The organism is Paenibacillus sp. Soil750 (assembly GCF_001428045.1).
Taxonomy (GTDB): Bacteria; Bacillota; Bacilli; order Paenibacillales; family NBRC-103111; genus Paenibacillus_E; species Paenibacillus_E allorhizoplanae.
The window spans coordinates 230,686-288,356 of record NZ_LMSD01000043.1 but is presented as its reverse complement, the minus strand read 5'-3'; the positions used below and the strand labels follow the sequence as shown (position 1 = coordinate 288,356).

Genomic DNA, 57,671 nt, shown 5'->3' with positions numbered 1-57,671 from the left:
CTAACCAGGTAATGTTGATTTATTCTATGCAGGTTCATGTGGTGATGACAGATGAGGTCATTACGCTAACGGATAACTATAGCTCAACCAGAAACGAGGCTGCCGGTATAACTCGGTGGCCTCGTTAAGCTATCGGGCAGCTTAGTTCTATAAGCTCATAGGATTTATTTCCGTTATATGGTAATTTAAATGGATAAAAACCTCTTTTATCGAATATGAGCTTCTTTAAACTTGAGCAGATATTACAACCGATTTGGAGTGATAGTTTTATAACAGCATTTTTGTTGTTTATGAGAGGAGAAAGCATGAAACGAAAAAATAAAGTAGTTCTCTTTATTATCATTATGGTGTCTATAATTGGCTGGTACTCCTACATCAACTTTATCGGTGGGACTCGCCTTACTCCGATTGCCGCGGCGAAAGCACATACATCTGTAGGCAAGGATATAACGGTCTTTGATCAAGTAGATTTACTTTGGGGAAGAGTGTATTTAATAGACACTTCGAATGGAGAGCGAACTGCTGTTGTTCGTAAAAAAGGCCCATTCTGGTTTTGTAATTATGTAACCACATTTGATAACGAAAATACCTCCGATTCTTTAAGAACTATTGGTTGGCTTAATTATCAGTTCACAGGTGTTAACCCCCCAGAGTCGGTAGCACTTATATCTGTTATTTCAAATGACCCACAAGTTGCATTTATCGAAGTCGGTGAAGGAGACGATCGTGTAAAAAGGAAAATAGAGCCCAACAAACCGCTATTAGTATGGTGGCCTAAAATGTATCCAGGGTCTACTTTAAAACCTTTAGCATTATCATCTGAAGGTCAGACACTTTATGAATACCGTTTTGCTCAGGGAAATATAACAGATCCGAAAACCTTAAAATGGTACCCATTAAGGTAAATGATTGAACTATCGGGCAGTTTAATGCAACATATTCTCGCCGTTTTCGTAAAAGAATGTAAATAAAACTTTGAAGGAGGTAAAAATATTAAATACAAAAAAACTTTAATTATCACTCAGACATTCATAATTATTGCTTTGATTGTCTTCATTTTTGTGTTTGTAAATCAATCAAATAAAGTGAACGATACTGCTACCAACTCAGTTATTTTTCATCTTGACAGAGCTGACCTTGAACGAGTTGATAAAATGGTAACAAGATTTAATGAGGGGCAAGGAGACAATCTAATGATTATAGAACCAGGAATGGATAGCGGTCCAGCCATTCATGACGTAATTTCAAATGGTAAAGAAATAAATTGGATAGTTGATAACTCACGAGATGCATGGAGTACAGACAAAGGCAAGACGGAATATGTCTGTAAATTAATTCGAATACACGAAAGAGATAGTGATTTTATTGATGTTGAATTATCAAAATGTAAAAATTACAAGGATGATGACCAACTTAGAATTCTGTCTTTTAGAAAAGAAAAGTTGTAACTGGAAATGGATTAAACTAAAGGATAACGTTTGTTGAATACTCATATAGCGGCAGCTGGTCACCCGATCGGCTGCCGTTCTCTATTGTAGTAACGGGCAGTGTAGTTCCATTTTATGGTATCATAAAGATGAGAACTTTAAAGAGATGAAATGTAATGTAGGAGGCTGATCAATGAATAAAACGGAAGCCAAAAGAATATTCATTGTGACTATTTTTATTGGCATTATATTTTCTACAATTGCTATGTTAATAAAATATCCAACTAACTTAGATTCGGTAAATAAACCAACACTCAGTATATATACCCAATATGGAGAAATTAGACGTTCATCTACTGAAGAATACTATCCTGTTATTGCTATTGCCCGTAGTAAAAAGCAAATAAATTCACAAACAGAAGTATTATTTCTTGACTTTGGAACTTTCGTAAAAGAAAAAAAGTGATGTTACTATTTGCATTGTGAATTGTGAATTAATAACTTAAGGGATTCCGCTAACGGATAACGATAGTGAAATAGCGGTAATTTCGGCAAGCCGTGCATAAGGGAGGGTGAGATAAATTATGTCAAAAGTACATGATAATGAAATCTTATCTTATGAAGTCGATTTACAAAATGATCAAATCAAATTACATACTAAATATGATGATAATAGAATAATTGAGGAAACAGAAATTGTTTTTACTGAAGTGTTTAATCATTTTTTTGAACACCAATTGAAAGGCAGTATTATTCTTGATATTTATGAATCAGATATTCCTAAGTTTATCAAAGGAAATTCTGAACTATTAAGAAAGCAGAAATCCTATGGATGGCCAGTGATGTATGATTCGATTGATGAAATGGAACAAATCTTAATTGAAGGTGGTTATAAATACATTATTCTTATGTTATCATACGGAATGAATGGTTGGGTATTGGCTAAGAATTTTGAAATCATCATACGTAAGATTAAGTAGTGATTGTAAGTTTACTTTGATGGTAGGGGTAGGGACCTGGCATAACATTGTGTTCACACTTTGGCATTCGGCATGAATCATTGCGCTAACGCAGAACGATAGTTGAGGGGCTTGCTTCGCAGCAGCTCCTCTTTTGTTATTCAAGTAAACATTCCTATTAGTGCTAAGAAATGGACTTTGAAAGAAAAGAAGCATCTCGGTATGATGGGTTTATCACGGGTTTTACCCAATGTCACCGTGCCTCTAAGTTCAGAATTTTTGCTTCAATAGCGTCGTAGTCTCCCACGCACATGGTACATGCAATAGCACGTTCCATGTCATCCACATGAATCTCTTTTCCAATCCTGCCCAAATTTTTTTCAATAAAAGCACAAATCCTCATTCCCACCGGAATATGATTAACTATGTACAGGATTAAGGAGGTAAACTATGTACTCAGCAGAAATCAGCCGCTCCAATCCGTCTTGCTTTCTGTTTATTATTGATCAGTCCGGTTCCATGTCCGACCCTTTCGGAGCTAGCACCAAAGCCGATAGTGTATCCGATGCCATCAATCGGTTATTGCAGAATCTCATTATAAAGTGTGCGAAGTCGGAGGGGATACGCGATTACTTCCACGTTGGTGTGATCGGCTATGGCGCCAGTGTTGGGCCGGCCTTCGGTGACGTACTTGCCGGAAAAGAATTAGTACCGATTAGTGAAATCGCGGATAATCCGTCAAGGCTGGAAAAGCGTCTGAAGAAAGTTCCGGACGGTGCTGGCGGTATTGTTGATCAAATTGTAAAGTTTCCAATCTGGTTTGATCCAGTCTCAAACGGCGGGACACCCATGTGTCAGGCGATGAATTCCGCCTATACCATTCTGAGTCAATGGATCAGCGAGTATCCTCATTGTTTTCCGCCAGTGGTCATCCATATTACAGATGGAGAATCCACCGATGGAGACCCGAGTTCTGCCATAGAACAAATAAGAGCACTGGCTACGGACGATGGGAACGTCTTTCTATTCAACTTGCATATTTCCAGCAGACCGAATGCGGTTAGTGTGAGTTTCCCGGAAACCGCGGATGGGCTGCCTGACCAATTCTCGAGGCTGCTCTACGAAGGATCCAGCAATCTAACGCCATTTATGATGTGGGTGGCCAATCAGGAGCATCAATTGAATCTTTCGGACGGAGCAAGGGGATTTGTCATGAATGCAGATCTAACCCTTGTAGTCCAAGCGCTTGATATCGGTACGCGTCCCGCCAATCTTAGATAGGGGTTGCTATGGTGCAAATTGCAAGTGAATGTTTTTCATTGCAAAAGGCGGGAAATCGCAAAGAGGAATATGAAGATGCGTTCAACACCAGTATTTTTGTGAATAAGGATACTGCGTATCATCGATTCGCCATAGCGGATGGGGCGAGTGAATCCTCATTCGCTAATATATGGGCGGGTTTACTCGCTGGCTATTATTGCAAGGGGAAAATGGATAGTCATCAGCTCCACAACTCCATCCCCAAATTGTCCAAAGATTGGAAGAGAAAGCTAAATACCAAAGACCTTCCCTGGTACGCTCAAGAAAAGCTGAACAGCGGGGCATTTTCTACGTTAGCTGGAATTACTTTTCGTTTGACGGATACTTGGTCAGTAGAGTTTGATGCGATTGCGATTGGTGATAGCTGCATGTTTCAAATTCGGGATGAACAAATTGAACACTTTTTTCCACTGGCTTCCGTCGAGGATTTTCATAATAGACCGATTCTCATTTCGAGTAACGGAGCTTATAACCTTCATCTTCAAGCATCCGTGAAAAATTGGAGCGGTACAGCTCAAGCGGGAGATTCCTTTTGGTTAATGACCGATGCCTTGGCCTGCTGGACTTTGACTCGCTACGAGGAAGGCACCAATGTAATCAAGCAAATACACGGGTTAACCTGTGAAGATGACTTTATCCGTTTGGTGGAGGCAGAAAGAAAGCTAGTTCGCCGCGACGGCAGCTTTTATCTAAGGAATGATGATGTTACTTTCATTCGAGTAAATCTTATGTAAGGGGAGATGAGGCGATGTTTTGGCCCACTCCACAGGATTATAGGGAAGCGATTCAAAATCCGCACATTTGTTTTCAGGACCCGGAGCTTCAATCCGGACTCCCTGAATTGGATAAGCTTGGACTCCCTCGCCCCATTTCTGGCAGCTTCGCCAGTGTTTACAGAATCAAGTGCGGACATTCGGAATGGGCGATCAGGTGTTTTACCAATAATGTGAAGGATCAGAAGGACCGTTACGATGCCATCAGCTCGCATTTAAGCTCAGTGAATCTACCGTATATGGTTCCTTTTGAGTACCTCTCTGAAGGCATAAAAATAAATGGCAATTGGTTCCCTGTCGTAAAAATGCAATGGGTTGAGGGGGAATCGCTGCTTTATTACATCCAAAGAAATTTGCATAACGTTGAAATTTTAAAAGGACTAGCAAATCAATGGCTAAAAATCATTAATGAGCTGCACATGGCAAACATTGCGCATGGTGACCTGCAGCATGGCAACATATTGATTCACAGGGATGAAATTATTCTGATCGATTATGATGGCATGTATGTACCAGGCTTAAACGGCATGCTAAGCAACGAGCTCGGTCACAGAAATTATCAACACCCCGGAAGAGTCGTAGAGCATTTTGGGCCATACATCGATAACTTTTCGTTCTGGGTCATTTTGATTGCAATATTAGCCGTTAGTGTGGATGCTTCGTTATGGAATTCGCTTGGCGCGGGAGAAGCTGAAGAAAGTCTCCTCTTTCGACAAAAAGATTTTGTCTCCCCTGGCGAATCACGCGCTTTTGAATTACTGGAGCTTGTTAATGATGAAACGTTACGTTCTTTAGTAAACTGCTTTCGTGATGTCATGGCATTAGAGGTGCCGAATGTGCCAAAGCCTCCTGATCCCGAATCACAGGTTAATGTTGTTCATCACCCAGCCGCTTCTGTCTCTTCTGTCTCTGCCGACTTAGCAACGAAATTAAATACTTATCTAACAGCCTTCTATGATAAATTCACTATAAAGAAGCGGTTAGCCGTTGCCCAATCCCAACCGGAAACATTGGATCCTGTTGATTCGTCGTGGGTACTTGATTATCTTACAGCAGAAGCAAGGCCATTCTGGCCTCTGCCCACATATGGGCTCGTTTTAGAAAGAACCGTTTCATTCTCGGTCATAACCCTCACGGCATTGGCTACAACTGTTATGTACGGAAAGGCTCCGATTACAGGTTTAGCATCCTGCACTGCTTTGGGTTTAGTTATTGAAATTGCCTTTTTGAGCTGGCGTTATGTGAAGCTTCCCACTGTTATGGAAAAAAGAACCACGTCTGAAAAAATAAAGGAACTTCATGGTGCAGCCTCCGATCTGACAAGCGAATTGAACAAAATTAACTATATCAAGCAAGAGCTCCAACAAATGGAGGAAAACAAGATTAATGATCTATTACAAAGGCAAAGGGAAATATCGGAACGAGTAAAGAATGAAACCGAAGAAGTAGAGAAGGAACTCTGGAGTCAGATAAGCGAAATCGCTGGTGAAAGACAAACCATAGATCAGGAGGAACATACCGAACTTGCCGGCTTATTGGCTTCATTCCGAAAAACTTGGCTGGAAGATCAATTAAAGAAGCATACGATTAGCAAAGAAAAAATACCGGATATTGATGATGAAATCAAACGGCGTTTAAGATCAAATGGAATTCGTACTCCGGCTGATTTTTTGGATATTAATATATTTCAGTCCTATGGTCGTAAAAAAATTGAAAAGGTATATATGATATTAAAAAATGGTGGCTCGGTTCATATAGAATTGAGTCCATCCCAAGCGAAAGCACTAGTAGAATGGAAAAAAATGATAGAGCGCAAGTATAGACCTAATATCCCCCAATCCATGCCTCCAGGTGAAATCACTGCCTTAAAATCAAAATTTAACGACAGGAAATCAATATTAAATAACGTAGAACAAACTTATAAAACAAGGGCACAGGACCTGATATCTACCATTAAGCAAACATATAGTCCGGAGCATGACCTCTTAAAGAGGGAAGAAGATGCCGCCAGAATCATCCTGAATAACGAGCTCAATCAATTCGACAAGGAGATTTTTGAAATAAACAAACACCTATTAGGGGAAAAATGGGAGCTTAACCATTTGAGCAAGAAAATGGATTCTTTTAAGGACATTAATTTTTTGAAATTCTTAAGGAAAGTATTCCTTTTTATTTGATGAAAACACGGAAGCACCGTGCCCGAAGGAGATTTTTTCTTGCGTGCACTGGTGTTTTTTTGTGTTCAACACACAAATGTGCCTACACTGTAGTCTTGAGACACAAATCCACCTACCTTATAGGAGTTCGATTTTCATGTTCGTTCACACAAGAAATTCTCCGATTACCAACAAATTAATCCTAACCGCTCAGCTAACGGGCAGTGTAGTTCATTAAAACAATTCTGGACCCACGAACTATTCGACTTGTAAGTAATAGCGGTACCAAAGAGCAACTATCGGATTTACGGATAGTTGTTTTTTTACTTCAAATCAATTTATTGGAAAAATATATTCTTTTGTACGGAACCTTCAGTCCGTTCGATTGGTCTAATTAAATATATAAAGGAGACGTAGTAGTGGATGATAATCTTCGTTATGTATCTGAAATAGAAGCTATTGATTTCCGGCATGTCATTGAAAATCATGGTCAGGCTGTATGGAATTACGTATATTTCCTTGTAGGCCAACCTGACATCGCGGATGATATTACTCAAGATACATTTAGTAAAGCCTACCGTTATATAGCTACATTTCGAGGGGATAGTTCTTTTCGAACTTGGTTAATTAAGATAGCACGTAACCTTGCAAGCGATTATAGGAAAAAGTCTTTTTTTCGAAAAATAATTCTAATGGATATCATTCAAGACAATAAGACAAGCCCATCGGCAGAAGAAGAATACTTGTCAAAAGAGTTTTCTGATGATATTTGGAGAATTGTTTTAGAATTGCCCATAAAACTAAGGGAAGTCTTACTGTTGGATGCAGTTCATCATATGACAATGAAGGAAATTGCGGATACGCTCAATATATCAATAGGAACTGTGAAGTCTAGGATCTTCCGGGCGAGGGCTAAAGTTGCTAAACAATTAGATAAGGAGAATGACTAATGTCACAGCGACCTGATTGGTATAGTCGGTTGGAGGCACAGCCTTTTAAACAAAATAAAATGACTCAAGAGAAAATTCGCCTTATTGAAATGGAACTGAAAAACAAAAGAAGCACATTTAGAAGAGTTGTGCCTTTGATGGGTATAACAGTTGCAGGAGTATTGTTAGCAGGAATCTTTACTTTGAACTTGGATAAAACATGGAGTTTTATTTCTAATTGGAATAGCGTTCAAAGAAGTTCCCTTACTCAAAGTACCCCTCAGAAACAGGACCAATTACCAGAGGTCGTACAAAATGAGGCAGTTAATTATCCTCCCCGAAACAAAGTATTTGAGAATCAGGACCAACTGCCAGTCAACGAAAAAGTTAAAGCTGAATTTATACAAAAGATGGCATATTCATATCAGAACATAAAATCTTTGAGAGGAAAAGCACAAACAAATATAAACTCAGTTTCTTCAACAGTTGAATTTCAAATTCGTGAAGGTAAGAATCCAGCTTCGTATGAAGTAGTTACTCAACCTAATGGGACTATAAATGAATATATAAATGATAATCATTATATGTTGGAACAGACAAATGGTAAGGAAGACAGGGTAACAAAAGTTGGTTCTCGAAATCCAGAGATGGAGCCTAGAACAACTTTTGTATCTACCGCATCAGACGGAATCCCATCTTATTACTTGCCTATCGATCCAGCTTGGTCAAGGAACGCACAAGATATCGTTAGTCCCTTACGTAACATGGGTTTTATGGTTGTTGACTTAAATTTGTGGTCATTTAAAGGCGAAGATATGTTAGTAGCTCGTAAAACAAAACTCATCGAAGGGGAATTACCTTCATATCAAAAGCAGAAGGGGAGTTCTGTCACGTATAAAATATGGGTAGATGATGAGACAGGTATGCTATTGAAAAAACAATTTTATGATAAGAATGGGAATATAGTTGAAACTTTTGAAGTTACTTCAATAGAAATTAATCCTATATTGGATGACAGAATCTTTGAAATTCCTGATGAAAAATTGAAACAAATGGATCAAACCGCTAAACATATGATGGCGACTAGTCCACAAATGATGGCTGGAGATTTTACTGTACCTGATTTAATGAGTGCGAAGTGGGAAGAGGCTAAAAATAATCGACAGCAGACAACAACTATACCATTTAATCATGATTGGTACATTATTCCGAAAGAAGGTTATCTCGTTAATTACATTAAAGTGAATGGAAATACAGGAACAATCGTCATGTCACCTACAACCAAGGGGTTGGTTCCAGCAGTAGCGAAAAATTATAAACTAAATGAAATGAAAATAGAATATGAAAAATAGAATAGAACATGCTTTATGATTGACCGTGGCAGTATCGTTTTTCAGCTCGACCTAACGGAGAACTATAGTTGAATGCACAGTTGCCTTGGTAGTACTATCCCCAGTTTGGGATAATATTGTCACGGTGGGTAAAGTACCAAGTAAAGATAAGTATGCAGCATAACACGATGAGCAAGACATAGGACAAGGCAGGAACATGAGTGGACAAGGGACATACTAACCTTTCCTCTAAGTGTTCCTGCCTTTTTTTGTTTGCAAGATCCTGTCAACACCCCCCCCCGCGGGTTTTAAATGCGTTTTTTACCTTTTTCACCGCGACCGCACTCTGATAGTAAGGCGAAAAAGTTTCCCTAAACCTGCTTACGATGAGGGTGAAAACAACAAAAGAAGGTGCCACATTAAACTAACGGGCAGGATACTAACGGAGAACTTAACACAATAGGAATGTTGAGGTCAGCAACGAAACTAAAAGGGGATAATAAATCGTTGAAATATAAAAATGACGAGGGAATAGATTATTTAAGAAGGTACCCAGCTTTATGGAAATGGATGAATAAGTGTAAAGCTTGTGAGCAGGTTGGATACAAACCTGATTTACCTGAACATATACATCCCGAGTATGCGGTTCCGCACCTTCGATGGAATGATAAATACATAAGAAAGTATTCCAAACCGCTTTATCTAAGCGAAGATGAATATTGTGAAGTATGTAAAAACCTATTCCCATCTTAACGCGTTTCCGCTAACTGATAACGTTTGTTCAATACACAGCAATGGGAGGCTGCCGGCACGACAGGCAGCCTTTCGCTCAACTAACGGGCAGTTTTGTTGAACAAAGCACTGTGCTAATATGTAAACAATGGATGTTTGAACCATTCTTTATTCTAACGATAAAATAGAGGATAAATAGGATGTCTGTCTTTGAGAGGAATTTCCGACTAAAGGTACCTGCTTTCATGGGATAGACTTCATCTGAAACTGTGATTTCTTTGGCTTTGGGATATCTCAAGGAGGCGTTTGGAATGCAGGATGACTGGAAATTTAATGAAAATTAGTTGAAGTGAAAAAAACGAGAAAAATTGCCTTGCTTTATATCTTGGTATTCACGCTTATTCTTGTCGCAATTGCAGGTATATCGTTGTACTTTATATCACAATTTTTTTCAAGTTTATGCGGTGCTGCTGATTGTGATTAACTTATTTAATTGGTTATTAAAGTATCGGGAAACTATAGTTGAGTTAGCAAAGTTTACGGGGAACTGCAGAAAAAAATAATTATGTAAGGAACTAATGAGCACATGATACAAGACCTAACTGTAACGTATGTATTTAATAAATCAAATTTTCTAATTTTACTTAGGATGATAGAAGATGGTGAAAATGAATTTACAATTGAACAATTTTCAAATTGGTGTTGCAATGGAGATCAGGTGATGAGAATCTATTAACGAATATGCAAGATATTGAACTGACAGTGATTGACGAAGTTTTAGAAATTTATTTTAAAGATGAAAAGATAAATAAATTTGACTTAGTTATGAAACAAGTATCAAATTGGGTTAATAAATTATCGTAGACATAGAAACATGAGATTAGGTTTTTGAATTAGCTAAGTCGATGAGTATGCAGTCGAACATTCAACTTACGGAGAACGATAGCTTAATAAGCAGGGAGCAGACCGCTATGCGGCAACTGCTCCCTGCTTTCGTTAAAGTAACAGGCAGATTACCGTACGTAGCCTTTAAATCATAAAGGGAATATAATCCAAGGTAAGAAACGAGCATAGACGACCGATACACATAAATGTTTACTACGATAATGTAAACAGTTTTATATCTGGTGCAACATCCCTAGATGATGTTATTGTTATTCTCGATAATATTAGAGATCAATTAACTAAGGGGACGGACACTTCCAATAAATTAATTATGGAGGGATAACACATTGAGAGTATGGAAACTTGGATATGACAGTAATAATTATGAGGGTTTTAGAATAGCTGATGGGGATTGGACAGAATTAATAGAGAAGTTCAAGGGTATACCTTTGCTTCATGAATGGGAACCAATCAAACTTGAGGTATATGAAGAAGCACCAAGGAGTGATTCACCTTCTTTTATAGGTTGCGCACCAGTATTGAGTGCAAGTGCCGTTCATCAATTACAACCATTAATAAATGATTTTGTGGAAGTACTTCCAACAAAATTTGATAGAGAGGAATACTTCATCATAAATGTACTTAGCGTACTAAATTGTATAGACTACGATGCTTCTAAAATCGTAAGATACAGAAGTGGAAGAATAATGAGGTTCGAAAAATATGAATTTATATCTGAAACTGTGAACCGTTATCATATCTTTAAAATTGTAGATATACCTACTCAAGCCGTTTTTGTTTCTGATGATTTTAGAGAAGCAGTGCAAACAAGTCAGCTTAGAGGATTTACATTTGAGGAAGTATGGGTTTCAAAATAGGTATCGTATAATCAGCGCTTTTTACTGTGGTGTCTGAGAGAGATTTTATTCTCAAGATATTTCATGGAGATCAACTCGGAGCAATTTAAAAAGCTCATTGCGCTAACGGCAAACTATAGTTGAGGAGCATAAACTAACGGGACACGTTTGTTCAATACACAGCATTGGGAGGCTGCCGGCACGACCGGCAGCCTTTTGCTCACCTAACGGGCAGATTAGCGAAACCTAATTACTTTTAAAACGTCTAATATACCGATTACCAATTTAAGGAAAACAAAGGAGGAAGACATGTCGCAGAAAAAGGGTTATGCACTCTTTATTATGATTTGGCTTACAGTTTTAACAATATGGGCAGTAAATAAAATAGTGGTTCCTATTAGCAATAACGTGGTGACAGTTCAAGGTATACCTGGTCAACCAACGACTCAGCAGATTTCTACAGTACAAATTGATAAAGATACTGTATGGGTGATTGAATCCAACAGTAACTTAATAAAAGTTATAACGCATGATACGGAAGGTTATCATATGAAACAAATAAAAATGTCTATCCAAAATCAATAATATAATATTGAACTAACGGGACACGATAGCACAATAACAACAGGCTACCTGCTAATTCGGGTAGCCTGTTGAAGTAACGGGCAGCATAGTTAAACACTTTACGTGCGAAGGTAAAAATTAGTAGAATGTAATTTGAAATAGCATACACCAGGGAGGAACAATGAAAAAAACTCTGATTATTGGAACGGTATTATATGCATTAGGTATTGGACATTCTGTAACTGCGGCAACTGCTGACGGAGCAGTGAATTTTAAAGATGTCCAAGGGCATTGGGCGAAAAGCGGCATCGCATCGATGGTGGAATCAGCTACGGTTGATGGATATCCAGATGGCACGTTTCGGCCAGATGGAACTATCACGAGAGCTGAATTCAGTAAGGTTCTTGCTGATCTAATGGATGCAGATGGTGGTAGTAACGCTTTTGCTGACACAAAAGGACATTGGGCAGAATCAAAGGTTAATGGTTTGGTGAATGAAGTGGGTTTGGGCCGGATACGAAAATCACGCGACTGGAAATCAGTAAGATGGTCGCTCGAGGTTTGGCGCAAGAAAGCCTGCTTTGGAAAGCTGTTCTGTTGGGTTTTCAGCAGCTTCCAGCAATTAATGTACCGTTTAACGACCAGGACGAAATGAAATTGTCTGATGTGCCTTATATCGCATTGGCAAACAGTTCTGATATTATTAACGGTTACGACGATGGGACGTTTAGAATGGATCGTTCTGCAACAAGAGCAGAAGCGACAGTTATGCTTAAACGTTACCTTGATGCTAAGAATAAAAAGCCGGTATTGAATGAGTTGTTGGCAAAGTTTAAAGGCGAGCTCGATGTACAAAAATTCTCCAAAACGCAGCTGGAATCATTACCTTGGTGGTTCGGTGTCTGCAAATCACGATGCTTTAATTTATCCAATGGGGCATGATTCATCAACTAATGATACCGAATTGGTTACACAAGCGATGAATGATATGGTTGGTTTTGTGGGGGCGTATTATAATCGTGATTACAGGAATGATGGTGTTGAGTGGAAAAACGGCGTTTCGCAGGCGATAAACTAACGGGACATATTTTTGAAAAGCGTATTGGAAGAGCTTTAATGACATATGTATAAAATACGGATTTTGTGAAATAGTCTATAATCTTTTATCTAAATTGGCTAATATTGTTGTTCGTTAAATTTGCAACTGATAGTCTCCTATTCTTGATATACTCATTCAATGACATTCCAGCCATATAAGAAAACATTCTTTTAAAATGAAAATCAGATAGTCCTACAATTTTTGTGATATATCTTTTCCAGAGATTTCTTCCGTCAAATGTGTTTCAATGTAGTCCATTAAATTATTGAGTTGTTGTAACATTCATTTCCCTCCTTTACAACCACATTTTATCGGTAAAATGTATTTTCCGCTCGATATTTTATATACGGAATTTATCGGAATAACTTAAATTTATGATACGCTTCAATATGAATAATCTTAAACTATCCTTCTCGTTTAATATTAACCTGCCAGTTACATAAATCAAAATAGGGAGCAGCTGCCGCGGCAAACTGCTCCCTGTTTGTTGTGCTATCGTTATCCTGGAACCGACCGGTCACTATTGGCTAAATCTTGTGCATTATCAGAAGGAACATCATATCTCAATTAGTTCTTTTTTTGCTTCTTCATTGGAAATTAGAATGTCGCCGTAAACAGGCACAAAGGTATTCCAATTCTCTTCCTTCAAATGTTTGGTTACAAAATAAATATGTTTGTCCTTCGCGAATCTATTTGCAAGGGGTCGATTTCTGATATATCGTGCATTCAATAAAGACCATCACGAAAGGAATCACCATTGTACATGTACATACTTAAGAGTTCAAAAAACCTTTGTACATGACTGAAATTTATTGGGTATTATCAAATAGAAAAATCCTTTTCGCTCAGGTACATTAGAAAACTGGCAGAAATTCTCGAACATTTCTTCCCTCCTCAATCACTTAATTTTACACTTTAAAACAAATTCGTGGATCCTATACTATACAAGCGGTAAAGTAACCTCGAACCTTGTTCCAAATCCTTTTCGAGAGGTAGCTGTCATATATCCCTTGTGATTTTCAATAATACGATAACAAATTGATAATCCAAGGCCTACACCATTTTCTTTTGTTGTAAAAAATGGATTCAAGATCTGATCAAGTTCTTCTTTCGTCATTCCCACTCCGTTATCTTCAATGATGATTTTAAATTCTTGATTGTCAGTATCTAACTCCGTACATAGTTGAATAAATCCATTCTTTTCAATGGATTCAATTGCGTTCTGAAGAAGGTTAACTAATACTTGTTTAATCTGAGAAGGGTCAATCATCGCTATCGTTAATTCATCATCGTAAATAGCTGTAATTGATGTGTTTTTCAAAATGGCTTGACTATTCATAAAGCGTATGGTGTCTTTCAATAATTCTTTCATATCAATTGCTCTTCTCTCTGGAGTACTAGGCTTCGCCATAACTACAAAATCCGAGACCAATTGTTTCATACTTTGAAGCTCGATATTAATTAAACCAACGTATTTCTGAAATTTTTGTTGATCATTAGACCGCTGTAAGAGCTGGAAAAAGCCAATAATTGAGGTTAATGGATTCCGAATCTCATGAGCTAATCCAGCTGCCATTTTCCCAATTGCTGAGAATTTTTCCGAGTTAATGATTTGCTTCTCCAAGATTACTCGTTCTGTGATGTCACGAAACTGAGCGAATGCACCAAGCAATTCACCACGTTCATTTAAGATTGGCAGCACATCAAAGAGACACACATTTTCTTGATCTAATGAATAACGAAAAGTGAGCTCGATATTTTCACACTGCTTACGATATTTGAGTGCTTGATAGAAATAGCTACCAAAATGTTCAAATGGAAAAACCGGTGTGCCTGTAACGCTCAGTCGATTTCTTCCCGTTATCTTTTCTGCGTAAGCATTAAATTCTGTAATGATTCCTCTCTCATCTGTCATGATGATACCATTTCGCATATTATCGACTACAAGCTGCTGTATGAGGTTTTGATTATGATTTGTGAGGCGTAGTGACAATTCTCGTTCAATAGAATCCACCATATTTGCAAGCAGAGCTAAATAAGTATGATTATGATGCTCGACAGAAGTCATGATTGAAATAGCACCTGATAGGTTGTGGTAATTTGTGAAATGGAATGGGACGCAGTAACAAGCAGCATTCTCCAACATCGTATGGTAGTGTTCCGCACCTATAATTTGAATAGGCTTTTGTTCTTGAAGTGCCAGAGCTACTACATTTGTCCCCATAAATTCTTCATCACACTTAATGCCAACTTTGATGCCTAATTGATTTATCACCGACTTCATAGTTTTGTCACCATAATTATCTAAAAGGTAGCCATTGTCATTGCTTACAACTATTAGATGAGGCGTCCCTGACAAGAATGCTAATATTTTTTTTGAAAAATATTTGGTGACAACAAGGATATCCCTATATTTGTCCTTCTCTTCATGAAGTTGTATTGCTGATAACTTAAACCCCGGAGCAGGTATTTTCGAGGGGTCCATCCCCCGTTCCAAACACCTTTGGTGGGAATTTACGATCCATTTATTCATATGATTCTCCTCAATTTAATAACAAGTTCAAATATTATTAAAATTTGAAATTAACAATTCTTACTGCTGCAGATAGTAGTGGAACGAGTGAATTTAGAAGAATTGCATACTAAAGACCCCATCGATTACCGAAGGGATTCGTCTACATGTGTTACTAATCCTTACTCTTGGACCGATAATAATTCTGCATCGTTATATATTCGGATTGATGAATCTTGATTGTACTTAAACTACATTTCGTTTTCAACTGCTGTCTAGTTACCGTTTAATAATTCCATTACCATTCAAATTTAATAATTATATTTATGAGGACCAACAAGCAAAATTCTCGAAGTAATTGACTTATCCTCCCTTGACTGAGTCTTAATATCTTAACTAACGCATCTGAGAAGCAACCTGGAAGGTCTTTCAGAGCTTGTATGAGTCTTTCTTGATTATTATAGCATTTACTTCTACATCAAAAAGCTACTCGTTCTACAATTTTCTGTCTATTCTAACATAAAGGGACCATTTCACTAGAAATGATGGTGCGATAACTCATGTAATGATTGCGTTATAGTTCCTCGTTAGTTTCATGAATCGCTTCACACGAGGGGTCTTTTACAAATCCTTTGAATTCTGATATACATAAAAAACGTATTTTTCTCCCAGTTGTACAAGAAGCAATTCAGATTGCATTTGACCTTGAATCGTAAATATCTTTGTCCCAACTTGGAGCTTAGTTGCCATGTAATCTTCAAAAATATTTCCATCTTTGTACTCTTTTCTTACCTCGCCTAACTCATGATTTATTTTCAAATCCATTTGTTTGTATTGCTCCTGCTCTTCGACATGTTTATAAAAACGTGCACCATAGACACATAGAATGTCCGCGTCTTTGTTCTGTTTAAATATCTTCTCTGATGTGAAGGTTCTCTCCATTTGACTTATCTTATTTGCCCCTTCAATTTTCGGGTCTTTATAGCATCCAATTATTATTAATAGCAAAATGCATGAGACGATAACAACAGGTCCCGCCACTATAAATATTATTTTTTTCACTGATTCGCCCCCTACATTATCTGACGTACTTACCATGTATTTGTTTCGTTCATATTTAACGTTCCTATCGCCCCTTACTTAATTAATTACCGACTAAAACCAATCCAAGAATTACTCAAGAATCCTTATAGCCAGAGTACAAGCTAATTTTTCAAATCCCAGCGATTTAGCAATAGCTACTGACGAACTATTGGACATTAAAGTTTGATAATGCATCGTGAAACCATCTTCTAACCCTTTCCTAGTTAAAGCACTTACAACTGCTTTGGCGTGTCCTTTACCTCGATAATCTGGGTGACTTAAAATACCTACGCTAAGAAAACCAGATTCCTCTACTCTCCAAGAACCTGCTGCTACAATTTTTTCATCAGATATCCTTGCTAGTATTGGTTGTCTATTGATTTCTATGGAGCTATGCTCCCACTCTGTTTCAGAGCAAGATTTACGTAAATCATTAAGTAGAGATAGTTGATTTGAAGTTACAAGTTCTACAACTTCAAGGGAAGGTGTTTCAAGAAATGAAGCCCTATCACAGTATCCCTGAAATGCAGGACCAATAACCTTGTATTTACCTATATTAAGTGACTTTACAAGAAAATTCGCATCAAAAGTTTCCATTGGATGTCTACCACTGATGGCTATTTTTATATATGAGGTATACTTAGTGGGAGACGATATAATGCTTGTCATTCCATTAAAAAAGCAATAAATACCATTATATCCTTTCAAAGTCTTGGAGTGTTCACGAACTATGACGTTCGGAATAGTCATTGATGAAATATCACAATCAAATCGCTCTGCCCAATCCTTATATACTTTAAATCTGGTTTCTTCATCCAACTAACACACCCCCATCTGTAATTTACCCCACACTTCTTCCTTTTTACCTATACTTTAACCAAAGGAAACGTCCCCCTACTTGGAAAAGCCCCTTTTATTTAAAACAGGATTCTTGCCTTACCATCAAAACCCACAAATTGTATTATTTATATATACGCAATGAAGTAGTGTTCATGGTTGCACATTTAAACAAATCTGCCCTTTAGCTTAATTGCCATATGATCTAAATATGCCCGTTCTTCAGTGGTCTTTTGATGGTCAAGGATTTTTTCGTATTTGAAGCGTATTTCCTCCCAGTGCATGAATTCCTAAATTCTGGTCATTATAAGCCAAAAAGGAGGGGGAACTATTGCCAACCGTTGATATCGCTTCGATTCAAGAAGCCCTCTGTCATACCGACGATTTTATCATTCGAGAACTGAATATAGGGGAAGACAAAGCCGTGCTTCTGTATTTGGAAACGATGTGCGACAAGGCAAAAATTGAACTTAGCCTTCTTAAGCAGTTACAGCGTGAGTCCAATGATGGGCAAGTAGCGATGTGCATGGAAGAACTGCTGACCGCCACCAAAGTAAAGCCCTGCCTCTCGGTGCAAGATGCTGTTGACGCTCTGCTCGAAGGCAGTGCCATAATCTGCAGCGAAGCAGTCGGTCTCTACTACAGCTTCGATGTCAGTCAGCAAAACAGCCGCTCTCCAGAAGAGCCAGTGAATGAGCGATCCTTAGAGGGCAATCGAGACGGTTTCGTTGAGCATTTGCAGATAAATCTGAATCTGGTTCGCAAACATCTGTCCACTAGTGAACTCAGGGTGCGTTATTTCAAGCTGGGCACGAATGCCAAGCGTCTAATCGCTATGGTATGGTTGGATGGAACAGCCGATACCGGTATCGTAAATATTGCAGCTAACCGTATTTCATCAATGTCATCATCACACGACTTGCACCCCGGCCTAATTCGGAAGCAGCTGCGGGAAAGCAAGTATTCCATCTTTCCGCAAACCCTCAGCACGGAACGCGTTGATTTCGCGGCCGCGCTGCTAGCCCGCGGAAGAATCTGCGTGCTTTGCGACCGAAGCAGTTCATGCCTTATTCTGCCCGTTTCTTTTTATACTTTCATGCTGACGGCAGACGATCTCATACAGGGCACCTTTCCCTCGTTATTGATGAGGATGGTCAGAGTAATCGGACTGCTGTTCGGTCTAATTCTGCCAAGTCTTTATATCACGATTGCCGGCTTCAATTATGAAGTCCTTCCGTTCTCAATGGTTAACACCATCAAGAGCTCCCTTGAAAACGTACCCTACCCCCCGATATTTGAAGTGTTACTCATGATTATGATTTTCCAGCTCATTGCTGAGGCCACTCTCCGTCTGCCCTCGACGCTTGCCCAGATGACAGGAATCGTCGGCGGTATCACCATCAGTGAGTCACTCGTCCAAATTGGTTTCGTGTCCAACATCCTTATTGTTATCATCGCGCTTACGACAATCGGGAAGTTTGTGATTCCATCAACGGACTTACGCTCCACATCGACGATAATGCAGTTAACTCTTATTATCGGGGCAACAATCTTAGGCTTTTACGGAATGATGTTCGTGTTTGTCATCATCCTCATCCATTTCGTTGCCCTGGAGCCATACGGCGTCCCGTACTGCTTGCCGGTCAGGAGCATCAAACGATGAAGACTGTGAATATGCCCATCGGTCCCATTCAGTTGTTCTGCCTGCTGTTCCAAACGCAATTCGGTCTTGGGGTCTTATCTCTCCCGCATGCGGTTAACGCCGATGCCGGGCCAGACGGCTGGATTGCCTGCCTGTTCGGCGGCCTGTTGAATACCATTCTATTGATCCTGGTCTGGATGCTTAGCGAGCAAGACAGGAGCAAAACCGTGTTCCAGATGCTATTACAGCGGCTCGGCCCGTACTTAGGACGCTTATTCATTCTGGCGTTTGCCGTCTATTCGTTTACCATATGCTATGAAGCCCTTGCGAGTTGGATTTTTATAACGCATTTATGGGCTTACGAGAATACTCCTGCTTGGATGTTGGCACTGCTGCTCGTAGGCGGATGCACCTATCTCGTTTCTAATCCGCCACGTGTTTTTGCCCGCTTCGCCGTGTTCGCCACGGCGATCGTTCCATTGTTCATCGCGCTGATCTGCTATACGCTCAAGGATGCCGATTTGCGCTTTGTGATGCCTCTATTTTCTTCCGGCTTAGTAAAAATCGGCTACAGCTCTTGGCAAAGTATGATGTCGTTTATAGGCTTAGAAATTCTTATGGTTCTTTCGCCTTGTTTTCAGATGCCGTCTAAATCCGTCTTGCGTACTGCGATTTTCTGCAATATCACAATCACAGCCATCTATATGCTCTGCGTGTTCTCTTCGACGGTCATCTTCAATTCCGAAATGATCAGTTTCATCCGACATCCGCTGCTGTTTCAGTTCAAAACGATATCGGTTAAGCTCATCGAGCGAACGGATATCATCGTGCTGGCTGTTTGGATCCTGTTTATTATCACTACATTATCTACTTATCTCTTACTGTTTGTGTCCTCGGTGTCTGCCATCGCTAGTCCCAAGAAGGGAATCAAACTTCCAGCGCTGCTCGTGAGCGCACTTGTCTTGATCGTGCTTGGCCAACGGGAGCTGGATGTCTCGCAATTATCCCGCATCCAAGGCTTCATCTCCCTTTATGGGCCGGCAGCGGCATTCGGGATCCTGGCAATGATGTTGATGACGATCTACCTTAAAAGATGGCTATCAGGGGGGAAAGGAGTTCGAACATGAAGCCGCACATAGGAAGCTTGCTCCTGGTTCTCCTCCTTCTAGGGTTGACCGGGTGCTGGGACCAACGCGAATTGAAAGAAATACGGATCGAGGACGCAGAAGCCTTCGACTTGCTCGAAAACGGCAAGATTCTGTTTACTATATCCCTTCCGACCATCAAGTTAAAGAAACAAACCCAATCCGAAGTCGTTGTGCCAACCATCGGCGCTGAAGGAAGGACGATTAACGAGGCTTACGTGGAAATTAAGAAAACGGCTTCCCAAAATCTGGATTTCGGGAAAACACGCCTCATACTCATCAACAAACGATTGGCACGAAAAAGCTTGTATCCCGCGCTGGAGTCGTATTACCGAGAAGCCCATAGTCCGATCAATGTCAAAATGGCCATCGTGGATGATTCCGCAAGCAAGTTGCTGCAGTTGAAAGCGGAGGATCGCTTGATGGTCAGTGAGTATCTTTACGAATTGCTACAGAGCGGCGAAGATAACGGTCTGATTCCGAAAGCCTCTCCATATTTAATTTATTCGATGTTAACGAATCACGGTACCGACGCTTCGATTCCGATCGTTAATCCAATGGGCGCAGATCGGGCTAAAATAACGGGACTCGCGCTATTCCACAACAAGCAGATGACCGGCGAGCTTGACAGCAAAGCATCCGTGCTCTTCATCATGCTCTCGAAATCCAAACCTGATTACTTTACCATCACCGAGAAGGACATTTCTTCCAACATGTATGTTTCGCTGTTCATGAACCGAGACGGCGACCGTAAAATTGCCGTCACAAACGACAATGGCTCCGTCAGGGCGGTTATAAGTGCCGACTTCACTTGTGACCTAGTAGAAGTGCCCGATACTATTCACGTCGATGATGAAATGCTGAAGAAGCTCAGTTCACAATTGGAGCAAAAGATGAACGAAAGGGCTAAGGAAGTCATTAAGGAGCTGCAACAAGCCAATTGCGATGCCTTAGGTATTGGGTTGGAAGTAAAAGCGCATCATTATCGCTATTGGAAAACAATTCAATGGGACGAGGTCTATCCAGAAATGTCAATCGAACCCAAAATCACCATAAACATCGTCAAAAGAGGCCTCTTGGAGTAAGGCAAAACGCATATGCTCATAACAATAGGCTAGGCTACCGAGATGCTCGGATGTGGCTCGTGCACAAGACTTTCGTTGAGTCGAACACGGGAAACCAATTTCATTTGAGAATATAGTAAAGAAGGATGGTTACATGTAGATTGGGAATGTTAGTCAAAGGAGCGGAGCCTGAGGACTTATCATCTAATCATTCAATCAAAAGGAGTGGATCCGATGCGTATCAAACCGAAAATAGCTGCTATCAGTGTCAACTTTGATCTTGGAGCAGACCGCCGGGGCGCAAGTCATGGACCTAATGCCATTTTTGAAGCAGGGTTACTTCAATCGTTACACCAAATGGATTATACCGTTGATCACGTTGCTGATCTGCGTCTGGATAATGAAACAGCAGTTCCCTTAGATGCTCAAGTGGAAACGACGAATTTGAAACATTTCGCTGAGGTTATTGAGATCAATACCCAACTAGCTGAACAGATTGCTAAAGTCGTGAGCCAAGATTATTTCCCGCTCATTATCGGCGGAGATCATAGTATCGCCATTGGCACAATTGCGGGATTATCTAATCATTATAAGCAGTTAGGGGTCATTTGGATTGATGCACACTCCGACTTAAATTCAGCAGATACAAGCCCGTCTGGAAACATACACGGCATGTCGCTTGCGGTCAGCCTTGGCATCGGGCATCCCTTATTGACCAACATGAAAGGTATAAATCCGAAGGTGAAGCCAGAAAATATTGTGCTTATAGGAGCTCGATCTCTGGATGAGGGTGAGAAGAAACTAATTCGCTCCCTTGGTATCAAATGCTTTACCATGTACGATATTGACCGCAAAGGCATGGCACATGTGATGCAAGAAGCAATTGATTATATTAAATTAAGAACAGATGGCGTTCATCTCAGCTATGATGTTGATTCTGTGGATCCTGATGAGGCACCTGGCACAGGGACTGCCGTCAAAGGTGGACTTCACTTTCGCGAAGCTCATCTCGCCGTCGAAATGCTGCATGAAGCAGGTATTGTGACTTCTGCTGAATTTGTTGAGGTGAACCCGCTACTCGACGATAGCAACAAAACCTCCGAGTTAGCGGTAAGCCTTATCAGTTCCTTCTTCGGTGATCAAATTCTATAATCGACTACGCAGGAGTCCTTTCAGTTGTTTATCTATGTAACAATTAAACAGTTCAAAAGGTTCATTTTTTGCGTTTCTAATTCGCATCAGATATTTTTCAATGAGTCTCATTCAACCAATATAAGTGTTTCGTGGTAACTTTAATTGCATTATACTGCCCGTTAGTTGAGAAAAGGCAACCGCCCCCTAGGTCGGCTGCCTTCTCTTGTTGTTATTGAACGTTAGCTGAATAAAGGATAAGGAATTAATAAACAGAAAACTGCGATGTAACTCCCTGTATGTGGGAGCAGCTAACTTATGGAACTAGCATAGGTCAAATCGGAAAGGATCAGCGTTTATGTTAAGAAAGTTATCTCTCTAGTACATTGATTATATGCGACTTTATACGTCTTGCCAGCATTAAGTCCCAGCCTACGAATGTTAAGTGGATTTAGGCGGAAATCGTTATTAAAAAGGTCACCAATACGAACATAGCGAAGCCGTAGCCGCGTTGTACTGTGCTTCAAAGTTAGAAGTTCTCCTCCAATTAGGTAGTTACCCATCGAAATCGCCAATCCGTCTCCAATAGCTACGCTTTCTATCCTTACCTTCGAACTGGAAGTCACCACTACGTTACGAACCGTCACTCGTTTACGACGCAAGGTTAATGTTTTGTTCGCAGGATTGTATGTCCCTACGAAGCGTGTATTAGGTTTGAATTGAAATGTTTCTGCTAAAACCTTACTTACAAACATAAAGTTAGCAACACATTCACCTGAACCTTCTTGTTTAACCGTCACCTTGCGAGCTATCGTTCCGCGACGCAGTGTAATAACGGCACCGTCAGGAATTATACTCAAATTATTTTCAATGGCACCGCCACATTCTGTATCAAGAAGTACTTGCGATTTGAAATCGGTTGCTCCGACGAAAACATCTATTTCTCCGGAAACTGTCTTTTGCACTTGTTTGATTTTTGTCGCCATAGAATTACACTCCTTGGACATTTCAAATTTCATTACCAAGGATAAGGTATGCATTCTTACAAGGTGAAGCGTGGGATTTAGTTATGGTTTAATCAAATTCGGGTAATTTTTTTCATACTCTCTTTAGGTATCGTTATAAATGACCACTATCAATTTTTTCTATTTTCACTGCAAACACACTTGACAAAATTATACCGTATTTATCGTAAAGGGTTGCACTAACCTGCCCGTTAGCTCAGCGAACAAAAAACGGATGCATCCGCTATTCCGCTATCGTTACCCGTTAGAACTTAACCAATCGTAACCTTCGGGCAAAGAGAAAACAGGCACTCTATCTGCATGTATAAGTTTAAAATTCTCAGTTACACTACTCAACAATGCTGAATACCTGACTCGTTTCATTGCTGTGTTAAATACTCAGCACAGCTTGCTTTGGAGAGCTGACACCTCGGAATTTTATAAAACTGATGATACGCCAAGTTGCGATGTAGCCAAAGGTCATCAGGTTGCACATAAAACTAAGCGTGCTTGGATCAATTGAGTTTATAGTCGCAATCGCTAGGAAACGCAGTGCAAAGATCACGATCAGCAGCACAAAGACTGTTTTATTACGCTTAATATACGTGTTGCCATTGTCTCGAACTTCAAAGTTGGTCGTCACAATGAGTGGAATCGAAACAATTATGCCGATCAACAAAGCAATGATTACTTGCCCTTCGTGAATATGCAGAGATGGATCAAACAATTGCATAAGCGAAGTAGAAATGTATAAAATAGGCAGCAGTAATGTTATTCCTGATTTTTTAAGTGGTTTACTCATGCCACTTAATTGTCCGCGTAGGATGAAAAAGAAAATTAAGGCCGAAATTATCATTGATACTGTTGAATTCATAATAATGAACACTCCCTTAAAGGATTTTATAATCTAATTATCACCTTTAACGGAGTGCTTCAAAAGTGAGTCAAGTCATCGGTTCGAGGTGACAATTGTCATATTCGTATAAGTTTAGCACTAGGAGCTCATACCTCTTAGCCCCCCTTCTGTCAAAAACCCTCGAAAACTCGTAAAGGAAATAAATATCTCCGATCGGCACCTAAATCTCGATAATCTTCGTTGATTGTCAGACCTGCATACGGATTGTGTAGTTCTTAAATCTGACTGCGTAGACACCACTACGTCCATATCAACAATCGGCTTCGCCGCTAACTCTGGAACGGATGTAATCCAAACGTGTTCTGTATTAATTTGATTTTGACACGCACAAAGAAATAGTAATACCAACAAAGAGAGGAATATCTTTTTCACTGTTTGCACTCCATCTATCTCTCTCATCCCTTTTTACGTATCGGTCATCCCCCAATCGTCAGTTCAATTGTATTTTCGTTAGCCCCTGATAGTTCAAGCCATCATTCGGGTTTATAACACCATCTTCACCAAAGATATTATATGGGTTATGCCCCACACCCCACAGAGTTCCGTCTGTTTTCAAAAATATCGAGTTCTCACTACCCGCATCAGCGATCCGGACAGGGCTTATTTGGTTTGCCAACATGGGTATCTTAACAGTTCCTTCTTTTGAGGACACACCAAGATTGCCGTGATCATTTTCTCCCCACCCAAACAACTGCCCCTCTTGATCTATTGCAAAAAAATGAAATTGACCTGCATCAATTTGAACTATTTTTGCTAATCCTTGAATCTGTTGCGGTGCTTCTTGAAATAATTCTCCGTTTCCAAATATAGAGTCATTCCATTCTCCCCATCCCCAGACGGTTCCGTCTTTCTTCAGAGCAAGCGCTGCCGAATTTTGTGCGGAAACAGCAACGATATCCGTTAACTCTTTCAGTTGAATTAACTCTGATGAATTTGGCTGCGTTTTCCAAACCGTTCCGTCGTTTTTCAACACCACAGTGAATAGAAAACCGATACTAACCGAACGAACGTCTTTCCAGGACGTATTGAAAGGTTTGCTGACGATGATATTCTTATAATCGTATGGCAGACCTAATTTGCCATTAAAATTGGAACCCCACATGAATACACGACCATTACGATCGAGGGCAGCAGCAGCTGTGAACTTCTTATCTATGGCCGTGATATCGTGTAACCCTTCCACTTGCCGGGGGATCACGGTAACAACATATTCCTGTTTTTCATTTCCAAACAGACCGCCATTATTGAAGCCCCATACCCATACTGTACCGTCCTCTTTTAGAGCCATTCCTTCATCAGAATATACTTTGGCTTCCGTCACATGGTCCATGATTTTGGTCGGTTTTTCATAAAACTGTCCCCATGTCCATAAGTCCCCATTATCCGTTACCACGGCAATTTGTCCTGGACCGATGCTTATTTTCTTGATTGTAGTTGGAAGGCCAGCCTGATCCTGCTGCGCCCATAAACCGCTCTTCTGTACCTTTGCTTCCCTTTGGAGAGAAACGAGCATTGCATTCAGCTTCTCGTCCTTTAAATTCGCAGACAGCATGGCGTAACCGTCAGCAACCAATTTGGCATTTAACAAAGAGTTGTCCGATAAATAAACATCTGCACGAAGGTGTTTATTACGGTCACGGGATCCTCTAGCTTCAATAAGCACCTTTGATCCGATTGGGAGTATTTTTTGCGTATATTCGGTTGCATCCATCCCGTTATGTATCGGACTTATGCCGGCGAGCCGTACGTTTTCTTGAACATTTTCACCTCTAAAATTCTGATACTTGACTTCAAGATAGAAGCCGTCAAGGACACGAACGATCTCAGCTAGCTGCTTTGGCGGTGAAGATATGTTGACCGTCTTTGTGCTCTCATCCCATCCAACTGCTGCCCCGAATGCTTCCGTAACAAACCGAACAGGCATCATTGTAGAACCATCTATAATTTTACCCGGGTAGTCCAGCGTGGCGATTTGACCGTTTCGTTCCGCCTTTGCTTGTCCAATTTTATACTTTATGGCCATATCTCCTTTACCGGCAGAAACCGTATGCGAGCTGCCCTCCCATATTACATTAGCGCCAAACTCCTCAAAAATAGCCCGCATCGGAACAAGCGTATATCCATTTTCAATCACGGGCGCTACTTCAAAATGCACCGCCTTGCCGTCGATCCGAACGGTCACAGGAGAATCATAAGCAAATGCGGTGTTGTTTAATGTACAAAACCATGCAATGCTAAGCAGTACTGTAATCAATTGTTTCATTGTGCATAAGGAACCTCCTTTTTTTACTTATATTATCTTTTCTCACATATAGAAAAATAGAGGCTCCAGTCCCAGATCAGGTTGCTGGCCCAGTAAAATAAAATTTCACTTGTGTTATTGAATTTTGAAATATTATTTTGTATGCTAAAGGCAGCCGGAATTTTTTATAACATTTGCCAAAAGAAGAAAAGAAAGGAGTAGACGCGTTTATTCGGCTTTCATGTAAGCGAATACATAATGAGAAGGAAGTGAGTCGCATTGAAGAAATCCGATCAAAGTCGCACTGCATCAATCCCTTTTGCCATGGCCTTATTATTGTTCTTGAGCACAATTATGTTCGGTGTACCCGTTGCTAGCGCGGACACAGAGTCTGCTTTGAGCGCAGATGTGCAGACGCTAGCCGGCGTTCAGGCCGCCGCCGGTGTGGAAGGATTTGAGCAAACGGCTAATCTCTTCTCGTCCTCGGCGAAGGCGACGGCAAGCATCGGACTTATCAGCCGACCGGAAACGATTTATTACGGCTATCATGCTGTTAAATTATCCTACGATTTTACCGGCACGACCGGAACGTCGGCGGCTTACGTCAACTTCAAGGATCCGGATGGCACAACGGGCAGAACGCTGCAGGGACTTCCTAAGAGACTTGGCCTCTGGGTGTACGGCGACGGCAACAACCATTGGCTGCGCGCTCAAGTCAAAGATTCGGCTGGAACTGTCTCAGCGCTTGACTTCACCAGCAGCAACGGGCTGAACTGGACCGGCTGGAAGTACATCACTGTATCCGTTCCGAACTCGCTGAGAGCTCCGATCAAGCTTAATCAAATCTATGTCGCGGAGACAAAAGACAATAACAAAAACAAAGGTGCGCTTTATTTTGACCAGCTGACGGCGTTTTACACAGATTCGACTGTTTACGGGCTCGATTTTGCGGATCTGCCTCTTCTTCAGATTGGCGAATCGAAGAAGGCGCAAGTATTCGCGACTTACCAGAATGCAGCGGAGCCGGTCCCCGTTACAAGCGGGCTATCCTTCCGCAGTAGCAACGAGCAGGTTGCAACCGTCGACGCAAACGGCACAGTCCGGGCGCTGCAGTCAGGCACATCGACGATCTATGCCTCCTATGGGACGGCTCCTGAAGCATCCTACGTGCTGACCGTCTCATCGAGCGCAGCCGTACCATCTAGAATAGAGCAATCTTCCTTGGAGAAGCTGGAATCTGGCTCTACGAACAAAATTCGCCTGTACGCAGTGTACCCAGACATGACCGAACCCGTTACCGTACTGAGCGGAGCAACGTATGAAAGCAGCGCTCCTGATGTTGCAACCGTCGATGCCGATGGCGTGGTGAAAGCCGTAAAACCTGGAATGACAACGATCACAATGTCCTATAAAGGCGTCTCAACGGCTTATACGCTGAATGTAAACGCCCCTGTACCGGTATTGCAGAGCATCCAGCTGACAGAGCTCCACACGATGACGGTTGGCGATGCTTTGCAGGCGAAGGTGCTTGGCACCTACACATGGATTCCGGAGCAAGTTGAGCTGACAAGCGGCGTTACGTATACGAGCAGCAGCCCAGCGGTCGCCTCCGTGAGTGTAAGCGGTGTTGTTACGGCGCTGAAATTCGGCACCTCCCGTATTACCGTGACGTATGGCGGGAAAACGAGCGATTTCTACTTGGTGGTGAACAAAGTGGCCGCCCTTCCGAAGTCTGAGCTGAGAGCGGCGTGGATCGCTACAGTCGACAATATAGACTGGCCGAAAAAAGGCGTAACGGACCCGGAGCAGCAAAAGCGCGATTTCACAAAGCTGCTGGATCAGCTGCAAACTACGGGGATCAACGCAGTTATCGTGCAAGTAAAACCGACTGCGGATTCCTTTTACCCTTCCCAATTCGGTCCTTGGTCGGAATGGCTGACGGGCGTGCAGGGCAAGGATCCCGGCTATAACCCGCTTTCGTTCATGCTGGAGGAAGTACATAAGCGAAATATGGAGTTCCACGCTTGGTTCAACCCGTACAGGATCAGCCTGGAGGATCGTCTCGATAAACTGGTGCCGGATCACCCTGCGCGCCAGCATCCGGACTGGGTCGTTTCGTATGGCGGGAAGTTGTATTTCAACCCGGGAATACCGGAAGCGAAGCAATTCATCATGGACGGCATTATGGAAGTCGTGGAAAATTACGATATCGACGCAGTTCATTTTGACGATTATTTCTATCCGTACCCGGTCAGCGGTGTCGACTTCCCCGACCAGGATGCTTTCCAGAAATACGGCGCGGGCTTTGTAAGCAAAGCGGACTGGAGACGTAACAACGTCAATTCGTTCGTACAGGAGATAAGCACCACAATCAAGCAGGAGAAAAACTACGTCAAATTCGGTATCAGTCCGTTCGGCATATGGAAAAACAAAGGGGAAGATCCGGCAGGCTCCGAAACGAACGGTCTCAGCAGCTACGATGCCATCTATGCGGACTCGAAAAAATGGGTTGACCAGCAGTGGATCGATTACATCACACCGCAAATCTACTGGTACATGGGCTATTCGCCAGCCGCCTACGACAAGCTGATCGAATGGTGGAATGGCGTGGTTACCGGCAAAAACGTTCACCTCTACAGCGGCCAGGCAACCTACCGCATCGGCTCAAATGATCCGGGTTGGCTGAACCCGAACGAAATGCCTGACCAAGTAAGCTATAATCGCAATTTCGGCAACGTCAAAGGCAGCATCTTCTTCAGTGCCCAATGGCTGCCAGCTAATCCGTTGGGCTTTACGGACCGGTTAAAAACCGATCTCTACCGCTACCCGTCACTTGTCCCTGCGATGCCTTGGCTTGACGATCAAGCGCCGAACACCCCTGTTCTCGCTTCCGCCATCCGCAAACCATCTGGTGTGGTGCTGACTTGGGAGAATGGTACAGCAGACGCAGCCTACTATGTTGTCTATCGTTTCGAAGGCGATACGGCAGGAAGCCTGCAGGATGCGTCCAAGATCGTCGCTACCCTCCGCAAGCAGGAGGGCGCGAAGGGATCGTTCGTCGACCGGACTGCCGTTGAAAGCGCGCGGTATACTTATATCATTACCGCAGTGGACCGCCTCCACAACGAAAGTGCGGCCAGCAACGCAATTGCGATAACGAACGTACTTGATGTGATAGCACCTGTGACGACGGCAACCGTTGAAGGAACGATGCATAACGGCTGGTACGTTTCGGAGGCGACCGTTAAGCTTACGGCAACGGACGACCTGACCGGCGTCAGTTCCACGCAATACAGCATCGACAACGGAGCAAGTTGGCAGCCGTACGGCGGGCCTGTTACCGTTGAGGCCGACGGCGAATCTCATCTTCTTTACCGGTCCGAGGATGCTGCCGGCAACGTGGAACAAACGAAAAGCACAGAAATTCGCATCGACCGTTCGGCCCCAGTGATTCAAATTAACGGCGGGACCATTTACTCCGTAGACCAAACCGTTCAAATAAAATGTACCGCTACCGATACGGTTTCGGGCCTCGTCTATAATCCGTGCACCGCGCTCCTTGTCGATGTTCCGGCCTATGAGCTCGGTCTTGGCTCGCATGTCGTGACCATCGACGTTCAAGATGCTGCGGGCAACGCAGCATCCGCATCGTATACGTACACTGTGCAGACGACCGTTAGTTCCGTGGTGAACGTAACCCGTACATTTGTGTCAGGACCGGGAGCAGACGGGGTTACGAACTCGCTTGTGAAAAAGCTTGAGCACTGTAATTACGATGCTTTCATCAATGAAGTGCAGGCACAAACGGGCAAAAGGCTGACGACCCACCAGGCTGATGTCTTGATTCGTTTGGTTGCGTCTCTGCAATAAATCCTAATATAGTAAATAACTCCCTTGTTCCGTCCGGAACAAGGGAGTTTAATATTCGAGTTTTTGTGATGGTGGCGCTTAAGATGATGTAATGCGGGTTAAACGGTACTACTGAAACAGGTTGAACTAAAAAGAAAGCTATCCAGCAGAAAAACATTAATACGAATGACCAAAGGTTTATTTTTACTGGGATATTCATAAATCCTCCTTAATCCTAACGTAGACTCTAAAAGAATCATTATATAAATAGACAGGATTAGAAAAGCATAGTTCTACTAACCTGCCTGATACTTTCATGAACCAAAAGAGGAGCTTCCAAAGCAAGCTCCTCCACAATCGTTCATCGTTAGTTGAACGAGGTGTTTTTAAATATCTGCCTTTTTCGCATCATCTCTAGCCATGATTTATTGGAAGCAACTTCTCCATTTCCAATTCTTGCTTCAATGCAACTCCTGCGCTATATTTTCCCGCTAGAGTTCAGCAAATGAAATGCATGCTCATGCTTTCTGTTAGTGCAAAATCATCATTAAGCTCGTTATTGTCCAAGCCATTATACCAAAGCATAAAGAACTGAGGATTTTATATAAGCTGTTATGCTCCTTTTGTGCTACAACTGTGATAAAGCAAAACATAAAAATAAAACCAATGAATGGCATAAAATAAAGTCCAATAGCCAGTGACAACATTTGCGATGCGGTTAGGTGGTACAGGGGTGTCTGCTCTGATTCCACGTCCTCGAAATCGCCTCGGGCAGACCAAGGGGCGTCAGCCACGCAGCGTGAATATGGTGTTATCGGATGTTCCCTCTTCTTCAAATTCGCTAGGGCTCGATCTATTTAATAATTTCTATCTGTCATATCTTTGTCTTTAAACCATATTTGAATTTCTTCAATCAGGTCTTTACCTCTTAATGCTATTGAAAACTCACCACATACAAATATATCTTCCGAATATTTTACAGTTTTAAATTTAGTGTTTGATTTTATATGATTTATTGCGTCCAGTCGGTCCATTCCAATCCTAATCGAAAATATTGAGTAGTCAGGATTAGAAAACTCCAAGGAACCAACCTTACCATTAAGATCATTATCAGCATCATTGGAAAAACTAATTCTAACTTTCTTCTCGTTATACGCTCGCCCATGTCCCCCCATACCATTGATATATTCACCTGGGCCCCATTGTTGTATTACTTCTTCTTCAGACATTCCAAACTTTATGTCTTTAATTAATAAATTCTTATTTAAGGTGTCTATATCTATCTTGGATCTCTCATACCAAAGAAATGACAAAATAATAAAGGAAAAAAATACAATACCTGTTATGATATATCGTTTTCTTATTCTTATTTTCATTTTTATCATCCTTTAGGGAATTTACAATAAACCAAAAACCATATTGAAATATTCGCTAGGAAATTAATATCTTCCTTTAATCCGATTCAACTACTCTGCCCGATACTTCAGTGAATCATAAAAAGAATTCCTTCAATACAGCGTAATCCACACCCAAACTAGCGTTCCAACACAAATTCTCTCTTTTTCATTGAAGCCATTCACATCATTCTAAAAGACAGAAATTGTGCCGTAGTCTCAAATATCCTAAAATGTTATACTTCAATAATCTACTATGATTTTCTGTATTTTTTAGCGACCAAAGGGGTGATCAGGATGCTGATAGCTGAACGATATCTGACTTTATACGACCGTTTTGGCGGTGGAAACTCGAATGGCGAAGCTGTGGAGGCAACTCTGGAAGAGTTGGCAAATGCGCTATTCTGCTCGTCAAGGAACGTGAAACTTGTGCTGAAGAAATTAGAGGAAGAGTGTCTCATAAATTGGCTGCCTGGCCGCGGTCGCGGTAATCGATCACACATAATTTTCAAGGTGCATAAAGAAAACTTCTTGCTTAACCTTGCTACGTCCAAAGCAGATCAAGGCGATTATCGCACATCGTTCGAAGTGCTCAGCATGTACGGTGAAGGAACAGAAGCCAAGATCAAGTTCATCGAATGGCTACAGGGGAGATTCGGCTATCAGAAGGAAACAGTGAGAGGTCTTACCGAATGCGATACGCTTCGTTTTCCTGTGTACCGTAGCGTCCAAACGCTCGATCCTGCTAAAGTGAATTATGCCTTCGACTCACACATCATCCGGCAAATCTTCGATCGTCTAGTCACGTATGACGAGACGGTAGATCGGATAGTTCCCGGAATTGCTCATACGTGGAACACAGATTCGCAGGCAATGGAATGGACTTTCTACTTACGCAAAGGTGTCTTGTTCCATTCAGGTCGTGAACTGACCTCTCAGGATGTAGTCTTTACCTTCGAACGGCTTCGCTCTCAAAACATGCCTAACCGCTGGATGATGAGAAACCTTTCGGTTGTGGAAGCTCTAGGACCGCGTAGTGTGCGTTTTGTACTCTCACAATCAAATAGGATTTTTGACCGTTTTTTATGCTCAGCCGCTTCTTCCATCTTGCCTCTGGATTTGAACGGACACAGTGAAGAAGACTATTGGCGACTGCCGACGGGCACAGGACCTTTCCAACTGCTCTCCTTTTCTCCACATCGCATCGAGTTGGCTGCCAATACCTCCTTCTACGCGGGAAGACCCTACTTGGATGACGTCGATATCATCATCATGCCGGAAGATTGCCAACAAGAGTCTACAATTGGCTTACCCTCCGTGATACAAACTCATGATGGGGATAAATCGGTGCAGGAAGAGAATCCAGAAGAAAATTGGCAATCTCTCGTCCGGTTGTGCGACGGCTGCACAATGATGACATGGAACGGAAATAAAGAGGGGTGGACACAGAACGAGAACTTCCGTAAAGCCGTAAGTCTCATGCTCGATCCTGTGGCTATGCAATCCGAACTAGGCGGAGAACGCGTGCTGCCTGCTTATTTTTTGCGCCCTGAAGACAGTTTGCAATATGAGCGCAAAACTGCAACCGATTCGGAAATCTATCATGCACTGTCTCAATCCAGCTACGACGGGACCGAGCTTCGACTTGTCGTACACGAAAAGTATGAACGAGACGGACGATGGATCGTAACGCGCATGACTAACTTTGGCATTACTGTCGAGTTATTTTTGGCGAATTGGACCCAAGTTTTAGATCCTAAAATCATATCTAGCGCTGATTTCACCATTTCGGGGATCATTCTAGCCGAAGATGATGTCTGCGAGATTGACATGTATGAACATGAGGAATGCATCTCCAGTACTTATCTAACTCCTTCTCTCAAATGCTGGATTCTTTCCAAAATTGACTTGGCTCTTGGCTCAGAAAGCATTCAAGCCCGTAGAAACCACATGCGCGATATTGAGGAACGTCTCAGGGAAGAGTGTCATATCATTTTCCTGCATCATCGACAGCTGAATACTTATATGCATCCTTCGGTTAGAGGCGCTTCATTCAACTCTAACGGCTGGATAGACTTTAAACAAATTTGGCTGGAAAAATGATCAAAAGACCGTTTCACGTATAGTGTTAAACTCCCTAACGTTATTTCATTAAAGCAAAAAAAGAGCTACCGCGATGAAGTGACCCCAATTGTTAGACACCATCTAACGATTGGAGGTGCAGTTCATCTTTGGCCGTCTGCCTTCATGCTTTATTGATTGAACTATCGTTATCCGTTAGTTCAATCGACTTTTTCACTTAAAAACATTTCAGTTTTCACATCCTTTAATAAGGTAGAATTATTAAACTAATTAAAGGTATCCTGTGTCGTTGTCTCGACTGATTCAAGTCGAAGTTCATAACTAGAATTTCTATTACTTGTTTTACATCCGATTCAATCTTCATTGAATGTTTGACTTCTGCAAAAATAGAAGTTGCGTAATATAACCTCCGAATATGGAACATACAGCGAAAATATCTAAATACCCTAGCTTTATTTGCTCTATATTCTTAACCCAAGAAGTAACTTTGTATGAGAAAAATAAACCTGTTATTCCTAGAACACTCAAAAATGCAGAAATAATGTTAATAATAAAGAATGCTTTCTTGCTAATTTTCAAATTTAAACCTCCATTCTTATTAATGTAATTGTTATAATATTCATTTTATATTCTATATATTGGAAATTCAACGAACTTATTTTACCTATTCTTTAAAATTATTGACCTAATTTTTTTACGAAATATAACAAAAAAGAGGCAGATTCAATTGATCCGCCCTTTCATTTATTAATCTATAGAAGTACCGTTACCCTGTAGTTGAAGACGGAACCTCCTCTCAATCTTGAAGTATAAAGTAACATCGACTTCGTATCGCAACTTTTTATGCACAAGTAAGTTCCTTAATTCCTTACATAATTCAATGATTAGAGACAGGTGAGGCCATCTTTATCAATAAGAGCGTTCTGCACATTGTTACGCACCTTAGTCATGACGGTGAATACGTGAGCCTTAATTTTCCGGAGAAACTGCTCGCCTTTTACTCAGATAGTGCAATGGAAAGGAACCATGTCCTTCCTTACACCAATTCATACTTACTATCATTGGAAATCAAAGGTGACGCGGAGTGGCAAAAGATAATCCTGCAAACTCTATGGGAGATGAAGAAGAAATTTGAACGTAAAGAATCATGGCGATGGCAGTATGAGATTTCCATCCATACGGTTCAGCTATGGCTAATTCTAATCTCCAATATTTCGTTATCTTCAGAGGAATCCTCTAAACATAACAGACTCCAGCAAGAGAGATTACAACTGATGGTTAGCTTTATCCACCAAAACTATAAAAACCCTATTAATTTGAAGGAAATTGCTGACGTAGCCCATTTGAGCGTTTCGGAATGCGCTCGCAGCTTCAAAAAAAGTATCCATATGACTCCTTACGATTACTTGGTTAAGTATCGGATTAAAAAGAGCTGCGAGTTGTTAGAAACGACGGTGTATACAATAACCGAAATAGCCCGAATAGTGGGTTTCAATCACGTCAACCACTTTATCCAGTCCTTTAAAAAGCATCGCGATATTACACCTAAGGAATACCGAAAAATTCGAAATGAACAGACACCTTCATAAAACCACTGACCATAACTGTCTTGCTTCTAGAACTATCCTTCCCGTTACTTCAACTGACAACGGCAGCCAATCGTGTGCCGGCTGCCGTCATGTCGTGATTGAACTATAGTTACCCATTAGCGGAATTCCGTGAATAAGAAAATTCACTCTCTCCTAAAATCGAATTTCTCATTTGGCAATCTTAAAACATGACCATTAATTTTAACATTATCATCGTCAATCCATACGATATATGCGCTCTCTTCTCTATAATTCCAATATATATTCTTTTTCTTCTTAGCGCTTTTGTTGGCAATAAGTTCTGCTCTTACAGCAAAGTCAGTCGTTGCCCCTCCACTTGAAACATACGCATTAATTGTATATTTGCCGTTTGGAGAGTTTGATTGTTCAATTAATTCACCTGTCGGGAGCCGATTCATGTCAAAGAAAGCCCAGTAAATCCCATAACAAATTAAACTAATGAACAGCAATCCAATTGAAAGCAAAAATTTTAGTACATATTTTTTGGTTCTCTTAATTTCATAAGTAATGTTTTGGTCATCGTTTAAATGTTCCATATTCCTCCACTAATAATGACCTATTTTTAATTTTCTTAAAGTATAACTTCATTTTACTATTGCGCAGAAAAAGGCGATTTAATCTGGCTCTTCTAAATTGGGGACACTTAATATTCTATCGTTAAGTCATCCAAACCGAGTAAAACCATTTGCCGAGAAATTGGAACTGAGCCATTATAAAATCCGTCTGAACGTAGATAAGGAAACAATTTCAAAGCCAAAGCCACATATCCTTTTGCATAATGGGATATTGTTTCATCGTTTCCTCCTTGCGTTTGTTTTGCTTCTGCATCTTTTCCAAGACCACGTACCATAAAAACAGCAAATTGCTCTTTTGTCACCTCACCACTAGGGTTGAACCTATCTATCGCTATACCCTCGATAACACCTGCTTGGCGAAGTGCTTCTATATAGGGTAGCGTATATCCAATTACTGGGTCATCTGCCTTTACATCGTTGAAGCTTGAAGTTTTCAATGTGCTATTTATTTCTACACCTACTGCAAGAGCAACGATCTTCGCGAACTCCGAACGGGTTATTGTTTCATTTAGACCGAACCATTCCTCTGAGACCCCCTGTATAAAACCTGCAGATAACCATTTGTCTACTTTAGCTTTTGTCGGAACATCCATATCGTTAAGATCTTTGAAATCTGCAGATGTTTTCGCATCAGCAGCATGGATCCCAGTGTTAGCTATTATTATTGAGAGTACAATATACAAGCAAATCAAAAGTGATTTTCTTTGCATTTTAATCTACACCCTTCCAATTTTATGTCTTATATCATTATTTATTTGTGATGAGACGATATCCATTAACTTCTTGCCCATATTAACAAATAATCCCAGATAATTAGACGCTTCAAATACATTATTAGTTGCGCACTACTCCTCCCAATTTGAATGCGCCTGATTGAAAGCCAAAAAATCCGCTTATTAGCGGATTTTCGATTTATTTTAGCTGCGCAGTTGTTGTATCGCTTGTTTATTTCTTAATTGACGGTAAGCTGCTGACATACACATCAAAGCACCTGTAGTGACAAAGACACCTACTGGAAAACCCCAGCTCCCCCATGCTGGAACGATCAGCGGCATTAACGAGACACCGAATGCAACAGGTACAGGTGTTTTAAACAACATACAGAGAATGAGTGTTATCAGTACATTGATTACACCAACCCAAACGATTGAACCGGGCAATAGATGATAGACGCCAACCGCAAGAAGAGCTGTCGATGTCAATACCGCTAACCGAGGTGGAATCAATTTCCAACTAAATTTCTCTGTATGAAACACCTCGAATATGAGGGCAAATACAGGTGGAACCACGATAACTTCTACATTTGTTGCGAATGCCAGTCCGATCCAAAGACATAAAATGATGCTAATGATAACCGTATCCGTTATTTTCCGAAAATTTAGCGGACCACTTGGCGTTAAGTTTTCTGGTTTCCTCAATTTAAAAGCGGCTAACATTATCACAAAAGTAAACACAGCAGTCGTAATCGCAAAAACATAGTCATGCAAACCTAAAAAGATCGGCAGCAAGGCAGCTGGAATTGTTGGTCCAAAATTGACGCGAAATAGGTGCATGAGAACGACTATAATGACAAAACCTAACCAAAGTTTGGACAAAGGCGTTATGGACAACCCGTTCAAGGAAGTTCCCAGGAATGCAGCTATTGTCGGAGAAAGCCACAGATGAAGGGGATTCTTCACCCAATGTGGAACTGGAAATACCATCACACCCATGGCCATACCAGCAATTTCTGGGAAGAGAATATCCTTTTGTTGTAGACATACTGAACATATAAGCATGAGAATAACTAACACGTATCCCGATAGAAAACCTCTCGATTTTAACGTATTCCAAATCATTTCTTTAGCCCTCCCTTTCGAGCCCTCTATTTAAAATCCTTGTAAAGATTGCGTATGCTTCCTCCAATTTTCATTTATCAAGCTTCGACTATCACAATACACAGTTTGTAAATAGCGGGTCACATTCGTTACTTTCCCTTCTACAAGGACCTCGCGTATCTCAGATGGTTTTGAAGGTACATCATTTCGCTGTACAATCTCAAATTGATCTATTGGTAAAAACATTTGCAAACTTTTTTTATATGAAGTGCGAGCTGGATAGCGTGGTGAGCTTCCCGAATCGTACTTTGTTAGCTTTATCATGTCATAAAAATCAGTCATCAGTGATTGAGCATCTAATTGAAGGATAGCGAAAGCTTCATTTGGTTCTCTTTTTGAGTAAATCGCCAGCATTTTCTGACAATCTAGTTGCGTCGGCCAAAAAAATACGTGCTTATCCACATATTTATGAAATTCCAGATGAGTGGTGGTTGCATCCATCACCTGATCGGAAATCTTTAAATGCGCGTTTGCTACAAAAAGATGTCCATGAAATTGAATTTCTCTCCTCGCTTCCCTCCTTTCATCTGATAAATGTGGATTTACTTGATTACAAGAATACAAAGCATCCACATGTGATATGGAAGGCAAATTTCGTGCCCTCGTAAAGTGAAATAATGACTTCCTCTTTGAGCTGTTTGTTATTTTTTTTACAATGGAATCGTTCATAACTGGATACCTCTCGGCCCTCATTTTGTGCACAATTTAATTATAGTAAATCAATATGTATGCGATCAATATCACGTTTTCTATCGTAATGATGCTTCATTTCTATAACAGGATCCGTTTCTATAATAAAGAATAGTCCAAAGATTTATTGAAAATCATTGGACTGTTAATAGTATCTGAAGAATAGATCTCTATTATCCGACAGTCTTGCTGCCTTTAAAATTGTGATCACCCTTTAAGCAGACTCCCATTAAATAGCGCCTTTATTGTTCGAACAAAGAGAACGACCAGAACGATGTTCATCAAGACAAGAATGATCGCAGCAATGGTAATTAGCGGCCAGGAATGTACAAACATCGCATATTGCAAAGCAGCATTGCTGAGTGCAGCCAATGGAAAGCTTACCCCCCACCAGGAAGCGCCAAACGGAATTGACTTTTTAAATACTTTGAAGAACAAGACAATGAACAAAAACAATCCAAAGTAAAACAAAATCGATGCAAACTGATCAATTCTATGCTCAAAATTAATATAGCCAAGAAATCCAACCTCAAACGGCCCAATCATGATAAGCATAGAAGGCGTTAATCCAGCATGCATTGGAGTATGATGTATCAATCTGGATAGGATCATGGTAAGGAAAACTAAAGCCACAATTCCGCCGATCGCTAGAGAAAGTAGATTAATTTCATGCGCCCATGCAAACGGCATACTCCCACCTGCAACCGCAATATCAAGGGTCCCAACCCCAGGAATAAGCCAAGCAGGTACCGCATGACCATGTTCGTGATTCCCGTCTAACAAGCGTGTAACGATGATAAAACTAAGCGCTAACGTCGTTACAGTTCCGATGATCCAGAGCACTTGACCAGTCAGTCCACTGTAAGTCCCAACTACGGAAGATAGCAAAAGAATGGCAATCGTGATCGTACCAAAGAAATTTCCTATGATGGGATGTTTAAATTCATCTTTGACTTTTTGAGGGTATAGAATCCACTTAGAAATATATCCTAAGCTTAATACGATAAACATGAGCACCGCGGCAATTCCAATGATATCAGCGAGTACAAGTGAAGTACCGAATAGCTTGCTTGCTTGTCTCAAAGCCAATGACAGACCTGAAATTCCCATAACCGACGCAAATAGATTAACGGGTAAAAATTGTACAGAGCCAATGCTTTTTTGTTTGGGTACGGCAGTTATGGTTTGCATGTATGATGGTCACTACTTTCTATCATTTTTTTGTGTATATGTTCAAATTCAAAAGGATTTCGATTTACCTTAACTCATTTTGTCTCCTTCCTAATTTACCTATTAAAAGGTAGTTGTTTTAGCGACTTAAGTATCATTATTGAATAATTGATGAAAAGTATCAATACTTGATATTCTATCGTTATCATTAATAATATGGATGATTGACTCCACTTCATTTCTACATAATAAGCGGAAGTTTATGATAAAGTATACGTTTAAGGGGATTGATACAACGCATTTACTTTTCGCGAAATACATACTACTAATTTCAATATCAATTTAAAAGTGAGGTATATCCTATGGAGTTTCGACAGCTGGAATATTTTATAGCCATTTGTGAAGAGTTGCATTTTACAAGGGCTTCAGAGAAGCTGGGCATGAGTCAGCCGACGCTGAGTCATCAAATTAAATCGCTAGAGGATGAGTTAGGGGTTCCATTATTTGATCGTATTGGTAAAAAGATTGCAATTACCGAAGCGGGTAAAATTTTATTAAATGAGTGCAAAGTGATTTTTTCTTCTTTAAATAACGTCAAAGTACAAATTTTGGAGCTTCAGAAGGTTAATCGCGGAACTTTATCCATTGGTGCACTTCCAGGCGAGTTAACTCAGCTTGTTTCGTCTTTATTACTCGACTTTCATCATATTTATCCTGAGGTACAAATTAAAATTCTAAATCTAGACGATATTGTGGAGCGAGTCATACAGAATCAAATTGATCTGGCTATCACCATTTTTCCTGTTGAAGATGAACGCATTCGTAAAATTCCATTGTACAAAGAAGATATCTATTTGGCAGTTTCTAGAGACCACATTTTAGCCGACCGTGAAAGCATTAACTTTGACGAAATCAGCAGTTACCCGCTCATCCTTTTCCCCCAATCCCATAAATGCCGTCAAATTATAGATCTACACAGCAGCGTCTGTGGCAAAAATATGGAGCCGATCATCGAGACAACGGCGATTGAAACGATTATTGGCCTTGTAAAATCGGGTGCTGGCGTGACCGCGCTATCCAGAACTTACTTGAATATGTACAACGATGAACAATTAACAGCTATTAAAATCGTGAACCCAACGCTGCAAAGGGAAATTGGTATCATCCATCATAAAGATAAGTATTTAAGCCAGGCTGCCCGGTTATTTATCGACTTATTATCACATCATATTGTTAAATTGAAGTTGGCAGAAGAAAGTACGATACTGGCTTAGTCGTGGTTCACAATTACATAGAAAAAAGGAGCCGTTAGACGGCTCCTTACCTATTTAGTAAAAATAGAGGTTTGTGGCGCAGGCGAAACAATAAACGAACATTTTTTACGTGAATACCATTCGTCACCCACTTTGACCTCATTTTCATCCCATGCGTCAATCATCCCCCATCCAACAACTCTTTCGTCCTTCATGACCATGATAAATTGCCCAAATAAAATAGCATTATCTAATTCAATGTCATACTTAACTGTTTCCATCACTTTTCCACCTTCCTAAATGAAATATGAACTCCTTCATATCATGTTTAGCTAGAATGGCTAACGTGCTCGAATCACTCTTTCTTAATGGTCACTCGCTTCTGCTTCTTACAGCCTCATTATTGAATAATTGATGAAAATTATCAATATTCGATTTTCTATTGTTATCATTAATGAATTGAATCAATATACGAAAAAGCCCGACTAGTAGTCGGACTTTTCATCGACAGCCATTAAACGAAAAATCAAGCTTTGGTAATCCCCCTTGAGTGCCGGGAGAATATACCCAACTCGCTCGAGATAATCTCCACCATAGAGGTTCCCTTCATCTAATTTCTCGATTTGTTCCCCAGATAGAACGAAGTAGTCATTCCTTTCGTCTAGCCCTTTAAGTCGAAGTCTTTTGATCGGACCTGCGACAGCGGCCTGTATCTGAAAGTAGAACACAACCGCTTCCCTTCGATCCACTGTTACAAACATCCATGCAGCTTCTCCTGACTCAAAAGGGTTCAACAGTCGGTAGAAATCACCAAATTGCACGATACCCCTAATTTCTTTATAGAAAGCCACTTGTTCGCCAATCGCAGACTTCTCATCTGCAGACAGTTTCGTTAAATCGAGTTGATAACCGAACGAACCTGACATGGCCACATAGCCACGGGTTTGAAGTGGAGATGTCCTGCCAATTTGATGATTAGGAACCGCTGATACGTTCGCGCCCATCGTCACAGGCGGATAGATCAGACTTGTGCCATATTGGATTTGCAGGCGACTCACCGCGTCTGAATTATCGCTCGCCCACGTTTGCGGCATGTAATATAGCATACCTGGATCGAATCGACCACCGCCACCTGCACAACTTTCGAATAAAATATCAGGAAACTTGGCTGTTATTCGTTCGAGCGCTTGATACACACCAAGCATGTACCGATGAGCTGTCTCCCTCTGGCGTTCCTTCGGCAGTACTTGCGAGCCTATCTCTGTTAAATTTCGGTTGAGATCCCATTTCACATAGGCGATCGCTGCACTTTCTAACACATTACAGACGGACTCTACGACGTAATCGACTACGTCATTGCGAGACATATCGAGTACCAGTTGGCTTCTGCTTTCCGTCCGCCGCCGTCCTGGAACATGTAAGCACCAGTCGGGGTGTTTACGATACAAGTCACTATCTGGTGACACCATCTCCGGTTCGAACCAAAGTCCTAGCTTCATACCATGCCTCGCAATGCGCTCAGCCAAATCATTTAGCCCATCTGGTAGTTTACTCACATCAACAACCCAATCACCAAGTGAGGTATTATCGTCATTGCGTTTACCGAACCAACCATCATCAAGTACGAACAGCTCCATACCAAGCTTCGAACCTTCCTTCGCGATGTGCTCCAGCTTATCGGCATCGAAATCGAAATAGGTGGCCTCCCAGTTGTTGATCAGGATAGGTCGCTCCTTGTCGCGGTAAGCGCCACGGCACAATCTGTCACGATAGAGACGGTGATAAATACGGGACATTCCGCCCAACCCCTGATCAGAGAACACAAGTACCGCTTCAGGCGTCTGGAAGGATTCCCCCGGCTCTAACAGCCAACTGAAATCAAAAGGATTAACACCCATTTGTATTCTTGTAGTAAAAAACTGGTCCACTTCCGCATGCACGAAGAAGCTGCCACTATAGACAAGACTAAATCCGTATACTTCGCCATGATCTTCATCCGTTCCCTTGGACAAAAGGGCAATGAAAGGGTTCTGCTGATGTCCGCTCACGCCGCGTCTACTCTCCACCGTGTGTCCCCCTGGCGTGAGTGAACGTCGGTATATGGCTCTTTCTCGAAGATGAGCGCCTGATAAATGCAAGAAATCAAATTCAGAATGAGGCATATCAATGCTCATCGATAATACACGCTGAAGATTTAACGGTTCACTGCCGTTAAGAACAAAACGTGCCGAACGTGTAATCACATTATAAGATTCATATACGCTATAAGTAAGAAACACAGACAAACCGATCAATGAATCGTATAGCTCTATCTCAAGCGTCTGTGCTTCTGCCTCTGATTCCACATAAGTGGCAGGCAATCCCACTAAACTGGGTTTTCCATTGACAATCCGATGAGAACGGTATTTCAAATCCAGTACGGATGTGCCATTCGCAAGCATAACTTCATAAGCTGGCGTACGGAAATCACCAGCGCCGTAGCCAGGAAATTCCTGAGGCATCGTATCTGGTGAGAATGCAGGTTCTGTCGGATCAGGACGAGGCGATACGGTACTTCTGGCGCGAAGTTCTAAATTCCGATGTAGGTAGTCTGAGCGCACGCTTTTTCCCCAATACGTGTGAGCGAGTAATCCCCATTTGGTAACTTGGAACGCATAACTCGTTCGTGTAGTTTGGAGATGGAATAATTGCTGAACTTCATCGTACTGAATTGGCATGCGGACACCTCTCTAATAGTCAATCTGTTTCATCTTTTATGACGCTAACTTAACCAAAATACCACTTTCCCCTAAAGAAAAGTAGGTTAAAATTGTGAGAAAATGGGTCTTTTCTTAGGGTGACTCACAAAAATTATAGATTGAAAACCTTCCTTATCCAATGAAAAGGAAAATAGGGACCGCCGACTGTTGAGCAGTCAGACGAACCCTATTAAGTTTCTATTAGCGTAGAGGGTTTTCTTTGGGATCCCTACATGAAATCAAGTCGATGAAATAAAGAATTTCGGTCAGGGTAATCATAACGAATCGGCAAATCCTGTTTGGTTATCGAAATCAATCCATATTTCTCAAAAAAATGCAGTGACCTTTTTGTGATTGAAGGCGTGTCCAAGAAAATGGTTGTAGCTCCTTGTTGCCATGCATACTCAAAAATGACATCAAATAATTCTTGTCCAAAAGGGAACTCATTCCCACGATTTTCAATATATATAAAAAACTTTTTGATAGGAAAGATATCATGTGTGTTTATCTGCTCCATGGTGTTTTCCCATTTATTCTCTTTCAGGGAAATGAACTCCTGATGATGAAAAGATAATTTGAGCTCAACAATTTCCTCAAAATAACGATTTTTCAACAGCCTTAAACTACACATGTAACTTTCCCTCATTCGTTCAATATGTATTCAATATCCGACGCTCCAAGTGGCTTACTGTATAGGTAACCTTGCGCTTGATGACATCCACTGTTCAACAACCAAGTATGCTGTTCATGTGTTTCCACTCCCTCAGCGATGACCTTAAGCTTTAATTTTCGAGCCAATGAGATAATCATCTTAGTTAAGGCTTTATCCTGAGGTAAATCTTTGATGAAACTTCTATCTATTTTTAAGGCATCCAATTTAAAGGTTTTGAGATATTGCAATGAAGAATAACCGGTTCCAAAGTCATCAATGGATAGAAAAACACCCATTTCCTTAATCACTTTCAAGGCATCGACGATAGGTTGTTCATCCTTCATTAACGCACTTTCTGTAATCTCAATTTCGATGAATGTAGGTTTAATCTCGTTCTCTCTAAGGATTTCCTTCATTTTATTCACGAAAGAAGCTTGAAGAAACTGCTTCGCAGACACGTTAATAGCAACTCTAACCGGTGGTAGACCTTTTTGTTGCCATTGTTTAATTTGCCTGCAAGCGTATGACCCATTCACCTAAAGGCACAATAAATCCAGTTTCTTCTGCTAGCGAAATAAATTCCATCGGTCCAACAATCCCTTGATCTGGATGGTTCCATCGCACCAGCGCTTCAAGACTTTTAATTTCACCGCTATCTAGTTCCACTCTTGGTTGATACTCTAAGAAAAACTGTTGATCAGCAAGAGCTTTCACAAATTGTGATTTAAACACAAACCGTTTATATTCGCCTTCATCAAAGGATGATTGATAAATAACAAATTGATTTCTGCCCTCCTGCTTTGCATGATACATTGCTTTATCAGCTTTTTTCATAAGCATGCTCGCAGTCATACCATGATCTGGAAATATACTTATACCAGCGCTCATCGTTACTCTTATTTCATGCTTGTCAAGCCATACCGGCTCTTTAAACGCTTCAATAATTCGCTCTGCCACACCGACCATTTGACCACTTGAATGAATCCCTTCTAAAATGACTGTAAATTCATCACCGCCTAAGCGAGCGACTGTGCCAAATTGGCCTACACATGTTTTAATTCGTTGGGCTATCTGAACGAGCAAACGATCTCCAGCTTCATGGCCGAGTGAATCATTAATCCATTTGAAGTGGTCTAAGTCAATAAACATCAGTTCTAGTTTAATGTCCTGTTTATGATGTTTTTGGATCATAGTTGTTAATTTTTCTTTGAAATATCTCCTGTTTCGTAAACCTGTTAAAGAATCGTGATAAACTAACGCTAATAATTTCTTTTTCTCCTCGTTACGTTTGATTGCATAAGCTTTCAGTTCTCTTAAAATCTCTATAATCTCTAATTGTTCATGCTGATTTATCTTGACTTGTTTCGAAGACAGTAAGGAATGACTGCGCTTGTTCGGAATTGTAATGGCTCGTTTTGTCTTATCGATTGCTCTTAATATCGTAGATAGAGACTCACCGGATGCGAATAGCGGATAAGATGTCGGTTTTTATTTGAAGGATTTTATTCCTTGAATTTATTTCACTAATTGATCGTGAATTCATTGTTCTCATCTGTGAAACTCCTCATGGCGTTCAAAATTACATCCGATATTTAAATGACAAGGCACACAATCCTCATCATAACTAGAATTGATCACGATGTAACCATCCACTCATCAAGAAAAAAAACCATCCAAGTTTACCCAAGAAACCTATTTATTATTGCACTTCATTTTAATAACTTAATAATAAAATTTTACTTAATAAGCATACACAAGCGAATAACATATATGATATGATACTTAAAAATTACAAAGAACTGTTGCCAAGTGTGAGAAAAATAGTAGAAAATGACAAGCCTATCTATGGAAAGCTGGGTGTTTTTTTGTATTTTATCGTTGCTCATTTAGCGTAACTTCAAATAGTTATGACAAAAATTTGATAAAAGTTGGTATATTTTATGTGGAAGCCGGATCGATCAAGCAAAACGCCGATTTATCAACAAATTGCAGATTACATGGAACACCGCATAGCATTTGGAGAGTTCCCTCCTGGTAGTACGCTTCCTTCCGAACGAAAATTGGCCGCCGTACTGCGCGTTAACCGAAGTACTGTAGTTGCTGCATACGAAGAACTTCGTGCTACTGGCATACTTGTAAGTAGTAAGGGCAACGGTACCATTGTTTCCAACCTGAATGAGGAGAACTCGACTAACCAAACTCCTAACTGGAAAGAGTATGTAGAAGGAGGAAATTTCCTCCCCAATCAACCATTCGTACGGCGTATTCGCGAAGAATTACTACACAAAAAGGGGCTTATCGACTTTGCAAGTGGCCAGCTGTCACCGGATCTATATCCGCAGGAAATCATCCGTGAACTTTTACAAAAGCGGCCCTTTCATGAACAACTCGGTTACGATAACCCACAGGGGTGCGCACAACTTAGAGAAACGCTTGTTTCATTTCTTGCACAGCATCTTCACATTCATACGACGGACTCATCTATATTAATTTCATCTGGTTCCCAGCAATCTTTATATTTAATTTTACAGTGTTTATTAAATCCCGGAGACGCCGTTGCGATTGAAGACCCTTCATACTGTTATTCGTTGCCCATGTTTCAATCGGCTGGTCTTCGTTTATTCCGATTATCCACGGATGAACACGGGATAAATCCAGAAGAAGTTATGGCGTTATATCGCAAGCACAAAATTCGCATGTTATTTGTAAACCCTAATTTTCAAAATCCAACGGGCAGTGTAATGCCATTAGACCGAAAAATTCGGTTGCTTGAAATTGCATCGGAACTTGGCATACCAATAGTTGAAGATGACACCTTTACATTAACTGCTTTCGATGGTCATCCACCTCCTACTTTGAAATCATTAGATAAAAATAACAATGTCTTATATATCGGATCTCTTTCCAAAACGGCTACTTCTGGCTTACGAATTGGTTGGTTAATTGCTCCACAATCCGTCATTTGTCGGTTATCCGATGCCAGACAGCAGATGGATTTCGGCCTGAGCAGTATTCCGCAGTGGGTTGCCAATCATTTTGTCAAGGAAGGTCATCTGGATAATCACATTCCCTTCTTGCGAACAGAATTAGCAAAGAAGAGAAATGAACTCATGCGAGGACTAACAGATATCATGGGTGATACCATTTCGTATTCCGTACCTCAAGGCGGGCTTACGCTTTGGTGTAGAATCAATCGTGAAGTTGATGAGTTTAAATGGCTCGAAGAGTCCACCAAGAGAGGCGTTATCTTTGTTCCGGGAACTGTTTATGGGTCCAAAAAAGGATGGATCCGCTTAAGCTTTGCAAGGCCATTATTTCATGAAATTATTCCAGGCATTCAACAACTCCACGCTGCTTTAGAAATGTGCAGTAATTAATCACTCAAAGGGTCGCAAATTTGCGGCCTTTTTAATATGTATTCACTTCCACAAATCAACCTACCTTTTAAATGATAGTAACTTATTTAAGAGTAGGTGCAACCTTTTTATCAACAGTGCCGTTTAATTTTCTGAAACACAAAAAACCATATGAGGTGAAATAAAATGAAAAAAACAATCAAAACCTTCACACTAACTGCAGCAACTGCATTGCTATCCCTATCTTTAGTCGGCCAAAGCTTTGCGGCTACTAGCTCCTTCACTGACCTCAACAACATTGCATCAAAAGATAAAATTGTATCCCTACAGCAAAGTGGTATTGTCAGTGGAATGACTTCTACGTTATTTGCGCCACAAGAAAAAATGACAGCAGCCCAATCCGCACAACTTCTAGTGAATGCACTAGGACTTAATTTAGATTTGGTCAATTTCGTGAAAGAGCCGAAAGCGAATGATTATTTTGCGAATGCATCCAATGACGCTTGGTACGCGCAAGCACTTATCGTTGCGGCGGTCAACAATATTGAACTTCCCAAAGATCTAAATCCTACCAAGAAATTAACACGTGAAGAGTTCACACATCAGCTCGTTCGAGCAATCGAAATTAGTAAGAACCTCCCTTTGATTAATCCGGTTGTTGTCGACATCAAAGATAGCGATCAAATCACAGTTGATTATTCCGGATCTATCCAACGTGGACTTAAATACGGGATTATTAAACTGAATACGGATGGCAAATTCAATCCAAAAGATGAAATTACGCGTGCTGACGCTGCAGAGGAAGTATATAATGCGTTAGATTACCTGAAAACTCATCAAGCGCCAGTCACAAGCAAAGAGCCTATCTCAGCAACGCAAGGTGTACAGTTGATCACGGATGCACTTGGCAAATTGGGTACAGATATCAAAATTAAGATAGATCCAGATGCCAAAGTGACGCGTGAATCTTTCACTTATCTTCTCGTTCACACGTTTCAAACCAGTGAGAAATTACCGATGATTAAGTTAAATCCAGTCGATATCAAAGATAATGACAAGATCGACTTATCGAATGTTGGCGCCATCCAAACCGCGCTTGCTTTAGATATTGTCGAGCTTAATGAAGACGGTACATTCCATCCGCAAGATGGACTTACCCTTGCAGAGGCAACAGAAATTGCCAATCAAGCGGTAAAAGCTGCTGAGGGGTTAAAGAAGTAAATGTAAAAAAGCAGACCCATTCTCGAATGGGTCTGCTTTACTTTCCTATTTATCCAAGATTAGCTGCTTGTCGTTTATACAAATCTTCCAATACTAAGCACGCCATCGCTTCAACCACAGGTACGATTCGCGGGCAAATACATGGATCATGACGACCTATCGTTCGAATTTCTTGTTCCTCACCGTTTACGTTTAACGTCTTCTGGGCAACAGAAATCGAAGAAGTCGGCTTCACGCTAATTCGGAATATAATTTCTTGTCCCGTACTAATCCCACCTAGAATTCCACCGGAATGGTTACTGAGAAATCCGTCACTGTCCATTTCATCATTATGCTCACTACCTAGCATGGAAGCAGCAGAGAACCCTGCACCAAATTCTATCCCCTTCACAGCTCCGATAGATAGCATTGCTTTCGCCAATTCAGCATCCAATTTATCAAATACTGGCTCTCCAAGACCAGGCATAACCCCACGAATCCGGCATTCTACGATGCCTCCACAACTATCACCAAGCGAAGCTAGCTGCTCAATTTTTTCAATCATTTTGGCTCCAGCAATCGGATCACAGGCACGTACCGCATTGCTTTCAATCGCATCTTCATCGAAGGTTTGACATCGAATTCCACCGATTTCAAGGGTATAGGCCAACACTCGTACACCTCTATGTTCAAGCAGCTTACGAGCAATTGCACCACCTGCTACCCTGCCTGCTGTTTCTCTTCCAGAAGCTCGCCCACTTCCGCGATGATCACGGATTCCGTATTTCTGCAGATATGTGAAATCCGCATGGCCTGGTCGAAAAGAATTCTGGATATCATTGTAAGCCTCCGGCTTCATATCTTGATTATAGAGATTAACAAAAAGTGGCGTACCTGTCGTTTTCCCTTCGAAAACACCCGATAAGATATGAATGATATCATATTCTTTACGTGGAGAGGTCACCGAGGATTGGCCGGGCTTTCTTCGATCCATCTGTTTCTGAATATAGGCTTCATCAATCTCGATGCCTGGCGTTACACCATCCACAATGACGCCTACCGCGGCTCCATGTGATTCTCCGAAAGTTGTAATTTTGAAAATTTCACCGAATGTATTCCCTGCCATATGATTGTAAGCCTCCTAATTAGTAAGTAACTTCTACACCTAACGTAGTCAATTGTTCAAAATAACCTGGACATGTCTTGGATACACACCCTGGATCGGCAATACGGATATTTTCAACCCTTAGGCCGATTAAAGACAATGCCATCGCCATACGATGATCGTCATGCGAATCTACCAAAGCAGCCAACGGTAGCCCAGGATAGATCGTTAAACCATCCTCATGTTCCTCAACACGGATGCCAAGCTTGCCGAGTTCACTACACATTGCAGCAATACGATCGCATTCATGATGTCGAATATGAGCCGCATCGGTAAGCGTAATAGGTCCATCCGCAAAAGGAGCCATAGCAGCTATCGTCAACGTCTGATCAGACCATTTCTTCATACTCAGCGTAAAACCACCTTTGAGCTGCTTTGTGCCCTGAACTTCAACAAAGTTCTCGCCGCGTTGAACGTTGCACCCCATACGCTCCAGTACATCTAACATTTCTATATCAGGCTGACTCGTGCTCCATGCGTCAATACCTTCAATCCGTACACAGCCTGATGTTAATGCAGCGAGGGCCCAGAAATAACAACAGGTAGAGACATCTGACTCAAGTTGCAATGTCTGCGCTTGATAGGTCCCTGAAGGAACCTTAATCGATTGTACGTCCTCAGAAACCTGCGGTTTGATACCAAAAGCACTCATCATATCCATAGTCAGTTGTACATAATCTCGTTGCACAATTTCACCTTCGATCTGGATGGTTAATGGGGCTTGTGTATAGGGAGCTGCTAATAAAACTCCACTTATAAATTGGCTGGACATTGATCCAGGTAGCTTCACGATTCCACCTTTGAGTCCAGCAGCATTCAATTCGTAAGGCAATCGATGTTCAGCCTCCAAATAATTGAACGAAGCTCCTTGCGCTGAAAGTGCCGAAATTAATGGTGCAAGTGGCCGCTCACTTAATCGTTTACTCCCTTTTATCGTCCATTTCCCTCGCCCGATAGCCAATGCTGCTGGCAAGAACCGTGCAACCGTACCAGCTGCCCCCATGTATAGCTCTCCAGATGAATTTGGCCAATTTCCCCCGCAGCCATCCACATTAGCCGTTTCTCCATCGATGATGACTGACACTCCTAATTTGGTTAATGCTTGTATACACCAGTACGAATCATCGCTTTTCAAAATGCCATTTAACTGTGATTTCCCTTCAGCTAGTGCGGCAATCAGTAACGCTCGGTTTGTTAGACTTTTACTCCCCGGTACTCGGATGGTTCCTGACACGATCGATTTAGGAGGACTAATACGTACTTCCGAAATCCCCTTATTCGTCGTCCACGGAGAACGCGCTTCCCAATCTGGTTGATGTATCGCCATATTCGCCACCTCTTTGTGTTTTTGCTATAAGCCAATTATAATGAGTTATATGAAATAAATGAAATTAGAATATATACAACTTGTCATAGAGGTGATCTATATCAAATGATCAATTTAGAATGGTATCGTATTTTTTTACATACGGCCAAATGCCGGAATTTAACGAAAGCTGCGCAAGAACTTCATATAACGCAACCGTCCGTGAGCTATGCCATTAAGCAAATGGAAGAGGCGGTTGGGCTTAAATTATTTCATCGTCTATCGAAAGGTGTTGAGCTCACAGAAGAAGGACGTACGCTCTTTGACTATGTGGAACAATCCTTTGCTATGCTGGATTCGGGAAAGAAGCATCTGCTCAATCTGAAGCAATTACATCAAGGTGAGATTCGGATCGGGGCAAGTGATTCGTTGATTAAGCACCTTCTGTTACCACAGTTGAATGCGTATCATAAGCAATATCCTGGAATACGGATTCGGTTATCACATGGAAAAACAGGCGAGATTACGAAGCGTTTAAAGGAAGGTGATATTGACTGTGCCATCGTTCATTTACCAATCGAAGATTCGGATTTAACGATTCACACGTTAGCGACGTTGGAGGATTGTTTCGTGGTTGGGGAAGATTTCCGAGAATGGACGAACCGTTCCATCTCTACGAAGGAACTCGCGGAGCTACCTCTTATCTTCTTATCGCCAGGGAGCAGTACTAGAGTGTCTATAGAAAAATGGTTTGCAGCACAAGGATTCGCGGTGAATCCAGATATTGAATTAGGAAATATTGATCTTTTAGCGGAGTTCGCGAGACTAGGTTACGGGGTTGCCTTCATAAGCCGATCATTTGTACAGGATGAGCTTCGATCAGGCACTCTCTTTGAGCTCACCTTGGAGGAACCACTACCACCGCGCAGCATCGGGTTAGCTGTTCGTCGGGATATGAAATTATCCGTAGCCGCCGAAGGATTTGTCAAGATTCTGCATATGTAGTTGGACGTAAATGAACGATATTCCTTATTAATACGTCTATATTTAAGAAAGAAATTTAACTGTTTAAGGAGTACATGAATGAAAAATTTTCTCACATCACGATTAAACTGGACTAGAATTAGCGAACAACTGGAGTCTTATTGGGAAGCGAATGTGCATAAATGGAAAAAACGCTTAAATCCATTGACGAACAAAATTGGATTTGGCATCTACTTTTATAAAAACATGACCTTAAATCTCAATCGTTTGAATAAAGAGATCTTACAAATTGCTGAGGATCATATCCACCTTGGACTTTTCAAGAAACCCGAGTTCCCCAGTTTTATCTCCGTTGTTGATGGTATTCATGCATCCACGATGGTTATGAAACTACCCAATCATATCACGAAGCAAATCACGACTATGGTTAAATCGCTCCCAGGTTTCAAATCCTTACAAGCCATTGCTAATGAGTACGGGTACAAATGTGAGCTCCATTACAATCAAGGGAAAGCATTTTTCGGATCGTTGCAGATTCACTTTATCAAAATCAACACGTTTCCAATGATGCCAGCTTGAATCCTAACTTCCTCCCAATACTGCGTCAAAACAAAAAAATCTCCTACCAATGGAGATTTTTTTGTTTATTTGCGTTTATTCAATTGTATATCGAATAAAGGCTAGCAACGCTAATAAGCCTGCTGCAATCGAGATGACGTAGAGAGAAGTAAGCCTTACCCACTTCGTGCCTGTTTTCTGAAAATAGGATTGATCCCCTTCACGATTTTTACGAGAAAAACCGATGATGAATGTCGACAATAAGCCAAATAATAAAATAACGGAAAATATCACAAAGTAAATGGATGTATTCATAAGAAAAGCGACCACCCTTCTTTTGTCTATTCTAAATATCTTTTACTAAATTATATAGGAACTTGTATGATAAATCATATACATCCTCTTTCATGTTCATACAAATTTCAAAAAGTATCTGTTATTTATGATGCGAAAATGTCACTTCTAGAATAAAAGTAAACTTAACTTATATTATGTAAACAAATATCACTTCTTATTGATCTCTTACGGGAAACATTTGTTATAACTGTATTTTCAATTGCACAAGATTCCATTCAACCGTTATGCTACTTGTAAATACTTTATCTTTTGGAGGCCATAACGATGTTGAAAATCGGAATTATTCTCGGCAGCACTCGCCCAGGACGTAGAGGCGAAGTCGTCGCTCAGTGGGTACATGAAGTTGCAAGTAAACGCACCGATGCATTATTCGAGATCGTCGATCTGGCAGATTTTAATTTGCCACTTTATGACGAACCTCATCCACCTATGATGATGAAATATACGAAAGAACATACCATTGCTTGGTCGAATGCAATTCAAGGTTACGATGGTTATATCTTCGTGACACCAGAGTATAATCATGCCGTACCCGCGGCGCTGAAGAATGCGCTAGATTTCCTATTCAATGAATGGAAAGATAAAGCCGCTGGGATCGTCAGCTATGGTGGAGGTACAGGTGGAGCGCGTGCAGCGGAGAACCTAAGACTCATCTTGAGTGAGTTGCATATAGCTAGTGTACGTGCACAGGTAACTTTGTCCCTCTTTACTGATTTTGAGAATTTCACGGTGCTCAAGCCCAATCCGCGTCAGGAGACCGCTGCGAACACCATGTTTGATCAAGTCATTGCTTGGAGTGGCGCATTGAAAACATTGCGTTAATTCCTACTTTATATCTACATGCATGTGATAACAAGCTGATTTAGGGTTCTCTAAATCAGCTTTTTTGGAATAATTCATCAAAAGCGTAGGGTAACATAATTGCCCGTATATTATCCCATAAGAGTTAGTGAATTCCTTCCATTGCACATTTGTTTACATAACTTATATTATGTTATCTATTAAATGGAATAAAAGCTGAATCAGGTTTCCCCAATTCAGCTTGCTGCTCACCTATGTGATGATCTCTACTTGGATCTTCTTATAACACGAACGCCATAAGGCTCAAGTTGCACACTCTTCGCTTCCCACGTTTCCTGCAAAAGCATATCCCAATACGTATCCCCATCTAACTCGACCGTCTGCGTCTGCTGAGCGAAATTCATCAGGAAAACATAGTCATATTCCCCATTCGTCCTAACTTGTGCAGTTACTTCAGGAGGTAACTCCATTTGTAACACAGCCTTAACTCCCGCCTGCTCAACTACTTGCTTATACAAAAGTTTCAAAAGCTCAGTATCTGTTCTCGTCGCGATATAATACGCTTTACCATGACCAAATGAGTTCACGGTCAACGCTGGACGACCTGCATAAAAATCATCTCCGTAGACAGCCAGTGTCTCTGCTCCCTCGGTATGAATGAGCTCACAGAGCTCATGGGACTCGTACTCGCCTTCTAAGTCAAGTCCATTCCCCTCCGTAAAGATCAAACGGTTTTTCTCATGATCATAAAGTGCATCGATTTCCTCCGACCAAAGCCCGAGCGTTTTACGAAGCGGTCCTGGGAAGCCACCTTGGAAACAGAGGTCATTTTCATCAACGATTCCTGACCAATACGTGGTTACGAACGTACCGCCATCCGCAACAAATTGCTCGATGCGCTCCCCAACACCAGGTCGAACCAAATATAGCATCGGCGCCACGATTAGCTTGTATTTACTGAAATCAACATCCATATCGATGACGTCGACGGGAATGCCGCTATCCCAGAAAGCGCGATAGTGACTAAGCACGGTCTCTTCATATTTGATTCCCATATTACGAGGTCCTTGCGAATTCTTAACTGCCCACCGATTTTCCCAGTCAAATATCAAAGCTGTTTCCGCCGGAACTGAAGTCCCAATCACTTCAGAGAGCTTCTCTAAGGCACAGCCTAGCTCAGCTACATCACGAAATACACGCGTATGTTCATGTCCGACATGATCAATAACCGCACCGTGCAGTTTCTCACTAGCACCGCGACTCTTCCGCCATTGGAAGTATTGAACGGAATCAGAGCCATGCGCGACTGCCTGCAAAGAAGATAACAAATGCATACCAGGCTTCTTCAATTTGGAAACTGCCTGCCAATTCGTTAAGCTCGGTGTGCTTTCCATCAATAAGAACGGCTGTCCACCCTTCAGCGAGCGGAACAGGTCATGATTAAGAGCGAACCAAGCAGCCAAGTTATGTTGATCTTTCGCATCATGCCATGTCGGGTACGCATCCCATGAAATAACATCAAGCACATCCGCGAATTTCCAGTAGTTAAGCCCTTCGAACGCATCCATCAGATTCGTTGTAACAGGCAATTGCGCGTTCACAGCTTTCAATGGGGCAATTTCATGACGGCAGAAATCAACAGTTTGATCCGTCACAAAACGTTTCCAGTCCAAGTTCATGCCATGAACTAAGTTTTCACCGTGCGGAGCAGGAGATTCAATCTGAGACCAGCTCGTATACGTATGGCTCCAAAATGATGTCCACCACGCCATATTTAATGCATCTAGCGTGCCATATTTCTTTTGTAACCAGCCGCGGAAAGCTTCCTGGCAATACGAACAATGACACTCCCCACCGTATTCATTGGAGATATGCCAACCCACGACGGCCGGATGCTGCGCGTAGCGCTCTGCCAACCGACTGTTCATCATTGTTACCTTCTCCCTGTACACTGGGGATGTGAAGCAATGATTGTGACGCGCGCCGAATAAATTGCGCACACGATTCGCACCAACACGCAGTACCTCCGGGTACTGCTCCGCCATCCAGGCAGGCCTTGCGCCGCTTGGTGTCGCAAGCCAAGCATAGATCCCGTTCGCGGCAAAGGTATCCAGCACGCGATCTAACCACTCGAAGGTATACGTGCCTTCGACGGGTTCAAGCGCTGACCATGCGAAGATGCCGATGGCCATCACATTACATTTCGCTAGCTTCATCATGCGGATGTCTTCTTCTAAGACTTGCGGATCGTGCTGCCATTGATCAGGATTATAATCAGCGCCGTGCATGAAAACCGGCAATTTCGGGCTAATAGGTGGAAATGTAGAAGACAAACGGATCACCTCATGGATTCATTTTAAGAAGAAATATGACCCCATTCTATCAACTTCCTGTCCCAATTTATACCCACTAATTTATCGATTGCCTGTCATTTTTCAAGTAGCAGGTTGAATCATCTGTTCAGCGATGTACTGGACATCGGCGAGATCGACTTTGCCATCGTTATTGAGATCAGCCTTTTTCGCTCTTTCCCAATCTGCTGAGCCCGCACTTGCCTGCATATCGTAGTAAGCCAACGCCAAGTCTGCGACATTCACGATCCCGTCTGCGTTAAGATCGGCTGGCTTCATCCTGACTGATATCGTAGCGAGTGCGGTTGAATTCGAACCCTGAATCGCGCCAGTTAGTTGATACATACCAAGATGATCATAATTCGTTGCAGAATTCGTCTCCCATTGAACAGGCACCTGCAGATACGAATGATCATCGTTATAAACTGCTCTTACCACCGATGGCAGCTCCGGCGCAGCATGTAACCACGAGGTGGCTTGCACCGGTTGAACAGTCATGGAAACAGGAGCCGTTTCTACGTCACCGATACGCGTGAATCTAATATCGTCAACGGATCCCCAATTGTCAGCCTTCCCAGCCACTTCAAAACCAATCGTGCAGATACCGTTCGTTACAACGACGTTGATATGGGTAAGCTGCGGATTTTTCCAAGCTGCATAGCCCGTATTGATAAAGTCGGTTTGAATGGGGTTATCACCGTCAACAGTTGCGAAAATTCGGGAGGACACTTCCCCGCCGCCGCCCTGTGTATAAGCAGACAGCAGATATCTCCCATCTTCTAAGCCTACGATTCGTTGTGATACCTTGAAATGAAAGGCCGAAGCTGACCAGTAGGCAGCAGAATGTGTCCCACCAGACGTATGATTATCTTGACTTTTGATACTGACAGCCGAAGCCTGTTCACCTTCAATTAACCATGGAGATGAATCCGTGCCTTCGAAATCTCCGTCCAAAGCTAGATTCACGGGAGCTGATTGAACTACCGCTACTGCCTGAGCGGGGCCACCAAATGGTAGACACCCAATCAATAACGCAGCCGCTAGCACACCCGATTGAACTATTTGTTTCATTTGCATCATAGTAAACCTCCTCCT

General features: G+C 41.4%; 46 protein-coding genes and 2 pseudogenes. 26 read left to right on the top strand and 22 right to left on the bottom strand.

Annotated elements, in window-relative coordinates; translation table 11 throughout:
* The first annotated feature begins 305 nt into the window (after window positions 1-305).
* From ASL11_RS34220 to ASL11_RS34155, 13 genes are all read left to right on the top strand, one after another.
* Window positions 306-905: a hypothetical protein gene (locus ASL11_RS34220; protein WP_056625510.1), complete on the top strand. Its 600-nt coding sequence runs from the start codon at window positions 306-308 to the stop codon at window positions 903-905.
* A gap of 156 nt (window positions 906-1,061) precedes the next feature.
* A complete protein-coding gene (locus ASL11_RS34215; protein ID WP_162261692.1) occupies window positions 1,062-1,448 on the top strand; it encodes a DUF4362 domain-containing protein in 387 nt (128 codons plus the stop codon).
* A gap of 172 nt (window positions 1,449-1,620) precedes the next feature.
* Window positions 1,621-1,893, top strand: a complete 273-nt coding sequence (locus tag ASL11_RS34210) for a hypothetical protein (protein WP_056625505.1) — start codon at window positions 1,621-1,623, stop codon at window positions 1,891-1,893.
* A 118-nt stretch (window positions 1,894-2,011) separates the two neighbouring features.
* Window positions 2,012-2,407: a hypothetical protein gene (locus tag ASL11_RS34205; RefSeq protein ID WP_056625502.1), complete on the top strand. Its 396-nt coding sequence runs from the start codon at window positions 2,012-2,014 to the stop codon at window positions 2,405-2,407.
* Between the two features lie 429 nt (window positions 2,408-2,836).
* Entirely contained in the window at window positions 2,837-3,667 is an 831-nt protein-coding gene (locus tag ASL11_RS34200; RefSeq protein ID WP_056625499.1) for a vWA domain-containing protein, read from the top strand.
* An 8-nt stretch (window positions 3,668-3,675) separates the two neighbouring features.
* Window positions 3,676-4,440: a hypothetical protein gene (locus ASL11_RS34195; RefSeq protein ID WP_056625497.1), complete on the top strand. Its 765-nt coding sequence runs from the start codon at window positions 3,676-3,678 to the stop codon at window positions 4,438-4,440.
* Window positions 4,441-4,454: 14 nt separating this feature from the next.
* Window positions 4,455-6,656 (top strand): protein kinase domain-containing protein, encoded by a 2,202-nt coding sequence (locus ASL11_RS34190; RefSeq protein WP_056625494.1) that lies wholly within the window; start codon window positions 4,455-4,457, stop codon window positions 6,654-6,656.
* Window positions 6,657-7,054: 398 nt separating this feature from the next.
* The gene (locus ASL11_RS34185) at window positions 7,055-7,585 is read left to right on the top strand and encodes an RNA polymerase sigma factor (protein WP_056625491.1); all 531 of its coding nucleotides are present in this window, start codon (window positions 7,055-7,057) and stop codon (window positions 7,583-7,585) included.
* Window positions 7,585-8,916 carry a sigma-E factor regulatory protein RseB domain-containing protein gene (locus tag ASL11_RS34180; RefSeq protein WP_056625488.1) on the top strand — a complete coding sequence of 444 codons (1,332 nt, stop codon included), beginning with the start codon at window positions 7,585-7,587 and terminating at the stop codon, window positions 8,914-8,916. The genes ASL11_RS34185 and ASL11_RS34180 overlap by 1 nt, the downstream gene beginning before the upstream one ends.
* Before the next feature lie 1,943 nt (window positions 8,917-10,859).
* On the top strand, window positions 10,860-11,390 hold the full coding sequence (locus ASL11_RS34170; protein ID WP_056625482.1) for an imm11 family protein: 531 nt from the start codon (window positions 10,860-10,862) through the stop codon (window positions 11,388-11,390).
* 288 nt (window positions 11,391-11,678) lie between these two features.
* Window positions 11,679-11,954 (top strand): hypothetical protein, encoded by a 276-nt coding sequence (locus tag ASL11_RS34165; RefSeq protein ID WP_056625478.1) that lies wholly within the window; start codon window positions 11,679-11,681, stop codon window positions 11,952-11,954.
* Between the two features lie 160 nt (window positions 11,955-12,114).
* The gene (locus ASL11_RS34160) at window positions 12,115-12,588 is read left to right on the top strand and encodes an S-layer homology domain-containing protein (protein ID WP_056625475.1); all 474 of its coding nucleotides are present in this window, start codon (window positions 12,115-12,117) and stop codon (window positions 12,586-12,588) included.
* Window positions 12,589-12,599: 11 nt separating this feature from the next.
* Window positions 12,600-12,875, top strand: a complete 276-nt coding sequence (locus tag ASL11_RS34155; protein WP_235550661.1) for an S-layer homology domain-containing protein — start codon at window positions 12,600-12,602, stop codon at window positions 12,873-12,875.
* A gap of 1,097 nt (window positions 12,876-13,972) precedes the next feature.
* Here ASL11_RS34155 and ASL11_RS34150 read toward each other — a convergent pair.
* The 3 genes from ASL11_RS34150 to ASL11_RS34140 all read right to left on the bottom strand — a co-directional run bounded on the left by ASL11_RS34150 (window position 13,973) and on the right by ASL11_RS34140 (window position 17,446).
* Window positions 13,973-15,565, bottom strand: coding sequence for an ATP-binding protein (locus ASL11_RS34150; protein WP_056625471.1), 1,593 nt, complete (start codon window positions 15,563-15,565; stop codon window positions 13,973-13,975).
* 600 nt (window positions 15,566-16,165) lie between these two features.
* Window positions 16,166-16,606, bottom strand: coding sequence for a hypothetical protein (locus ASL11_RS34145; protein WP_056625468.1), 441 nt, complete (start codon window positions 16,604-16,606; stop codon window positions 16,166-16,168).
* 111 nt (window positions 16,607-16,717) lie between these two features.
* Window positions 16,718-17,446 carry a GNAT family N-acetyltransferase gene (locus tag ASL11_RS34140; RefSeq protein ID WP_056625464.1) on the bottom strand — a complete coding sequence of 243 codons (729 nt, stop codon included), beginning with the start codon at window positions 17,444-17,446 and terminating at the stop codon, window positions 16,718-16,720.
* A gap of 349 nt (window positions 17,447-17,795) precedes the next feature.
* Here ASL11_RS34140 and ASL11_RS34135 point away from each other — a divergent pair, with 349 nt between their 5' ends.
* The 4 genes from ASL11_RS34135 (at window position 17,796) to rocF (ending at window position 22,467) form a co-directional block, all read left to right on the top strand.
* Complete coding sequence (locus ASL11_RS34135) at window positions 17,796-19,127, top strand: spore germination protein (RefSeq protein ID WP_056625461.1); 1,332 nt, start codon at window positions 17,796-17,798, stop codon at window positions 19,125-19,127.
* Window positions 19,124-20,233, top strand: coding sequence for a GerAB/ArcD/ProY family transporter (locus tag ASL11_RS34130; protein ID WP_056625458.1), 1,110 nt, complete (start codon window positions 19,124-19,126; stop codon window positions 20,231-20,233). Before ASL11_RS34135 ends, ASL11_RS34130 begins: the two co-directional genes overlap by 4 nt.
* On the top strand, window positions 20,230-21,336 hold the full coding sequence (locus tag ASL11_RS34125) for a Ger(x)C family spore germination protein (RefSeq protein WP_056625456.1): 1,107 nt from the start codon (window positions 20,230-20,232) through the stop codon (window positions 21,334-21,336). Before ASL11_RS34130 ends, ASL11_RS34125 begins: the two co-directional genes overlap by 4 nt.
* A gap of 219 nt (window positions 21,337-21,555) precedes the next feature.
* The gene (rocF, locus tag ASL11_RS34120) at window positions 21,556-22,467 is read left to right on the top strand and encodes an arginase (RefSeq protein ID WP_442953117.1); all 912 of its coding nucleotides are present in this window, start codon (window positions 21,556-21,558) and stop codon (window positions 22,465-22,467) included.
* Window positions 22,468-22,802: 335 nt separating this feature from the next.
* Here rocF and ASL11_RS34115 read toward each other — a convergent pair whose 3' ends face one another.
* From ASL11_RS34115 to ASL11_RS34105, 4 genes are all read right to left on the bottom strand, one after another.
* Entirely contained in the window at window positions 22,803-23,432 is a 630-nt protein-coding gene (locus ASL11_RS34115) for a hypothetical protein (RefSeq protein ID WP_056625451.1), read from the bottom strand.
* Between the two features lie 409 nt (window positions 23,433-23,841).
* Window positions 23,842-24,324 (bottom strand): CcdC protein domain-containing protein, encoded by a 483-nt coding sequence (locus tag ASL11_RS34110; protein ID WP_056625448.1) that lies wholly within the window; start codon window positions 24,322-24,324, stop codon window positions 23,842-23,844.
* Between the two features lie 120 nt (window positions 24,325-24,444).
* Window positions 24,445-24,765, bottom strand: coding sequence for a GrpB family protein (locus ASL11_RS36180; protein WP_082596052.1), 321 nt, complete (start codon window positions 24,763-24,765; stop codon window positions 24,445-24,447).
* A gap of 31 nt (window positions 24,766-24,796) precedes the next feature.
* On the bottom strand, window positions 24,797-26,629 hold the full coding sequence (locus tag ASL11_RS34105; protein ID WP_056625445.1) for a stalk domain-containing protein: 1,833 nt from the start codon (window positions 26,627-26,629) through the stop codon (window positions 24,797-24,799).
* 258 nt (window positions 26,630-26,887) lie between these two features.
* Between ASL11_RS34105 and ASL11_RS34100 the strand changes: the two genes are divergently transcribed.
* A complete protein-coding gene (locus ASL11_RS34100; RefSeq protein ID WP_235550658.1) occupies window positions 26,888-30,478 on the top strand; it encodes a family 10 glycosylhydrolase in 3,591 nt (1,196 codons plus the stop codon).
* A gap of 836 nt (window positions 30,479-31,314) precedes the next feature.
* On the opposite strand, the gene ASL11_RS34090 is transcribed toward ASL11_RS34100, so the two are convergent.
* The gene (locus ASL11_RS34090; RefSeq protein ID WP_056625439.1) at window positions 31,315-31,833 is read right to left on the bottom strand and encodes a hypothetical protein; all 519 of its coding nucleotides are present in this window, start codon (window positions 31,831-31,833) and stop codon (window positions 31,315-31,317) included.
* A gap of 315 nt (window positions 31,834-32,148) precedes the next feature.
* On the opposite strand from ASL11_RS34090, the gene ASL11_RS34085 reads away from it, so the two are divergent.
* A complete protein-coding gene (locus ASL11_RS34085) occupies window positions 32,149-33,954 on the top strand; it encodes an SgrR family transcriptional regulator (protein WP_056625436.1) in 1,806 nt (601 codons plus the stop codon).
* An 863-nt stretch (window positions 33,955-34,817) separates the two neighbouring features.
* Window positions 34,818-35,522, top strand: a pseudogene (locus ASL11_RS34075) (helix-turn-helix transcriptional regulator); the annotation flags it as partial.
* A gap of 143 nt (window positions 35,523-35,665) precedes the next feature.
* Here ASL11_RS34075 and ASL11_RS34070 read toward each other — a convergent pair.
* The 5 genes from ASL11_RS34070 to ASL11_RS34050 form a co-directional block, all read right to left on the bottom strand.
* Complete coding sequence (locus ASL11_RS34070; protein ID WP_056625430.1) at window positions 35,666-36,079, bottom strand: DUF5412 domain-containing protein; 414 nt, start codon at window positions 36,077-36,079, stop codon at window positions 35,666-35,668.
* Window positions 36,080-36,186: 107 nt separating this feature from the next.
* Window positions 36,187-36,828, bottom strand: a complete 642-nt coding sequence (locus ASL11_RS34065) for an S-layer homology domain-containing protein (RefSeq protein ID WP_056625426.1) — start codon at window positions 36,826-36,828, stop codon at window positions 36,187-36,189.
* Window positions 36,829-37,035: 207 nt separating this feature from the next.
* Window positions 37,036-37,956: a hypothetical protein gene (locus ASL11_RS34060; protein ID WP_056625423.1), complete on the bottom strand. Its 921-nt coding sequence runs from the start codon at window positions 37,954-37,956 to the stop codon at window positions 37,036-37,038.
* A gap of 30 nt (window positions 37,957-37,986) precedes the next feature.
* Window positions 37,987-38,664: a DUF7002 family protein gene (locus ASL11_RS34055; protein ID WP_056625420.1), complete on the bottom strand. Its 678-nt coding sequence runs from the start codon at window positions 38,662-38,664 to the stop codon at window positions 37,987-37,989.
* Window positions 38,665-38,892: 228 nt separating this feature from the next.
* A complete protein-coding gene (locus ASL11_RS34050) occupies window positions 38,893-39,876 on the bottom strand; it encodes an SLAC1 anion channel family protein (RefSeq protein WP_056625417.1) in 984 nt (327 codons plus the stop codon).
* 341 nt (window positions 39,877-40,217) lie between these two features.
* Between ASL11_RS34050 and ASL11_RS34045 the strand changes: the two genes are divergently transcribed.
* Window positions 40,218-41,129 (top strand): LysR family transcriptional regulator, encoded by a 912-nt coding sequence (locus tag ASL11_RS34045; protein WP_056625414.1) that lies wholly within the window; start codon window positions 40,218-40,220, stop codon window positions 41,127-41,129.
* A gap of 50 nt (window positions 41,130-41,179) precedes the next feature.
* On the opposite strand, the gene ASL11_RS34040 is transcribed toward ASL11_RS34045, so the two are convergent.
* The 4 genes and pseudogenes from ASL11_RS34040 to ASL11_RS37775 all read right to left on the bottom strand — a co-directional run bounded on the left by ASL11_RS34040 (window position 41,180) and on the right by ASL11_RS37775 (window position 45,791).
* Window positions 41,180-41,389, bottom strand: coding sequence for a hypothetical protein (locus ASL11_RS34040; protein WP_056625411.1), 210 nt, complete (start codon window positions 41,387-41,389; stop codon window positions 41,180-41,182).
* 204 nt (window positions 41,390-41,593) lie between these two features.
* The gene (locus ASL11_RS34035) at window positions 41,594-43,825 is read right to left on the bottom strand and encodes an alpha-galactosidase (protein ID WP_056625408.1); all 2,232 of its coding nucleotides are present in this window, start codon (window positions 43,823-43,825) and stop codon (window positions 41,594-41,596) included.
* A 250-nt stretch (window positions 43,826-44,075) separates the two neighbouring features.
* The gene (locus ASL11_RS34030; RefSeq protein WP_056625406.1) at window positions 44,076-44,477 is read right to left on the bottom strand and encodes a hypothetical protein; all 402 of its coding nucleotides are present in this window, start codon (window positions 44,475-44,477) and stop codon (window positions 44,076-44,078) included.
* A gap of 11 nt (window positions 44,478-44,488) precedes the next feature.
* Window positions 44,489-45,791 (bottom strand): annotated as a pseudogene (locus ASL11_RS37775) (putative bifunctional diguanylate cyclase/phosphodiesterase).
* 647 nt (window positions 45,792-46,438) lie between these two features.
* Here ASL11_RS37775 and pdxR point away from each other — a divergent pair.
* Window positions 46,439-47,875 carry a MocR-like pyridoxine biosynthesis transcription factor PdxR gene (gene pdxR, locus ASL11_RS34015; protein WP_056625397.1) on the top strand — a complete coding sequence of 479 codons (1,437 nt, stop codon included), beginning with the start codon at window positions 46,439-46,441 and terminating at the stop codon, window positions 47,873-47,875.
* A gap of 165 nt (window positions 47,876-48,040) precedes the next feature.
* Complete coding sequence (locus ASL11_RS35530) at window positions 48,041-49,075, top strand: S-layer homology domain-containing protein (protein ID WP_063795771.1); 1,035 nt, start codon at window positions 48,041-48,043, stop codon at window positions 49,073-49,075.
* A 49-nt stretch (window positions 49,076-49,124) separates the two neighbouring features.
* Here ASL11_RS35530 and aroC read toward each other — a convergent pair whose 3' ends face one another.
* Both aroC and aroA read right to left on the bottom strand, forming a co-directional pair.
* Window positions 49,125-50,180: a chorismate synthase gene (gene aroC / locus ASL11_RS34005; RefSeq protein WP_056625393.1), complete on the bottom strand. Its 1,056-nt coding sequence runs from the start codon at window positions 50,178-50,180 to the stop codon at window positions 49,125-49,127.
* Window positions 50,181-50,199: 19 nt separating this feature from the next.
* Window positions 50,200-51,546: a 3-phosphoshikimate 1-carboxyvinyltransferase gene (gene aroA, locus ASL11_RS34000; RefSeq protein ID WP_056625389.1), complete on the bottom strand. Its 1,347-nt coding sequence runs from the start codon at window positions 51,544-51,546 to the stop codon at window positions 50,200-50,202.
* A gap of 105 nt (window positions 51,547-51,651) precedes the next feature.
* Between aroA and ASL11_RS33995 the strand changes: the two genes are divergently transcribed.
* Both ASL11_RS33995 and ASL11_RS33990 read left to right on the top strand, forming a co-directional pair.
* A complete protein-coding gene (locus ASL11_RS33995) occupies window positions 51,652-52,530 on the top strand; it encodes a LysR family transcriptional regulator (protein WP_056625385.1) in 879 nt (292 codons plus the stop codon).
* A gap of 78 nt (window positions 52,531-52,608) precedes the next feature.
* Window positions 52,609-53,088: a hypothetical protein gene (locus ASL11_RS33990; RefSeq protein WP_056625381.1), complete on the top strand. Its 480-nt coding sequence runs from the start codon at window positions 52,609-52,611 to the stop codon at window positions 53,086-53,088.
* A 75-nt stretch (window positions 53,089-53,163) separates the two neighbouring features.
* Here ASL11_RS33990 and ASL11_RS33985 read toward each other — a convergent pair whose 3' ends face one another.
* Window positions 53,164-53,382, bottom strand: coding sequence for a hypothetical protein (locus ASL11_RS33985; RefSeq protein ID WP_056625377.1), 219 nt, complete (start codon window positions 53,380-53,382; stop codon window positions 53,164-53,166).
* A gap of 306 nt (window positions 53,383-53,688) precedes the next feature.
* On the opposite strand from ASL11_RS33985, the gene ASL11_RS33980 reads away from it, so the two are divergent.
* Complete coding sequence (locus tag ASL11_RS33980; protein ID WP_056625375.1) at window positions 53,689-54,246, top strand: NADPH-dependent FMN reductase; 558 nt, start codon at window positions 53,689-53,691, stop codon at window positions 54,244-54,246.
* Between the two features lie 245 nt (window positions 54,247-54,491).
* Here the strand turns inward: ASL11_RS33980 and ASL11_RS33975 are convergent, their stop codons facing one another.
* Together ASL11_RS33975 and ASL11_RS33970 are read right to left on the bottom strand one after the other, a co-directional pair.
* Complete coding sequence (locus ASL11_RS33975; RefSeq protein ID WP_082596060.1) at window positions 54,492-56,513, bottom strand: beta-galactosidase; 2,022 nt, start codon at window positions 56,511-56,513, stop codon at window positions 54,492-54,494.
* Between the two features lie 147 nt (window positions 56,514-56,660).
* Window positions 56,661-57,656 carry an Ig-like domain-containing protein gene (locus ASL11_RS33970; protein ID WP_056625369.1) on the bottom strand — a complete coding sequence of 332 codons (996 nt, stop codon included), beginning with the start codon at window positions 57,654-57,656 and terminating at the stop codon, window positions 56,661-56,663.
* Window positions 57,657-57,671: the final 15 nt, after the last annotated feature.

What these genes read in the sequence shown, in the direction of transcription:
- ASL11_RS34050 (WP_056625417.1), bottom strand. Translation starts at nt 39,876, where the DNA reads ATGCAAACCATAACTGCCGTACCCAAACAAAAAAGCATTGGCTCTGTA.
- ASL11_RS34125 (WP_056625456.1), top strand. Translation starts at nt 20,230, where the DNA reads ATGAAGCCGCACATAGGAAGCTTGCTCCTGGTTCTCCTCCTTCTAGGG.
- ASL11_RS34115 (WP_056625451.1), bottom strand. Translation starts at nt 23,432, where the DNA reads ATGGCGACAAAAATCAAACAAGTGCAAAAGACAGTTTCCGGAGAAATA.
- ASL11_RS34105 (WP_056625445.1), bottom strand. Translation starts at nt 26,629, where the DNA reads ATGAAACAATTGATTACAGTACTGCTTAGCATTGCATGGTTTTGTACA.
- ASL11_RS33990 (WP_056625381.1), top strand. Translation starts at nt 52,609, where the DNA reads ATGAAAAATTTTCTCACATCACGATTAAACTGGACTAGAATTAGCGAA.
- aroA (WP_056625389.1), bottom strand. Translation starts at nt 51,546, where the DNA reads ATGGCGATACATCAACCAGATTGGGAAGCGCGTTCTCCGTGGACGACG.
- ASL11_RS33970 (WP_056625369.1), bottom strand. Translation starts at nt 57,656, where the DNA reads ATGATGCAAATGAAACAAATAGTTCAATCGGGTGTGCTAGCGGCTGCG.
- ASL11_RS34040 (WP_056625411.1), bottom strand. Translation starts at nt 41,389, where the DNA reads ATGGAAACAGTTAAGTATGACATTGAATTAGATAATGCTATTTTATTT.
- ASL11_RS34160 (WP_056625475.1), top strand. Translation starts at nt 12,115, where the DNA reads ATGAAAAAAACTCTGATTATTGGAACGGTATTATATGCATTAGGTATT.
- ASL11_RS34165 (WP_056625478.1), top strand. Translation starts at nt 11,679, where the DNA reads ATGTCGCAGAAAAAGGGTTATGCACTCTTTATTATGATTTGGCTTACA.
- ASL11_RS33975 (WP_082596060.1), bottom strand. Translation starts at nt 56,513, where the DNA reads ATGCACGGCGCTGATTATAATCCTGATCAATGGCAGCACGATCCGCAA.
- ASL11_RS34220 (WP_056625510.1), top strand. Translation starts at nt 306, where the DNA reads ATGAAACGAAAAAATAAAGTAGTTCTCTTTATTATCATTATGGTGTCT.
- ASL11_RS34210 (WP_056625505.1), top strand. Translation starts at nt 1,621, where the DNA reads ATGAATAAAACGGAAGCCAAAAGAATATTCATTGTGACTATTTTTATT.
- ASL11_RS34035 (WP_056625408.1), bottom strand. Translation starts at nt 43,825, where the DNA reads ATGCCAATTCAGTACGATGAAGTTCAGCAATTATTCCATCTCCAAACT.
- ASL11_RS34200 (WP_056625499.1), top strand. Translation starts at nt 2,837, where the DNA reads ATGTACTCAGCAGAAATCAGCCGCTCCAATCCGTCTTGCTTTCTGTTT.
- ASL11_RS34070 (WP_056625430.1), bottom strand. Translation starts at nt 36,079, where the DNA reads ATGGAACATTTAAACGATGACCAAAACATTACTTATGAAATTAAGAGA.
- ASL11_RS34030 (WP_056625406.1), bottom strand. Translation starts at nt 44,477, where the DNA reads ATGTGTAGTTTAAGGCTGTTGAAAAATCGTTATTTTGAGGAAATTGTT.
- ASL11_RS34055 (WP_056625420.1), bottom strand. Translation starts at nt 38,664, where the DNA reads ATGAACGATTCCATTGTAAAAAAAATAACAAACAGCTCAAAGAGGAAG.
- ASL11_RS33985 (WP_056625377.1), bottom strand. Translation starts at nt 53,382, where the DNA reads ATGAATACATCCATTTACTTTGTGATATTTTCCGTTATTTTATTATTT.
- ASL11_RS36180 (WP_082596052.1), bottom strand. Translation starts at nt 24,765, where the DNA reads ATGAGAGAGATAGATGGAGTGCAAACAGTGAAAAAGATATTCCTCTCT.
- ASL11_RS34150 (WP_056625471.1), bottom strand. Translation starts at nt 15,565, where the DNA reads ATGAATAAATGGATCGTAAATTCCCACCAAAGGTGTTTGGAACGGGGG.
- ASL11_RS34045 (WP_056625414.1), top strand. Translation starts at nt 40,218, where the DNA reads ATGGAGTTTCGACAGCTGGAATATTTTATAGCCATTTGTGAAGAGTTG.
- ASL11_RS34110 (WP_056625448.1), bottom strand. Translation starts at nt 24,324, where the DNA reads ATGAATTCAACAGTATCAATGATAATTTCGGCCTTAATTTTCTTTTTC.
- ASL11_RS34090 (WP_056625439.1), bottom strand. Translation starts at nt 31,833, where the DNA reads ATGAAAATAAGAATAAGAAAACGATATATCATAACAGGTATTGTATTT.
- pdxR (WP_056625397.1), top strand. Translation starts at nt 46,439, where the DNA reads ATGTGGAAGCCGGATCGATCAAGCAAAACGCCGATTTATCAACAAATT.
- ASL11_RS34060 (WP_056625423.1), bottom strand. Translation starts at nt 37,956, where the DNA reads ATGATTTGGAATACGTTAAAATCGAGAGGTTTTCTATCGGGATACGTG.
- ASL11_RS35530 (WP_063795771.1), top strand. Translation starts at nt 48,041, where the DNA reads ATGAAAAAAACAATCAAAACCTTCACACTAACTGCAGCAACTGCATTG.
- ASL11_RS34195 (WP_056625497.1), top strand. Translation starts at nt 3,676, where the DNA reads ATGGTGCAAATTGCAAGTGAATGTTTTTCATTGCAAAAGGCGGGAAAT.
- ASL11_RS34190 (WP_056625494.1), top strand. Translation starts at nt 4,455, where the DNA reads ATGTTTTGGCCCACTCCACAGGATTATAGGGAAGCGATTCAAAATCCG.
- ASL11_RS34085 (WP_056625436.1), top strand. Translation starts at nt 32,149, where the DNA reads ATGCTGATAGCTGAACGATATCTGACTTTATACGACCGTTTTGGCGGT.
- ASL11_RS34065 (WP_056625426.1), bottom strand. Translation starts at nt 36,828, where the DNA reads ATGCAAAGAAAATCACTTTTGATTTGCTTGTATATTGTACTCTCAATA.
- aroC (WP_056625393.1), bottom strand. Translation starts at nt 50,180, where the DNA reads ATGGCAGGGAATACATTCGGTGAAATTTTCAAAATTACAACTTTCGGA.
- ASL11_RS33980 (WP_056625375.1), top strand. Translation starts at nt 53,689, where the DNA reads ATGTTGAAAATCGGAATTATTCTCGGCAGCACTCGCCCAGGACGTAGA.
- ASL11_RS34130 (WP_056625458.1), top strand. Translation starts at nt 19,124, where the DNA reads ATGAAGACTGTGAATATGCCCATCGGTCCCATTCAGTTGTTCTGCCTG.
- ASL11_RS34205 (WP_056625502.1), top strand. Translation starts at nt 2,012, where the DNA reads ATGTCAAAAGTACATGATAATGAAATCTTATCTTATGAAGTCGATTTA.
- ASL11_RS33995 (WP_056625385.1), top strand. Translation starts at nt 51,652, where the DNA reads ATGATCAATTTAGAATGGTATCGTATTTTTTTACATACGGCCAAATGC.
- ASL11_RS34180 (WP_056625488.1), top strand. Translation starts at nt 7,585, where the DNA reads ATGTCACAGCGACCTGATTGGTATAGTCGGTTGGAGGCACAGCCTTTT.